At 72.7% G+C, this 47,071-nt stretch carries 33 protein-coding genes and 1 pseudogene; 10 read left to right on the plus strand and 24 right to left on the minus strand.

The annotated features are described in order from the left end of the window. Window positions 1-541, plus strand: a 541-nt coding sequence (locus tag ACFVYA_RS32310; protein WP_387050403.1) for a thiolase family protein, incomplete at its 5' end; no start/stop codon positions are given. Window positions 542-683: 142 nt separating this feature from the next. Here the strand turns inward: ACFVYA_RS32310 and ligD are convergent. After that, complete coding sequence (ligD, locus tag ACFVYA_RS32315; RefSeq protein WP_387050405.1) at window positions 684-1,631, minus strand: non-homologous end-joining DNA ligase; 948 nt, start codon at window positions 1,629-1,631, stop codon at window positions 684-686. A 40-nt stretch (window positions 1,632-1,671) separates the two neighbouring features. Here ligD and ACFVYA_RS32320 point away from each other — a divergent pair, with 40 nt between their 5' ends. Next, on the plus strand, window positions 1,672-2,508 hold the full coding sequence (locus ACFVYA_RS32320) for a PHP domain-containing protein (protein WP_387050406.1): 837 nt from the start codon (window positions 1,672-1,674) through the stop codon (window positions 2,506-2,508). A 110-nt stretch (window positions 2,509-2,618) separates the two neighbouring features. Here the strand turns inward: ACFVYA_RS32320 and ACFVYA_RS32325 are convergent. From ACFVYA_RS32325 to ACFVYA_RS32360, 8 genes and pseudogenes are all read right to left on the minus strand, one after another. Next, window positions 2,619-4,249, minus strand: a pseudogene (locus tag ACFVYA_RS32325) (MFS transporter). A gap of 80 nt (window positions 4,250-4,329) precedes the next feature. After that, entirely contained in the window at window positions 4,330-5,166 is an 837-nt protein-coding gene (locus ACFVYA_RS32330; RefSeq protein WP_387050408.1) for an SDR family NAD(P)-dependent oxidoreductase, read from the minus strand. Window positions 5,167-5,192: 26 nt separating this feature from the next. Continuing rightward, window positions 5,193-5,645 carry a GNAT family N-acetyltransferase gene (locus ACFVYA_RS32335; RefSeq protein ID WP_387050409.1) on the minus strand — a complete coding sequence of 151 codons (453 nt, stop codon included), beginning with the start codon at window positions 5,643-5,645 and terminating at the stop codon, window positions 5,193-5,195. A gap of 46 nt (window positions 5,646-5,691) precedes the next feature. Continuing rightward, a complete protein-coding gene (locus tag ACFVYA_RS32340; RefSeq protein ID WP_387050410.1) occupies window positions 5,692-6,858 on the minus strand; it encodes a glycosyltransferase in 1,167 nt (388 codons plus the stop codon). Continuing rightward, the gene (locus ACFVYA_RS32345) at window positions 6,858-7,664 is read right to left on the minus strand and encodes an alpha/beta fold hydrolase (RefSeq protein WP_387050412.1); all 807 of its coding nucleotides are present in this window, start codon (window positions 7,662-7,664) and stop codon (window positions 6,858-6,860) included. Before ACFVYA_RS32345 ends, ACFVYA_RS32340 begins: the two co-directional genes overlap by 1 nt. Beyond that, complete coding sequence (locus ACFVYA_RS32350) at window positions 7,661-7,966, minus strand: acyl carrier protein (protein ID WP_285991671.1); 306 nt, start codon at window positions 7,964-7,966, stop codon at window positions 7,661-7,663. Before ACFVYA_RS32350 ends, ACFVYA_RS32345 begins: the two co-directional genes overlap by 4 nt. After that, a complete protein-coding gene (locus tag ACFVYA_RS32355) occupies window positions 7,963-12,252 on the minus strand; it encodes a beta-ketoacyl synthase N-terminal-like domain-containing protein (protein WP_387050452.1) in 4,290 nt (1,429 codons plus the stop codon). The genes ACFVYA_RS32350 and ACFVYA_RS32355 overlap by 4 nt, the downstream gene beginning before the upstream one ends. A 5-nt stretch (window positions 12,253-12,257) precedes the next feature. After that, window positions 12,258-18,791 (minus strand): SDR family NAD(P)-dependent oxidoreductase, encoded by a 6,534-nt coding sequence (locus tag ACFVYA_RS32360; protein WP_387050414.1) that lies wholly within the window; start codon window positions 18,789-18,791, stop codon window positions 12,258-12,260. Window positions 18,792-19,548: 757 nt separating this feature from the next. Between ACFVYA_RS32360 and ACFVYA_RS32365 the strand changes: the two genes are divergently transcribed. After that, on the plus strand, window positions 19,549-20,658 hold the full coding sequence (locus ACFVYA_RS32365; RefSeq protein ID WP_387050415.1) for a pyridoxal-phosphate dependent enzyme: 1,110 nt from the start codon (window positions 19,549-19,551) through the stop codon (window positions 20,656-20,658). Further along, window positions 20,655-21,272 (plus strand): transcriptional regulator, encoded by a 618-nt coding sequence (locus ACFVYA_RS32370; RefSeq protein ID WP_387050416.1) that lies wholly within the window; start codon window positions 20,655-20,657, stop codon window positions 21,270-21,272. The genes ACFVYA_RS32365 and ACFVYA_RS32370 overlap by 4 nt, the downstream gene beginning before the upstream one ends. 1 nt (window position 21,273) lies before the next feature. On the opposite strand, the gene ACFVYA_RS32375 is transcribed toward ACFVYA_RS32370, so the two are convergent. Beyond that, entirely contained in the window at window positions 21,274-22,179 is a 906-nt protein-coding gene (locus tag ACFVYA_RS32375; RefSeq protein WP_387050418.1) for a glutaminase, read from the minus strand. A 161-nt stretch (window positions 22,180-22,340) separates the two neighbouring features. Between ACFVYA_RS32375 and ACFVYA_RS32380 the strand changes: the two genes are divergently transcribed. The 3 genes from ACFVYA_RS32380 to ACFVYA_RS32390 all read left to right on the plus strand — a co-directional run bounded on the left by ACFVYA_RS32380 (window position 22,341) and on the right by ACFVYA_RS32390 (window position 27,690). Next, the gene (locus ACFVYA_RS32380) at window positions 22,341-23,729 is read left to right on the plus strand and encodes an amino acid permease (RefSeq protein WP_387050420.1); all 1,389 of its coding nucleotides are present in this window, start codon (window positions 22,341-22,343) and stop codon (window positions 23,727-23,729) included. Window positions 23,730-23,760: 31 nt separating this feature from the next. Continuing rightward, entirely contained in the window at window positions 23,761-24,762 is a 1,002-nt protein-coding gene (locus ACFVYA_RS32385; protein ID WP_387050422.1) for a LacI family DNA-binding transcriptional regulator, read from the plus strand. A gap of 99 nt (window positions 24,763-24,861) precedes the next feature. Beyond that, window positions 24,862-27,690 carry a glycoside hydrolase family 2 TIM barrel-domain containing protein gene (locus ACFVYA_RS32390; RefSeq protein WP_387050424.1) on the plus strand — a complete coding sequence of 943 codons (2,829 nt, stop codon included), beginning with the start codon at window positions 24,862-24,864 and terminating at the stop codon, window positions 27,688-27,690. Window positions 27,691-27,721: 31 nt separating this feature from the next. Here the strand turns inward: ACFVYA_RS32390 and ACFVYA_RS32395 are convergent, their stop codons facing one another. Next, window positions 27,722-28,792, minus strand: coding sequence for a TetR family transcriptional regulator (locus ACFVYA_RS32395; protein WP_387050426.1), 1,071 nt, complete (start codon window positions 28,790-28,792; stop codon window positions 27,722-27,724). A gap of 87 nt (window positions 28,793-28,879) precedes the next feature. On the opposite strand from ACFVYA_RS32395, the gene ACFVYA_RS32400 reads away from it, so the two are divergent. Further along, on the plus strand, window positions 28,880-30,025 hold the full coding sequence (locus ACFVYA_RS32400) for an FAD-dependent monooxygenase (RefSeq protein WP_387050427.1): 1,146 nt from the start codon (window positions 28,880-28,882) through the stop codon (window positions 30,023-30,025). A gap of 27 nt (window positions 30,026-30,052) precedes the next feature. On the opposite strand, the gene ACFVYA_RS32405 is transcribed toward ACFVYA_RS32400, so the two are convergent. Continuing rightward, complete coding sequence (locus ACFVYA_RS32405; protein ID WP_387050428.1) at window positions 30,053-30,730, minus strand: NUDIX domain-containing protein; 678 nt, start codon at window positions 30,728-30,730, stop codon at window positions 30,053-30,055. A gap of 77 nt (window positions 30,731-30,807) precedes the next feature. Between ACFVYA_RS32405 and ACFVYA_RS32410 the strand changes: the two genes are divergently transcribed. Both ACFVYA_RS32410 and ACFVYA_RS32415 read left to right on the plus strand, forming a co-directional pair. Continuing rightward, window positions 30,808-31,809 (plus strand): SPFH domain-containing protein, encoded by a 1,002-nt coding sequence (locus ACFVYA_RS32410; RefSeq protein ID WP_387050430.1) that lies wholly within the window; start codon window positions 30,808-30,810, stop codon window positions 31,807-31,809. Then, window positions 31,806-32,675, plus strand: coding sequence for a hypothetical protein (locus ACFVYA_RS32415; protein ID WP_387050431.1), 870 nt, complete (start codon window positions 31,806-31,808; stop codon window positions 32,673-32,675). The genes ACFVYA_RS32410 and ACFVYA_RS32415 overlap by 4 nt, the downstream gene beginning before the upstream one ends. A gap of 62 nt (window positions 32,676-32,737) precedes the next feature. On the opposite strand, the gene ACFVYA_RS32420 is transcribed toward ACFVYA_RS32415, so the two are convergent. The 12 genes from ACFVYA_RS32420 to ACFVYA_RS32475 all read right to left on the minus strand — a co-directional run bounded on the left by ACFVYA_RS32420 (window position 32,738) and on the right by ACFVYA_RS32475 (window position 46,859). Beyond that, on the minus strand, window positions 32,738-34,960 hold the full coding sequence (locus ACFVYA_RS32420) for a glycoside hydrolase family 15 protein (protein ID WP_387050433.1): 2,223 nt from the start codon (window positions 34,958-34,960) through the stop codon (window positions 32,738-32,740). Between the two features lie 407 nt (window positions 34,961-35,367). After that, window positions 35,368-36,063: a TetR/AcrR family transcriptional regulator gene (locus tag ACFVYA_RS32425; RefSeq protein ID WP_387050435.1), complete on the minus strand. Its 696-nt coding sequence runs from the start codon at window positions 36,061-36,063 to the stop codon at window positions 35,368-35,370. Between the two features lie 52 nt (window positions 36,064-36,115). After that, a complete protein-coding gene (locus ACFVYA_RS32430; RefSeq protein WP_387050437.1) occupies window positions 36,116-37,216 on the minus strand; it encodes a glycerate kinase in 1,101 nt (366 codons plus the stop codon). Beyond that, window positions 37,213-37,590 (minus strand): gamma-glutamylcyclotransferase, encoded by a 378-nt coding sequence (locus ACFVYA_RS32435; protein ID WP_285991655.1) that lies wholly within the window; start codon window positions 37,588-37,590, stop codon window positions 37,213-37,215. Before ACFVYA_RS32435 ends, ACFVYA_RS32430 begins: the two co-directional genes overlap by 4 nt. A 10-nt stretch (window positions 37,591-37,600) precedes the next feature. Then, window positions 37,601-39,052, minus strand: a complete 1,452-nt coding sequence (locus ACFVYA_RS32440) for an NCS2 family permease (RefSeq protein ID WP_387050438.1) — start codon at window positions 39,050-39,052, stop codon at window positions 37,601-37,603. A 124-nt stretch (window positions 39,053-39,176) separates the two neighbouring features. Then, window positions 39,177-39,659, minus strand: a complete 483-nt coding sequence (locus tag ACFVYA_RS32445) for a nucleoside deaminase (protein ID WP_387050440.1) — start codon at window positions 39,657-39,659, stop codon at window positions 39,177-39,179. Window position 39,660: 1 nt separating this feature from the next. Continuing rightward, complete coding sequence (gene pucD, locus ACFVYA_RS32450) at window positions 39,661-41,952, minus strand: xanthine dehydrogenase subunit D (RefSeq protein ID WP_387050442.1); 2,292 nt, start codon at window positions 41,950-41,952, stop codon at window positions 39,661-39,663. Continuing rightward, window positions 41,949-42,419 carry a (2Fe-2S)-binding protein gene (locus ACFVYA_RS32455; protein ID WP_387050444.1) on the minus strand — a complete coding sequence of 157 codons (471 nt, stop codon included), beginning with the start codon at window positions 42,417-42,419 and terminating at the stop codon, window positions 41,949-41,951. The genes pucD and ACFVYA_RS32455 overlap by 4 nt, the downstream gene beginning before the upstream one ends. After that, window positions 42,410-43,279 carry an FAD binding domain-containing protein gene (locus tag ACFVYA_RS32460; protein ID WP_387050445.1) on the minus strand — a complete coding sequence of 290 codons (870 nt, stop codon included), beginning with the start codon at window positions 43,277-43,279 and terminating at the stop codon, window positions 42,410-42,412. Before ACFVYA_RS32460 ends, ACFVYA_RS32455 begins: the two co-directional genes overlap by 10 nt. A gap of 193 nt (window positions 43,280-43,472) precedes the next feature. After that, window positions 43,473-45,161: a glyoxylate carboligase gene (gene gcl / locus ACFVYA_RS32465; protein WP_387050447.1), complete on the minus strand. Its 1,689-nt coding sequence runs from the start codon at window positions 45,159-45,161 to the stop codon at window positions 43,473-43,475. 1 nt (window position 45,162) lies between these two features. Next, window positions 45,163-46,050: an NAD(P)-dependent oxidoreductase gene (locus tag ACFVYA_RS32470; protein WP_387050449.1), complete on the minus strand. Its 888-nt coding sequence runs from the start codon at window positions 46,048-46,050 to the stop codon at window positions 45,163-45,165. Further along, window positions 46,047-46,859, minus strand: a complete 813-nt coding sequence (locus ACFVYA_RS32475; RefSeq protein ID WP_387050450.1) for a hydroxypyruvate isomerase family protein — start codon at window positions 46,857-46,859, stop codon at window positions 46,047-46,049. The genes ACFVYA_RS32470 and ACFVYA_RS32475 overlap by 4 nt, the downstream gene beginning before the upstream one ends. Between the last annotated feature and the right edge of the window lie 212 nt (window positions 46,860-47,071).

Below are 47,071 nucleotides of genomic sequence, written 5' to 3' on the forward strand. Positions count from 1 at the left end.
GTCACAAACTGATCTTGGACACCCTTCGCCCGTCTCCGGTCACCACCCAGACTTACGCATTACTCGTCTAGGCTGGCACATCACGGCGGGCAACTCCTCACCGATCAACGACGGCGCGGCGGCGCTGCTCATCACCAGCGGCGAGAAGGCGGCGGCGCTGGGCCTGAAGCCCCGAGCCCGCATCCACAGCTTCGCCGTCGCCGGCGACGACCCGCTCCTGATGCTGACCGGCATCATCCCGGCCACCCGCAAGGTCCTGGCACGCGCGGGCCTGGAGGTATCGGACATCGACGCGTTCGAGGTGAACGAAGCGTTCGCCAGCGTGGTGCTGGCCTGGCAGCGGGAGATCGGCGCGCACCCGGCAAAGGTCAACATCAACGGCGGCGCAATCGCCCTCGGCCACCCCTTGGGCGGCAGCGGCGCCCGCCTGGCGACAACGCTGCTGTCGGTCCTGGAGCAGACGGGCGGCCGCTACGGCCTCCAGACGATGTGCGAGGCGGGCGGCCTGGCGAACGCAACGATCATCGAACGCCTGGACTGACCACGCGACCGACCGAAGGCCGACATCGAGCACCCGACCGGCCGGAACCCAGCCCCCCGCAACCCCGATCCGAAGCCAGAACACCGCCGGCCGTAGTCACAATCCGGCTTCGGGGTTGCGAACAGCAGAGCCGCAAAAGACGTCAGCCCGGATCAGGCGGCTCGACCCCATCCCGATCGGCCCACTCCAGCAGCGGCTCAAGGGAAAACACCGCGTCATCGATACCGGCATGAAGATCCCCCACCTCGGCAAACCGCGCCGGAACGGTGGCAATCGTGAAGTCTCCCGGCTCGGCGTCGTCGATCTCCGCCCACCGGATCGGCGTCGACACCGTGCCTTCCGGATTACCACGGACCGAGTAAGCGCTGGCGATCGTGTGATCACGGGCGTTCTGGTTGTAGTCGACGAACAGCAGCCGCGGATCCCGGTCCTTGCGCCACCACGTCGTGGTGACGTCGTCCGGAGCGCGCCGTTCGACTTCGTGAGCAAAGGCGAGCGCCGCCCGCCGGACGTCGGTGAAGCCCCAGCGCGGTTCGATCCGGACGTAGATGTGCAGGCCGCGTCCGCCGGAGGTCTTCGGCCAGCCGACCGCGCCGAGCTCGTCCAGGATCTCGTGGGCGACGTGCGCGACGCGGCGAACGCGGTCGTAGCCGCAGTCGGGCATCGGGTCGAGGTCGATGCGCCACTCGTCGGGCTTCTCGGTGTCGGCGCGGCGCGAGTTCCACGGGTGGAACTCCACTGTGGACATCTGCACGGCCCAGGCGACGTGCGCGAGCTCGGTGACGCACAGTTCGTCGGCGTGCCGGTTGTAGCGCGGGAAGGTCACCCGGACGGTCTGCAGCCACGGCGGCGCACCGTTCGGGACGCGCTTCTGGTGCACCTTCTCCCCCGCCACGCCGGACGGGAAGCGGTGCAGCATGCAGGGCCGTTCGCGCAGGGCGTTGACGATGCCGTCGCCCACCGAAAGGTAGTAGTTGACCAGGTCGAGCTTCGTCTCGCCGCGGGCCGGGAAATAGACCCGGTCCGGGTTGGAGATCCGCACCGTGTGCGGGCCGACCTCCAGCTCCACCGCCGCCGACTTCTGAGCCATGGTCAGACGCTATCCCAAAATCCTCGCTACGGTGGGTTCGGTGAGCCTGCCGACGGACGGTCACGTCCACACCGAATGGTCCTGGGACACGGTCACCGGCTCGATGATCGGCTCGTGCGAGCGGGCGCTCGAGCTGGGGCTGCCGTCCGTGGCGTTCACCGAGCACGCGGACCTGACGCCGTGGCTGATGCCGGAGCCGATCCGGCCGCTGCTGCCGGACCACTTCCGGGTGCGGCTGCGCCCGGACGGCGTCCTGGAGCCACCCGAGCTCGACGTCGCCGGGTACCTCGCGGGCGTCGAGGAGTGCCGGGCGCGGTTTCCCGGGCTGCGGATCCTGTCCGGAGTGGAGCTCAGCGAGCCGCACTGGCACCGCCCGCGAGCCGACGCCCTGCTGGCGGCCCACGACTTCGACCGGGTGCTCGGCTCGGTGCACTCCCTGCCGGACGGCGAGCACCACCACGAGCTGACGGTGATTTCGGACCGGCGGCCGGGCGAGCTGCTGCTGGCCTACCTCGGCGAGGTGCTGGGCCTGGTCGAGTCGACGGCGGACTTCGCGGTGCTCGCCCACATCGACTACGCGCTGCGCTCGTGGCCGGGTGAGGGCCCGCCGTTCGTGGCGGCGGACTTCGAGGAGGAGTTCCGGACGGTGCTGCGGGCCCTGCAGGCGAGCGGCCGCGCGCTGGAGGTGAACACGAAGGTGCCGCTGCCGGGCGAGGTGGTCCGGTGGTGGTTCGACGTGGGTGGCGAGGCGGTGGCGTTCGGCAGCGACGCCCACGAGCCGGGGCTGGTCGGCCACGGCTTCACGGAGGCGGCGGCCCTGGTCGAGTCGTGCGGCTTCCGGCGAGGCCGCACCCCGCACGACTTCTGGCGCCGCTGACCCGGCCGCGGCTCGCCCCCAGCGCCCCCAGGTGGCCTTGGTCGCGCTCAACACACCGAAGGCCACCTTGGGGCGCCGGCACCGGCCCGCAGGCGAGCTCCGCCCGCGCGTCAGGCCAGGGCGTGGCGTCCGGAGGTCCGCGATTCCGCGCTCTGGTCCATCAGCCGCGCCGCGACCCGGCCGATGGCCGCGTCCAGGTCGGCGCGGTCGCTCGTTCCCCAGTCGCCGAGCCGGTCGGCCAGCCAGTCGTGCCAGGCCCGCACCACCTTCCCGAACTCCTCCCGGCCCGCGGACGTCAGCTCCCAGCCGTCCCGTGCGTACCGCAGGTGCCCGGTCAGCTCCAGGCGGTTGAACGCCGGCTCCAGTACCTGCGCCGGCACGCCGAAGTCCGCGCCGATCGCCCGCAGCGTCGCCGGCGAACCGCGGCGTTCCCGCAGGTGGACCTGCAGCAGGCACCAGATGCCGCCCTCGTCGAGGTCGCCGCCGGCTCGCTCGATGATCGCGGGTGCCACCTTCCGGCGCTCGCGGAAGAACAGCGTGGCCACCGCGCGCTCCAGCTCGCGGTCGTCCGTGCGGGCCTCCGGCATCGCGAAGCCGTCGCCGAGGCCGGGGGCGGCCGCGCCGGCCGTGTCGCGCAGCGGGATCTCCCTGAGGAAGAACGCCAACGCGAACGCCACCAGGCCGACCGGGGCCGCCGCGAGGAACACGACGTGCAGCGAGTCGCTGTACGCCTGGATCACCGGGGCCGACACCGGCTCCGGCAGCGCGTGCAACGCCGTGGGGACCTGCAGCGCCCGTGGGTCGACCCCCGGCGGCACCGGAAGTGCGGCCAGTGCGGGGGTCAGCTGGTTCGCGTACACCGTGCCGAAGATCGCCGCGCCGAACGAGCTGCCGATCGAACGCAGGAACGTCACGCCCGAGGTGGCGACGCCGAGGTCGGCGTAGTCGACGGTGTTCTGCACCGCGATGGTCAGCACCTGCATGCCGAGCCCGATACCGAGCCCCAGCACGGCCATGTACGCCGACGCCTCCCAGAAGCCCGTGTCGGTGTCCAGGCGCGAAAGCAGGTAGAGCCGCATCGGCAGCATCGGTTCCTTCGCCCGCAGCTCGACGAAGACGAAGGCGGCCAGCAGCACCACCGAGCCGAACGCCGTCCCGACGATCACCAGCGAGCCCCACGCGTATTGCGTGCCGCCCCAGCTGGTCACCAGGGTCAGGCCGGTCGCGGCGAGGCCGATGAGCAGGATGCCGAGGTAGTCGATGACCGGACGCCGAAGACCGAGCCGAGCACGCCCTGGTACTTGCCGCGCTCGCGCAGCGGGACGACATCGGCGATCAGCGCGGTCGAGGTGACCATCAGCCCGCCGCCGCCGAGTCCCTGCACCGCGCGCCAGACGATCAGCCAGACCATGCTGTCGGCGAACCCGGCGCAGAACGAGCCGATGCCGAACACGATGACCGACAGCTGGAACATCGGCTTGCGGCCGAAGAGGTCGCCGAGTTTGCCGACGACCACGGTCATGATCGTCTCGGCCAGCAGGTAGGACGTCACCACCCAGGACAGGTGCCCGGCGCCGCCGAGGTCGCCGACGATCGTGGGCAGCGCCGTCCCGACGATGGTCTGGTCCAGCGCCGCCAGCAGCATCCCGAGCAGCACGGCGCCGAACACGGCGTTGACCCGGCCGCGGCTCAGGGCGGGCGGCGCCACGGCGCCGGGGGTGACCTCCGCGGTGGCCGTCATCTCCGCCCTCCTCGCTCGGCCTCCAAGCTGGTGCGCGAGGTCCACTGTGGATAGCCACCCGTTCCGGTGGTCCGGGCCGCTCAAAGGGTCCAGCGGTCCCGCGGCGGCGATTCGAGGACGAGCTCGCCGGCGACGGCCGCGGCGATCTCCTCGACCGTCCAGTTCTCCCGGTGCAGGACCGGCCGGATGATGCCCGGCTGCCGGACGGTGTGCAGGTGGCCGTCGGCGAGCCGCAGCACCTGTCCGGTGACACCGGCTGAGAGGTCGCTCAGCAGGTAGGTCACCAGCGGCGCCACCCGTTCGGGCGGCGGTGCGTCGCGGTTCCCGTTCGGGTCGGCGGCCATCAGCCGGGTCCAGGCGATCGGGCTGACGGCGTTGACGCGCACGCCGTGCTCCGCCAGGTCGCCGGCCCACGAGTAGGTCATCGACGCCACCGCGCCCTTCGACGCCGAGTACGCGGCGGCCCCGCGCTGCCCGATCATGGAACCCGACGTCACGTTGACGATGACCCCGCGGCCCCTGGCGCACATGACCTTCGCGGCCGCGGTGCCACAGTGGAGCGGGCCGAGCACGTTGGTCTCGACCAGCGCGCGGGCCCGCTCGGCGTCGTCGTCCTCCCACGGCGGCGCGTGGTAGCCGACCGCGGCGTTGTTGACGAGCCCGTCCAGTGCCCCGAACTCCCTGCAGCACAGGCTGATCAGCGACCGCGCGTACGCCGCGTCGGCCACCGACCCGACGCTCCCCACGGCGGTTCCGCCGTCCGCCGAGATCGCCGCCACCGTCTCGCAGGCCGGTTCCGCGTCGACGTCGTTGACGACGACCGCGGCGCCGTTCTCGGCCGCGTGCCGGGCGAACGCCCGCCCCAGCCCGCGTCCGGCACCGGTGATCACGACGGCCCGCCCGTCCAGGAAGCCCATGGCTTCCAGTGTGGCCCGGGAATGGCTCAGCTGCGCGTCAAGGCCACCAGAAACGGGCGGAACCCGCGCGCGCGGTAGAAATCGAGTGCACCGGCGTTCTGCGCGTACGCCTGCACGGTCATTTCGTTCGTGCCGCGCTCGCGAGCCCAGGCCACGAACGCATCCACGAGCGCGCCACCCACTCCCTCGCGACGGCGGTCCGGAGCGACGCGCATGCTCTCGAGCACGGCCGTCACGGCGCCCGGCCGCAGCGGGTCCGGGCCCCGCAACCGCCCGACCAGGTGACCGGCGCCCGCACCGGCCAGCAGGCACAGGCACGCCGGATCTTCGACGAGACCCGCGTAATAGGCCGCGCCTTCGCGGGCGGGCCAGCCGGTGTCCATGTACGGATCGTGGCGCCCACCGTCCTCGGCGAACAATGCCGCGGCCGACGCGAGAAGTTCGGGAACGTCTTCGGGACGACACTCGGAAACAGTCATCCCGACGACGGTAACGGCTTCATTTTTCGGTGTAAATCAGGAGTTTTCAGGCCCGCAGGTGCGCCAAGCTCTCCAACGCCAGCTGTTCCAGGTGCCCCGCGGCCGCCGGGCTGCCGCCCGCCGTGTGGAACGAGGCCGCCACCGTCTCGGCCGCGCGCCGGTACGCCGGTTCCGTCAGCACCTCCTCGACCGCCGCCGCGATGCGGGGTGCGTCCGCGCGGCCGAACCGCAGGCGGATCCCCGCACCCGCCGCGACCACCTGGGCCGCGACGATCGGCTGGTCGTCCCGGATCGGGGCCACCACCAGCGGCAGTCCGTGCCACAGTGTTTCGCAGACCGTGTTGTGGCCCGCGTGGCACAGCACCGCGTCGACCCGCGACAGCAGCGGCAGCTGCGGAACCCGCGGCCGCACCAGGACGTTCGGCGGGACCTCGCCGAGCACGCCCCCCGGGTCGGCGATCACCGCGCGCACGCTCGTCCCGGCGAACGCCTCCGCCGTCGCCGCCAGGAACCCGGCGCCCGCGGACGTGTTCGCGGTGCCGAGGGAAACCAGTACGGTCGGCCGCAGCGGGTCGAGCCACTCCCACGGGAAGTCCGTTGTGGACGGTCGCGCGCCGAGCGCGGGCCCGACGAGCCGGACCGACGGCGGCAGGGTGATCGCGCCGAGCAGTTCGCGGGTGGTGAAGGCGAGGACGCCGTGGGGTGAGAACCGCGGGTCCGCCATGCCCCGGCCGCCGGCGATCCGCGCGCGGAGCCCGTCGAGCAGCGAACCGACCCACTCCCCGACCTTCGGCATCCCGGCCAGCGGGTCGACGAGCTCGGCCGACGTCGTCGCCGACGTGACCCACGGCAGGCCGCCGGCGTCCGCGAGCAATCCGCCGGCCAGTGCCTGCTGGTCGGCGACCACGACGTGTGGTTCGAAGGCGTCGAGCGCCGCCGCCACGCCGGGGGCCATCGCGTCGGCCAGGGGGACGAGGAAGTCCTGCCAGAGGAAGCGCAGCGCCGCCGGCCCCTTCAGCCCGGCCGGGCGCACGGGCAGCTCCCCCGCGGCGCAGGAGAACACGAGCGCCTCCGGGCCGGCCAGCTGCCACAGCAGTTCGCCGTGGCCCGCCCAAGCGACCTCGTGGCCGCGTGCGGTGAGCTCGGCCGCCACGCCGACGGCCGGGTTGACGTGCCCGACCAGGGGCGGGACGACGAAGAGGAAGCGGGCCACTACCGCACCCGGGCCCGCGTGCGCGCGGTGTCGCGGACCCACCCGAAGATCAGCTCGGTGACCTCCGCGGTCCGCTCGACCAGCACCGAGTGTCCCTGGTCGGGCAGCACCACGCAGCGGCACCGCTCCAGGTGCGTCTCGAAGTGCGGCACCTGCGCCGAGAGCCCGGAGTCGCCGCCGAAGATGGCGAACACCGGGCAGCGCACCGCCGACAGGTCCGCCGCGATCGTCGCGCTGCGCGGGATGTCCTCGGCGATCGTGGTGGTCTGCAGGATCTTGTTCGCGGCCTTGGACAGCCGGGCGGTGTGCGCGCCGTGGTTGTCGGCGATCCAGCCGATCACCTCGTCGATCGCCAGCCGGGTCTTGGCGTCGGCGAGCCCGTCGGCCATGTGCCGGGTCCACTCCCCGGTCGGGGGTTCGCCCTCGATCACGACGACGCTCGCCACCCGGTCGGGCCGGGCGGCGGCCAGCCCGAACGCCACCGAAGCGCCGAAGGAGTTGCCGACGACGTGCACCGGCCGGCTGACGTCACACGCGTCGAGGACCGCGACGAGGTCGTCGACGAACCGCTCCAGGTGGTACCCGGACGACGGCCGCGTGGTGCGGCCGTGCCCGCGCAGGTCGTACATCAGCACGTCGAGCCCGCGCGCGGCGAAGGCCGGGCCGAGCGTGAAGTAGTAGCTGGCGAGGCTGTCGGTGAGCAGGCCGTGGACGCAGACCACGATCGGCGCGTCGCCGTCCAGCGGCACGTCCGGGGTGAGCCGCTGGACGTGCACGTCCAGCTCACCCGCGCGGATCCGGCTCACGCCGTCGCCCGCAGGGAGGCGACGATGTACCGCACGAGCTCGCCGACGGTCAGCGCGATGATCTCGTCCAGGTCGCGCTCGGCGATGAAGGTCGCGAAGTTGACGCGGTCGCCGTAGTGCTCGCGCAGCTGCCCGGACAGCGCCACCAGGTCGACGCTCTCCAGTTCGAGGTCGTCGTGGAACGTCGTGTCCATGGTGATCTCGGTGTCGTCGAGGCCGTACTCCTCGAGCAGCTCCCGCAGCATTCCGCCGAGCTGGGCGAGCACGGTCACCTCGTTCGCGGCCGTGGTCTCGATGCTCATCCGGCACTCTCCTTCGTCTCTTCGGTCCAGGCGACGACGTAGCGGCGCGGCGGCGCACCAGGTGGGTTCTCGATGTCGGCGCAGCACACGCGGTACTCGCCACCCGCGACGCGGACGGTCAGCTCTTCCGGGGCCGCCGTGACGACCTCGAAGTCCCGGGGTTCGCCGCGCAGGCCGGTGCCGCGCAGCTTCGCCACGGCCTCCTTGGCCGTCCAGAACCGGGCGAACCACCGTTCCGGGTCACCGGGCAGGCTCGCGAACAGGGCCAGCTCGCGGCGCCCGAGCGCGGCCTCCACAGTGGACTCCGCGCGCGGCACGACCTCTTCGACGTCGATGCCGCAGCGCCCGTGGCGGGCGATCGCCACCCCGGCTTCGGCGCGGTGCGCCACCGAAATCGTCACCGGCGGCAGCTCCCGGCCGTAGGCGCCGGTCGCGAACGGCCGGCCCGCCTCGTCGTTGCCGATGCGCAGTTCGGCGGGGAACATCTCGGGTTCGCCGCGGGCCCAGAGGAACTGGCGGACCGCGTCCTTGGCCGCGATCCGGCCGAGCAGCCACTGGCGCCGCCCGCGCGGGGGACGGCGTTCGTAGGCCTCGCGCTCGGGACCGGCCAGGTAGTTGCGCATGATCAGCTCGCGGGTGGCCAGGTCCGGCCACTGCTCGTGGACCAGCGCCCAGCCGCCCGGCTGCTCGTGCGACAGCGTCGAACGCTCGGGGGTGCGGTCGGCCTGCCGGATGTGCGGGGTGCTGTCGAACCGCCGGTCGCGCCAGCCGGTGAACTCGGCCCAGACTTCGCCGTGGCGGACCAGCTGCATGTCCGCTTCGAGGAACTCCTCCGTCAGCCCGGTGATCCGGATCAGGCACTCCAGCCGTGCCCCCGGGGCCGGGTGCGGACCGTGGAACCGGATTCCGCCCATGGCGACCGGGAAGACGGTGGTCCGCTCGGGCAGCCGGGACATGATCCAGTAGCCGAGCACCTGGCCGACGTTGTCGAGCAGCGCGCCGGGCGCGGCCGGCGTGGTCAGCACGGCCCGGACGTGCCGTTCGCCGACGGCGGTCAGCTCGGTGACGCCCTGGAACCGCGGTCCGTGGAACATCCAGCGCTCGTCGTAGAGCTGCGCCGCGGTGGTCTCGGGGACCTGTTCGGCCGACGCCGGGAACCGCCACGGTGCCGGCGCGCCGGCCGGGTACTCCGGCGCGAGTTCCACGACGGCCTGCGAGTAGCCGGCGATGGCCGCGTGCACCCGGTCGGTGCCCTGGGGCCGGACGCGCACCGGCACGGTGACCGACGGGACCGCCGTGATCCACTGGCTGAGCCGGACGTCGTGCACCGCGACCGCGTGGCGGCCGGGTGCGGCCTGCTCGGCGAACCGCATCAGGTGGTCGATCACCGTCGTGGCCGGGACGACCGGCCAGCGGTCGCCCGGGTCGGCCTGCGGCGGCTGTTTGAAGAAGCAGTGGTCGAGCAGGTACGGCATCGTCTCGAGCGACACCGTCAGCGTGGTGTCCAGTTCCTGCGGCGCCGGGAGGCGGCGTGCCGGTCCCGCGAGCACCGTGGACGCCAGCTCCGCGGTGTCGGCCAGCAGGGCGGCGAACTCCGCGGCGAGCGGCCCCTTCGTGGCCAGGTCGTCCACTCCTGCCCGGCGGGTGGCCGGCAGCGCGATCCGCGCGCGGACCTGGTCGTCGAGGGAGATCAGGCGGCCGCCGAGGTCGAGCTTGACCGCCTTCGGCGTCGCCGGGCGCTCGCCGGGCAGCCGGGTGAAGTCGGGATCGTGCCCCTCGGCCCACAGCGCGGTCGCGACCCGGCGCAGCTGCGCGAGCCCCGGGCGCTGCGCCGAGTGCGCCGCCACGACGAGGTGCTCCTCGCCGTGCAGCGTGTCGCCGACGAGCGAGCCGAGCTGCCCGGCGCCGGCCTGGACGAACGCGCGGAACCCGGCGGCGTGCAGCGCCCGCACGAGCGGGCGGAACCGCACCGGCCGCAGCAGGTGTCGCACGAACAGCTCGCGGACCTCGGCCTCGGCCGCCGGGTATTCGGACACCGTGGTCGCCGACCACAGCGGCAGGGACGGCGGGTGCAGCGTGAAGCGCTCGGCCGCTTCGCGGATCGGCCCCAGGTAGGGCCGCAGCATCGGGGTGTGGAAGCCGGACCGGAACGGCAGCACCTGCGCCACGATCCCGGCGTCCCGGAAGCGCCGCACGAGCGCGCCGACCGGCGCTTCCGGCCCGCAGATCATGGCCTGGTTCGGGGAGTTGTCGTGGGAGAGGACGACGTCCGCGCGCCCGGCCAGCTCCTCGAGCACGCGCGGCGCGGGCGCGCCGACCGCGGCGAAGGCGAGCCCGGGGACGACCAGCGCGTCCGGGTCGAACCCGGCGAGGAACGCGTCGACCTCTTCTTCGGCGTAGACGCCGGCCACGGCCATCGCCGTCCACTCGCCCAGGCTGTGCCCGGCGACGGCGTCCGGTGTGACGCCGAGCCGGCCGAGCGCCGCGTGCAGCAGCCGGCCGAGCTCGAACACCGCGGCACCCTGCCGTCCGACGTCGCCGACCTCGACGTCGCCGTGCTTCCACGGCAGGCCGAAGTGGCGGGCGAGGTCGCCGCAGTTCAGCGTGAGTTCCGATTCCAAGCCGGGGAAGAGGAACGCGATCTTGCCGCCGCCCGGGCCGAGCAGGGGGCGGTCGGCGAACCACACGTCGTTGCGGCCACGCCAGGCCCGGCCGCGCGCGAGGACCTTCCTGGCCAGTGCCAGCCGCTTCTCCGTCGGGTCGACGATGCCGAGCCGGACCGGGCCGTCGCCGGTTTCCGGCGGGCCGGGCCGGTCGAACGCCTCGCGCAGCGCGTCGACGGTCGGTGCGGCCAGCCGCAGCACGCGTTCGGGCTCGCGCACCACGACCGGCTTCGCGCGGCCCGGCGCCTGTTCCAGCACGACGTGGGCGTTGATCCCGCCGAAGCCGAAGGCGTTGACTCCCGCGCGGCGCACCGGCGCGTCCCACGGCTCGGCGGCGGCCAAAGTGGAGAAGCGAGTCCTCGCGAGCTCCGGGTGCGGGTCGTCGCAGTGCAGGGTGGGCAGGAGGACGCCGTGGTGCACGGCCAACGCCGCCTTGACGAGCCCGGCGATCCCGGCCGCGGGCATCGTGTGGCCGATCATCGACTTGACCGAGCCGAGCACCGCGCTCCCCTGCGCCCCGAACACCTCCGACAGGGTGGCGAGCTCCGCCGCGTCGCCGGCCGGGGTCGCGGTGCCGTGCGCCTCCAGCAGGCCAAGGGAGTCGGGAGCGGCCGGGTCCAGGCCCGCCGCGGCCCACGCCTGGCGGACGGCCCGGACCTGCCCGCCGGAGTCGGGGCTGGCCAGGCTCGCGGTCCGCCCGTCGGAGGCGACGCCGGTGCCGGTGATCACGGCGTAGACGCGGTCGCCGTCGCGCTGGGCGTCGGCGAGGCGCTTGAGGACGACGACCCCGGTGCCCTCGCCGATCAGCACGCCGTCGGCGTCGCGGTGGAACGGCCGGATCCGCTCGGACGGCGACAGGGCGCCGAGCTGGGTGAACACGCTCCAGAAGGTGATGTCGTGGCAGTGGTGCACGCCGCCGGCGAGGACGACGTCGCACCGGCCGGTGAGCAGTTCCCGCACGGCGTGGTCGACGGCGATCAACGAGGACGCGCACGCGGCGTCCACCGTGTACGCCGGACCGCGCAGGTCGAGGCGGTTGGCCAGCCGCGACGCGGCCAGGTTGGGCACCAGCCCGATCGCGGACTCGGGCGCCTCGGGGCCGAGCTGGTCGGTGAAGGCCTGGCGGACGGCGTCGAGCCGGTCCGCGTCCAGGTCGGGCAGCAGCTCGCCGAGGGTGCGGACGAGCTGGCTCGCGGTGCGGACGCGCTGGTCGAGGCGGACCAGGCCCGGCGTCAGGTAGCCGCCGCGGCCGAGCACGACGCCGATCTTCCCGCGGTCGGCGGGCAGGCGGTCCGGGCCACCCGCGTCCGCGACGGCCTGCGCCGCGACGCGCAGCGCGATCAGCTGGTCGGGCTCGGTGGCGGGCACGGAGTTCGGCATGATCCCGAAGCCGGTGACGTCCACTTCGGCCAGGTCGTCGACGAACCCGCCGCGCCGGCAGTAGAGCCGGTCGGCCCGGCGCTGCTCGTCCGGCGCGTAGTGCGCGTGGTCCCACTTCCCGGGCGGCACCTCGGTGATCGCGTCGACGCCGCCGGCCAGGTTGCGCCAGTAACTCGCCAGGTCCGGAGCGCCCGGCAGCAGCACCGACATCCCGACGATGGCAACACGGCCGGCCACGCGCACGTCCGTCACCACCCGGACGCGGTGTGGACGACGGCGCCGGTACCGGCGCGGCCCCACGCCAGCTCGCGCAGCAGGCCGAGGGTGCCCTCCTCCGGATCGATCAGCGCGATGCCGCGCCGGGCGTAGTCGCGCATCAGCCCGGGCGTCACCATGCCGTCGTGCTCGCCGGTGGGTGCCCACGGTCCCCAGTGGACGGTCACCGCGCGCCCGGCGGGCCACCGGCGGCCCAGCGCTTCGAGGGCGTCGTTGGCGGCGGCGTAGTCGGACTGGCCGCGGTTGCCGAGTGCGGCGGCGATGCTGCCGAACAGGACCACGAACGCCGGCTCGTCGGGCAGGTCGGCGGTGGCCTCCAGGAGGGTGCGGGCACCGTCGACCTTGGTGCCGTACACGCGCTCGAACGACTCCGGCGTCTTCTCGGCGACGAGCTTGTCCTCGATCACACCGGCCGCGTAGACGATGCCGTCGAGGCGGCCGTGCTCGGCGTGGATCTCCTTGACCGCGCGGTGCACGGCTTCGGCGTCGAGCATGTCGACCGACTGGTAGCGCACCGGGCTGCCGAGGGCTTCGAGCTTGGCCAGCGTTTGCCGGACTTCGCGTTCGCCCTGGATCCGGCGGACCGTCCGTTCGATTTCGGCGGGGCGCTTCAGCCCGGCGGTGATGAGCGCGGCGCGGAGGTCCGCGGTGGTCGTGGCCTGCGGGTGTTCGTCCGCTGCCGCCGGGACCGGCGTCCGCCCGAGCAGTTCGATCCGGCAGCGGGCGGCTGCGGCGAGGGTCGCGGCGAACCGGGCGGTGATGCCCTTGGCGCCCCCGACGAGCAGGACGACCGAGTCGCGGTCCAGCCCGATCGCGGCGGCTTCGGCGGCGCCGTCGCCCGCCGGGCCCGCGCCGCTGCTGCCGAGCGGGCCGAGGTCCTGCTCGGTCATCCGGAAGCCCTTGCGGTTCCCGCCTTCGCGGACGACGACCGGTTCGCGGTCTGGTGCGGCCAGCTCCTGGACGAAGGCCGCGGCCTGTTCCAAGGGCGTTTCGGCCGGCGACAGTTCGACCACGCGGGTGAGGGTGTCCGGGTATTCGCGGGCGAGGCTGCGGTGGAAGCCGCGCAGGCCTTCGCCGGGACCGGCGGTCAGCAGCCAGCCGGGATTCGTGGCCAGCGCGGCCTGGTACCGCGGGAAGGCGGCGGGCAGCACGGGTCCGTCCCCGGGCAGGATCAGGACGCCGTCGAACCCGGCTCGGACCTCGTCGGCGATCTCGGCGGACGCGCCGAGCCCGGCGAGGTCCGCTCGGACGGCCTCGGCGAGCGGCCCGCGGCCCAGAAGCAGGAACTTCCTCCCGCTGACATCGGGAGCCTCGGCGGGAGCCAGCGCGGCTTCGGCCATGACCAGCCGTTTCGGCGCCACGATGAGCGGCGCGGGCTCGCCGGGTTCCGGCTCGGGCTCGGGGCGCCCCACCTCGGGGCGGTCGGCACCGACGAGTGCGGCGATGGCCGCGGCGGTTCGGGCCTTGGCCAGCTCCTCGACGTCACCTCCGGTGTCGAGGTTCAGGCGGATGGCCAGCTCCCCGGCGATCTCGGCTCGCTTGATCGAGTCCACACTGAGGTCGGCTTCCAGATCGAGGTCCGGCTCGATCATCTCGACCGGATACCCCGTCCGCTCCCCGATCACCGCCACCACGGTCTCCAGCACCGAAGCCGTCCTGGGCGCCGCGACCGGAACGACCACGGGCTGCTCGACGATCCGCACCGGGACCGGCGCCGGAACCGGCGCCGGAACCGGCAGCGGGGCGTCGGCGCCGACGCCGAGGAAACCCAGGAGCACGTCACGCTGGGCGGCGATCATCTCGCGGCTCGTGCGCAGGAAGTCCGCGACCATCGCCTCCGACGTGGCCGCCTGCGGGGCCGCCGCCACCGCCCCGAACGAGATCCGTTCCGCCGGGCGGAGGGCGCCGGCCGGGATCGTGCCATCCGCCGCGCGCAGCAGGTGGCCGTCGACCGTCCACCCCGGACGCTTCGGGCGTGGCGCGGTGAAAGCGTCGACCGCGTCGCGGCCGCGGAACAGCCAGCCCGTCTCGACGTCCACCCCGGACACCGCCAGCTGCGCCAGCGCGCCGAGGAAGCCCGGCAGGCCGCGGCGGCGCGGCTGTTCGAACCCGACCGTCCGGTGCGGCCGGTCGCCGAGGATGGCGGCGACCTGCTTCGCCAGCACGGCCCCGGGCCCGGCCTCGACGAACACCCGCGCCCCGGCCGCGTACATCGCCTCGACCTGCTCGACGAACCGGACCGGCGCACCCAGCTGGGCGGCCAGCTCGCCGCGGATCGCGTCCGGGTCCGCCGGGTAGGGCGCGGCCGTCCGGTTGCCGTACACCGGGACCGCGGGCCGCACGACGCCGATCGCGTCCAGCGCCCGGCCGAACGCCTCCCCCGCGGGCGCCACCAGCGAGCTGTGGAACGCGCACGCGACCTGGATCCGCTTCGCGCCGAGCCCGGCGGCCCGCAGGTGCCCGACGGCGGCCTCGACGTCGGCGGTGGGCCCGGAGATCACCGTCTGCTTGGGCGAGTTGTGGTTGGCCAGGACGACCGGCGATTCGCCGAGGACCGGGAGAACCTCGGCGGCGGAAGCCGACACCGCGGCCATCGCCCCCGGATCGCCGTCGGGTACCGCGTCGAGGATCGCCGCCGCCCGGACGTGGCTCGCGTGCAACAGTCCTTCCGGCGTGAAGGCGCCTGCCGCCGCCAGCGCCGTCAGCTCGCCGTAGCTGTGGCCGCCCAGCATCGCGGGCCGCACGCCGGCGCGGGTCAGCAGCCGGAACGCGGCCAGCCCGGCCATCCCGAGCGCGGGCTGGGCGACGCGCGTGTCGGTGACCCGGTCCACGGAGTCCTGCCGCGCCGTCTCGCCGAACACCGCCGGGCCGAAGACGATCCCGGCCGTCGCCGGATCGAGCCGCAGATAACGCTGCAGGTCGGGGAAGGTGACGAACAGCTCGGCGAACATGCCCGGGCGCTGGCTGCCCTGGCCGGGGAACAGCACCGCGACCTCGCCCCGCACCGCGTCGTCCGCGCGGAACACGCCGGGTGCGTCGTGCCCGTCCAGTGCCTTGCGCAGCAGTCCGGTCAGCTCGTCCACTGTGGACGCGACGACGGCGAGCCGCACCGGACGTCCCTGCGCCCGCAGGTTTGCCGCCAGCGCCAGATCCCGCAGCCGCCACGGGGAAGGAGCTTCCGACGCCGTGGTCAGCAGCTCCCGGGCCGCGGACTCCGTCGTGAAGGTGAACAGCTCCGCGGGCCACTCGTCCGCGGCCTGCGCGGGCGGCACGCCGTCGTGCGCGCCGAGCACCACGTGGAAGTTGGTTCCGCCGAAGCCGAACGCGCTCACCCCGGCGAGCCGCTCGGCCGGCGGCGCGGTCCACGGCTGCGCGGCCGACTGGAACACGAACGGGCTCGTCGAAGGGTCCCAAGCCGAGTTCGGCGCCGAAAGGTGCAGCGTCGGCGGCTTGACGCCGGTGTGCACCGCCAGCGCGGCCTTGATCAGCCCGGCCAGGCCGGCGGCGCACTTGGTGTGCCCGATCTGCGACTTCACCGAGCCGATCGTGCACCCGCCCGGTGCGGCGCCGGCCTCGGTGAACACCTTCGTCAGCGTGCCGAGCTCGGTCCGGTCGCCGACGACGGTGCCGGTGCCGTGCGCCTCGACGAGGCCGACGCGCGCGGGCGAGACACCGGCGTTGCGGTACGCGCGGGTCAACGCGGTGTGCTGGCCCTCGGGCCGGGGCGCGGTCAAGCCGAGCGCGCGGCCGTCGGAAGCCGCGCCGACGCCCTTGATCACGGCGTACACCCGGTCGCCGTCGCGTTCGGCGTCGACGAGGCGCTTCAGGGCGAGGCACGCGACGCCTTCACCGAGCGCGATGCCGTCGGCCGCGCTGTCGAACGTCGCCGACCGGCCGGTCGGCGAGAGCGCGTGCGCCGAAGCGAACAGGAGGTAGTCGTTGATGCCGTTGTGCAGGTCCGCGCCACCGCAGAGGACGAGGTCGCTGGTGCCCGCGGTCAGTTCCTTGCAGGCGACGTCGACCGCGGTCAGCGAGGACGCGCACGCGGCGTCGACGGTGTAGTTGGCCCCGCCCAGGTCGAGCCGGTTGGCGATCCGGCCGGCGATCACGTTGGCGAGCACGCCGGGGAAGGAGTCTTCGGTGACCCGCGGCAGCCGTTCGTCCAGTTCGGACGGCAGTTCGCCGAGGTAGGACGGCAGCACGGACCGCAGGGTCATCGCGTTCGACAGGTCGCTGCCCGCTTCGGCGCCGAACACGACCGACGTGCGGGCCCGGTCGAACGCGCGGTCGGCGTAGCCCGCGTCGGCCAGGGCGCGGTGCGCGGCCTCCAGGGCCAGCAGCTGCACGGGCTCGATGCTGGCCAGCGACGACGGCGGGATGCCGTACTTCAGCGGGTCGAAACCGATTTCCGGCAGGAACCCGCCCCAGCGCGACGGCGTCCGCTCGCCTTGGCCATCGGGGTCGTAGTACAGGGAGGTGTCCCAGCGCTGCGGGGGCACCTCGGTGACCGCGTCGGTGCCGGCCAGGACGTTCGCCCAGAACGCGGCCAGGTCAGGCGCCTGCGGGAACATGCAGGCCATGCCGACGATCGCGATGTCCAGCGGCGCCGGCGCGGGCGGCTCGGCCTCGGGGACGCCGAACGCGGCGGCCCGCGCCCGCAGGAACGCGTTCGCGCCTTCACCCACCGAGTGGTGCAGGCCGGCGATCGTGGTGACGGCGGAGCGCAGCACGGCGACCTCGCCCGCCATGAACATGCCTTCGGCGAGCTGGCGGTCTTCGGCGACGTCCCGCAGTTCCGCGCCGACGCGCTCGATGCCCTTGCTCGCCAGGCGGAGCCGGCCGACGTTGAGTGTTTCCAGGTGCTCCCAGGCGTCGCGGTTCGCCACACCGCGCTCGGCGAGGTCCGCCTTGATCGCGGCGTACTCCTCGGTGAACGGGCTGCGCACGCAGCGGGTGGCGTGGCCCGGCGCGGTTTCGAGGAGGTCGGTCTGCTCGGCTTCGAGGAGCCGGCGCTGGAACAGCGGGAGCACGGCGCCCGCGTCGACGGCCTCGCGGGTGAAGAGGTAGGCGGTGCCCATCAGCACCCCGATCGCCGCGCCGCGCGCGGCCACCGGGGCGGCGAGAGCGGCCACCATCGCGGCCGAGCGTTCGTCGTGGATACCGCCGGCGAACAGCAGCTGCAGGTCCGCGGCCGCGGCCGGGGTGGCCGCGAGGAAGTCGGCGAGCACGCCGAGCTGGGCTTCCCACAACGGGAAGCTGGTGCGCGGGCCGACGTGCCCGCCGCACTCCGACCCTTCGAAGACGAATTTGCGGGCGCCCGCCTCGAGGAACTGCTTCAGCAGGCCCGGCGAGGGCACGTGCAGGAACGTGGCGATACCGGCGTCTTCCAGGGCCGCGGCCTGAGCGGGGCGGCCGCCGGCGATGATCGCGTGCGTGGGCCGCAGTGCGCGGATGACCGCCAGCTGTGCGGCCTTGACGTCGTCGGCGGCGAACCCGAGGACACCGACTCCCCAGGGTGCGTCGCCGACGGCCGCGCGGGTCCGCTCCAGCACGTCGCGGGTCTGCTCCGGGCCGGACAGGGCCAGCGCGATGAACGGCAGCGCGCCGCCCGCGGCGACCTCGGCCGCGAAGGCGGGCTGGTCGCTGACCCGGGTCATCGGTCCCTGGGCGACCGGCAGCGCGGTGCCGAGCGCGCGGCTGCCCGCGCTGCCGGGGCCCAGCACCGCGTCCGGCAGGCGCAGGGCCGCGCCGACGGCGTCGGCCAGGCCGCGCACCGCCGCGGTCACCGTGCCCCAGCGGTCGCGGAACCGGGTGGCGAGGAAGACGTCCTGGCCCACATCGAGGGGCTCGGTGCCGCGCCGGGCCAGCACGCGAACGCCGTCGGCAACGGTCGTTTCCGAGCCGTCGAGGCCGGTGAGCGCGGTGGTCAGGGCCGACGGCAGCTCGGCTTCCGGCAGCAGCGCGAGCTGGGTGTCGACGACGACGCCGGCCGCGCCACCCGCCACGGCGGCCGCGGCGGTGTGCGGTCCGATGCCGCCCGCCGCCCACACACCGACGCCGACGCCGTCGTCGGCGAGCAGGGCCTGCAGCAGCACGAAGGTGCTCAGTTCCCCGATCCGGCCGCCGCATTCGTGCCCGCGGGCGATCAGGCCGTCGGCGCCGGCCGCGACGGCCCGGACGGCCGCCGCGCGGGAGGTGACCTCGGCCAGCACCCGCCGGCCCGGGAAGTCCCGCGGGGTGCACGCGGCGTCTTCGGTCAGCAGCACGGTGGTCACGGCATCGGGCAGGTCGGCCGGTCGCGTCAGCCGGACCCCGAACGCCGGGACCCCCCATTCCCCCAGCAGCGCGAGCTCTTCCGCGGCCGCGGCGGCCCGGGCCGTCAGGTCGAGCACGCCGAGCCCGCCCCCGCGCGCCGCGGCGGCGACCCCGCGCGCCGACGGCCATCGCAGCGGCGACACGGCGACGACCAGCCCGGCCGGCACGGAGTCGTCTTTCGAGAGACGCATGGGAACTCCCGCTACGCACGAAAGGGTGAAGGGTAACGGGGAGTACTTAAGCGGGTTCCTTCCGTGCCGTCAACAACCCACCACGATTTCATAGCCGAGGTTCAGAAAATTCGGGATGGACCAGGCCGACGGCGCAAGAATTTAACGTCACCGTCACGTTCCCGGTCCGGCACCCGGCTCGGCCGGGGTGCGGCGGACCGGTTCCACGGCGTGGTCCACCCGGTTCACACCGCCGGACGGCGCAAGCCATCCCGCCCGGCGGAGGCGGTCTCGTTGCCCGATCCGGACCACGTCGACCGTAGGGTGCGAAGTTTCCCCGCCGTCCCTCACGCTTATCCCGTCGGTAAAGCTGACGTACGGAGACGTTCGCTTCACCGATCCGAACAGATCACACTTCGTCGATGACGATTGGCGATTTCCGGCACCTTTCCAGGGAAACGAAAGAATCCGCCGAAGAATGGCCGACCCGGGCTGGTCACCCGCCCTGCAGTCCATTGTGGATTCCGCACGCGGCGGGATTCTCGGTGCTCACAAGACCACGAACGGGGCACCGGTGGCCAGTCACCCGCCGCCGGGCACGGGCGGCAGCATTCGGGCGACCACCAGCAGTAGCGCCGCCGAGCACGCGTGATCGAAATTTTCCACCACCGCGTCACAGGCTTTTCCTGAGAAGAAGCTGAAGACATTTCGCGTACTCGAGAGTAGTACTAGACAGTACGTCTAGACTTGTACTGTTCGTCCAGAGGAGGAGGTGGCGGTGGCTTACTGGTACACCGACGAGCGGTCGGGGGTGCGGTACCCCGGCGACCCGCTGCGCTGGCGTGGCGACGACGGCGCACCGCTCACGGTCACCGCCCTGCCCGGCCTGCGCCCGGAGGACGTCGACACCGGCGTCCGCTCGCTCTGGCGCTACCGGGCCGCACTGCCCGGCGACCTCCGCCCGGTCTCGCTCGGGGAAGGCTGCACCCCGCTCATTCCGCAGGTGTGGGACGGCGCCGAGGTCCGGTTCAAGCTCGAGTGGTTCAGCCCGACCGGCAGCTTCAAGGACCGCGGCACCAGCGTCATGGTCTCCGCGCTGGCCGGTGCCGGGGTGCGCGAGCTGCTGGAGGACAGTTCCGGCAACGGCGGCTCGTCGGTGGCGGCCTACAGCGCCGCGGCCGGGATCGCGGCGACCGTCCTGGCTCCCGAGGGGACGTCGCCGGCGAAGGTGCTGCAGACCCGCGCGTACGGCGCGGCCGTCGAGCTGGTGCCGGGCACCCGCGACGACACGGCCGCCGAAGCCGTCCGCCGCTCGGACCACACCACCTACGCCAGCCACAACTGGCACCCGTTCTTCCTGCAGGGCACCAAGGCCCTCGCCTATGAGCTGTGGGAGGACCTCGGCTTCCGGGCGCCGGACGCCGTCGTCACGGTGGCCGGCGCGGGCAGCATCGTGCTGGGCTGCGATCTCGGGTTCGGGGAGCTGCTGGCCGCGGGGTCCATTGCGCGGCGCCCGCGCCTGCTCGTCGCGCAGCCGCGGAACTGCTCCCCCGTCGATGCGGCCTTCCACGACCGGGAGCCGCCGGAATTCGCCCCGACCGTCGCCGAGGGGACGGCGATCCGCCGTCCGGTCCGGCTGCCCGAAGTCGTCGCGGCGATTCGGCGCTCGGGCGGCGACACCGCGGCGATCACCGAAGACGCCATCGCCGCGGCGGCCCGCCGCCTGGCTTCCCTCGGCCTCTACGCGGAGCCGACCAGCGCGACGGCCGCGGCGGCGATCGACGTCTTCCGCGCGCGGGGTGCCATCCGGCCCGGCGAGACCACGGTGGTCGTGCTCACCGGCTCCGGCCTGAAGGCGGCGGACAAACTGCGGGAGCTGATCGGATGACCGAGGACGAGCTGCTGCTGCGCGAAGCGGAGAAGATCGCCCACGCCGTCGGCCGGATGTTCCCCGGCCTGTGCGAGGTCGTGCTGCACGACCTGCGTGACCCGGCCCACGCGGTGCGCGCGATCGAAGGCGGCCTGTCCGGCCGTGCGGTCGGCGACCCGGCGACCGAACTGGGCCTGGCCCGCATCGCCGACCCGGAGTTCCCGGACGTGCTGCAGAACTACCCGAACCGGTTCCCGGACGGCAGGCCCGCGAAGAGCACGTCGATCGGCCTCCGCAACTCCGAGGGCGAGTACGTCGTGGCCCTGTGCCTCAACCTCGACGTCTCCCTTCTCGGCTCGGCGGCCCACGCCCTGACCCGGTTGGCCGCGACCGCCGAGCCGGCCCCGCTCACCGAATCCCTCCGCGCCCGGACGGCCGGCGAGCTGCGTGTCCTGGTCGAGGACTACGCCACCGAGCGCGGCCACACCCCGCGCAGCCTTCCGGCGGCCGCGAAGAAGGACCTGGTGCGGTCGCTGAAGGAGCGGGGGTTCCTGGAGCTGAAGAACGCGGTGCCGGCGCTGACCGACCTGCTCGGGATCTCGCGGGCCAGCGTCTACAACTACCTGCGCTGACTCAGAAGATCGACCAGCCGGTCAGCGTCGTGAACCGGTCCAGGGCGGCAACGCCGGCGACGGAGTTGCCGCGCGCGTCCAGCCCCGGGCTCCACACGCACACCGCGCACCGGCCCGGGACGATCGCCACGATGCCGCCGCCCACGCCGCTCTTGCCCGGCAGGCCGACGCGGTAGGCGAACTCGCCGGCCGCGTCGTACGTGCCGCACGTCAGCATCACCGCGTTGATCCGCTTCGCCGCGCTCAGCCCGAGCAACCGCGAGCCGTCGTTGCGGACGCCGTGGCGGGCCAGGAACAACGCCGACCGGGCGACGTCGGCGCAGCTCATCGCGATCGAACACTGGCGGACGTACTGGTCCAGCACCGACGGCACCGGGTGGCGCATGTTGCCGTAGGACGCCATGAAGTACGCGAGGGCGCGGTTGCGGTCGGCGTGCCCCGCCTCCGACGCGGCGACCTCGGGGTCCACCGCGATCTCCGCACGGCCGCTCTCCTGCCGGAGGAAGCCGAGCAGCGCGTCCACCGCGTCGCCGTGGCGGGCGAGTTCGTCGGTCACCACCAGCGCACCCGCGTTGATGAACGGGTTGCGCGGAATACCGTCCTCGTGTTCCAGCTGCACCAGCGAATTGAACGGATCACCCGACGGTTCGCGGCCGACACGCGCCCAAACACCGTCGCCGCGCGAAAGGGTCAGCGCGAGGGTGAACACTTTGGACATGCTCTGCACGGAGAACGGGCGCTCCCAATCGCCGACGCCGTGCACCGCACCGTCCACTTCGGCCACCGCCATGCCGAACCGCCCCGGCTCCACCCTGGCCAGCGCGGGAATGTAGTCCGCGACGGCGCCGCGGCCGACCTCGGACGCGACGTCATCGGCTATCCGGTCCAGCAGCGCCGCGAGATCCACCGGCCGAGCGTAGAAGGCGCGCCGGCGGGGGCCGCGGGCACCCCGTGTCAAATCGAAACCGCCGGTTCGCCGACCAATCCCCGCCGTGATGTCCGGCACACCTTAAGTCTTCCTTAGCCTGCTTGGTGACCCGCGGCACACGGCTCTAGCGTCCGGTAACCATGGATTCCTCGCTGCTCACCGAAAACGGTGAAAGCTACTCGAAAGCGCTGGGCAACCGCCAAGTGCAGATGATCGCCATCGGCGGCGCGATCGGCGTCGGGCTCTTCCTCGGCGCCGGCGGCAAGCTCCACCAGGTCGGCCCGTCGCTGATCTTCTCCTACGCGATCTGCGGGGTGGCCGCCTACTTCGTGATGCGCGCGCTCGGCGAACTCGTCCTGCACGAGCCCAGCTCCGGCAGCTTCGTCACCTACGCGCGGAAGTTCATCGGCCCGTGGGCCGGCTTCGCCTCCGGCTGGATGTACTGGGTGAACTGGGCGATGACCGGGATCGCCGAGATCACCGCGGTCGCCATCTACGTCCACAAGTGGCTGCCGGACGTGCCGCAGTGGATCACCGCGCTGATCGCCCTGGGCGTCCTGCTGATGGTGAACCTGCTGTCGGTGAAGGTGTTCGGCGAGCTGGAGTTCTGGTTCTCGGTGGTCAAGGTGCTGGCCATCGTCGTCTTCCTGGTCGTCGGCGTGGGCCTGGTGCTGACGAGCGCGGACATCGGCGGCACACCCGCCGGCGCGCACAACCTGACCGGCCACAGTGGACTTTTCCCGGCGGGCGTCGGCGTCGCGCTGATGACGCTGCAGGCGGTCATCTTCGCCTACTCGGCGATCGAAGTCGTCGGCATCGCGGCCGGGGAGACCAAGGACGCGCGCAAGGTGCTGCCGAAGGCGATCAACGGCGTGGTCTGGCGGATCGGCGTGTTCTACGTCGGCTCGGTGCTGCTGCTGGCGATGCTGCTGCCGTGGCCGTTCTACAGCGGCGACGAGAGCCCGTTCGTCACCGTGTTCAGCCGGCTCGGCATCCCGGGCATCGGTGACGTGATGAACGCGGTGGTGCTGACCGCGGCGCTGTCCAGCGTCAACTCCGGCCTCTACTCCACCGGGCGCATCCTGCGGTCGCTGGCCGAAAAGGGCGAAGCGCCGTCGTTCGTCAGCCGGATGAGCCGCCGTCAGGTGCCCTACGGCGGGATCTTGTTCACGTCGGTCGCGTACGTCCTGGGCGTGGTGCTGAACTACCTGGTGCCGAAGGAGGCGTTCGACATCGCCATCGCGATCGCGTCCCTCGGCGTGATCAGCACCTGGGCGACGCTGATCTTCTGCCAGCTGCGGCTGCGCCAGGCCGCCCTGCGCGGCGAGCTGGAGCGCCCGTCGTACCGGATGCCGTGGGCGCCCTACAGCGGCTGGGCGACCCTCGGGTTCCTGGCCCTGGTGGTGGTGCTGATGGGCTTCTCGGACGGCGCCGAGAAGATCGCGTTCTCCTCGATCCCGGTGCTCGCCGTGGTCCTGGCGGTGGGCTGGCGCTTCGTGAAGCGCCGCGAACGCGCCCCGCTGGGGTAGCGGCCGGGCCGCGGGTGGGCATACTCGACGGGTGTCTTCGAGCAGCACGGAACCCCGGCGGGTGACGATCCACGACGTCGCCCGCTCGGCCGGGGTCTCCCGGCAGACCGTGTCGCGGGCGCTGAACGACAAGGGCGAGATCGACGGCTCGACCAAGCAGCGCGTCCTCGACGCCGTCCGCGAGCTCGGGTACCGGCCCAGCCGCTTCGCCCGCGGCCTGGTCCGGCCGGACACCACCACGATCGGCCTCGTCGTGCCCGACCTGCTCAACCCCTTCTTCACCGAGGTCGCCTCCGGCGCGCTGGAGGCGGCCCGGGCCCGTGGCTGGCACGTCGTCGTCCACGACACCGCCGACGACCCCGAGCAGGAACTGGCCACGCTCCGGGTGATCGGCACCCAGGTCGACGCGGTCACCGGCTACTTCGGCCGGTCCGACGAGGACCTCGACCGCCTCACCGCCGGGATCCCGGTCGTCCTGATCGGCCGCGAGCCGCACTCCCCGCGGTTCAGCGGCGTGGGGATCGACGGGGAGGACGGCGTCCGCGAGGCCGTCGCCCACCTCGTCTCGCGCGGGCACCGGCGGATCGGCATGCTCGACGGGAACCCCGCCCCGAGCGTGCGCCGCCGGTGGTTCCTGCGGGTCGCCGCGGAGTGCGGGGTCCCGGTGCACCCCGGCTGGATCGCCGCCGGCGCCCAGAGCGTCGACGGCGGTGGCGCGGCGCTCGCCGCCCTGCTCGCCGCCCATCCTGACGTCACCGCGCTGTTCGCCTTCAACGACGTGATGGCCATCGGTGCCTTGCGGGAGGCGCGCCGGTTCGGCCTGCGGGTGCCCGCCGACCTCGCCGTGATCGGGTTCGACGGGCTCGCCCTCGGCACCCTGGTCGAGCCGGAGCTCTCGAGCGTCGCCATCGACACGCGCGCGGTCGGCGCGCTGGCCGTCGAGCAGGCGGCTCGCCTGGTCACCGGCGCGGCCCCCCTCGAACCCGCCGAACTGATCGTCCGCGCCCGGCTCCACCTGCGCGAATCCACCTGATCCCTTGACACCCGCTCCCGCCGCGAAGCACACTTTGAAGCGGTCCGTGAACGTTCACGGGAACGTTCTCGGGCGCCTGCCGAACGCGGAAAGGACCTCATGTCGTACCTCGAAGACCCCGGCCCGGGCCGGGGTTCGCTTCCGCCGCGCGCGGCCTTCACCTCCGACGCGCCCACGCTGTCGCTGAACGGCACGTGGCGGTTCCGGCTGTCGCCGAGCCTCGCGGCCGCGCCGGCGGGGATCGAAGCCGGGGAGTTCGACGACTCGGCGTGGGACGAGCTGCCGGTGCCGTCGCTGTGGCAGCTGCACGGCCACGGGCGTCCGGCCTACACGAACGTGCCTTACCCGTTCCCGGTCGACCCGCCGCACGTCCCGTCGGACAACCCGACCGGCGACCACCGGCTGCGGTTCGACCTGCCCGCGGGCTGGCCCGCCGGGGCCGCGGTGCTGCGCTTCGACGGCATCGACTCCTGCGGCCGGATCTGGCTCAACGGCACCGAACTCGGCGTCACGCAGGGCAGCAGGCTGCCCTCGGAGTTCGAGGTCGGGCCGCTGCTGCGACCGGCCGGGAACGTCCTCGTGGTGCGCGTGCACCAGTGGTCGGCGGGCAGCTACCTCGAAGACCAGGACATGTGGTGGCTGTCGGGCATCTTCCGCGCCGTCACCCTGCTCGCCCGGCCGGCCGGCGGCATCGGCGACTACTGGGTGCGCGCCGATTACGACCACACCACCGGCCTGGGCACGGTCCGGGTCGAAACCGGCCCGGACGTCCTGCTGGACATCCCCGAGCTGGGCGTCTCCGGGCACCCGGCGGGGGAAGCCCTGGAGCTGCCGGTCGAGCCGTGGAGCGCCGAGACCCCGCGGCTGTACGAGGGCACGCTGGCCACCGCGGCCGAGCGGGTGCCGGTGCGGATCGGGTTCCGGACCGTCGCCATCGAGGACGGACAGCTCAAGGTCAACGGCCGCCCGCTGATGCTGCGCGGGGTGAACCGCCACGAGCACGACCCGCGCACGGGGCGCGTCGTGTCGCCGGAGACGGCCCTGGCCGACGTGCTGCTGATGAAGCGGCACAACGTCAACGCGGTGCGGACCAGCCACTACCCGCCCGACCCGGCGTTCCTCGAGCTGTGCGACACGTACGGCCTGTGGGTGATCGACGAGTGCGACCTGGAGACCCACGGCTTCGAGCCGCTGGGCTGGGCCGGCAACCCCAGCGGCGACCCGATCTGGGCCGAGGCGTACCTCGACCGGATGCGGCGCACGGTGGAGCGGGACAAGAACCGGCCCAGCGTGATCCTCTGGTCGCTGGGGAACGAAAGCCACACCGGCGAGAACCTCGCGCGGATGGCCGAGTGGGTGCGCCACCGCGACCCGACGCGGCCGGTGCACTACGAAGGCGACCACGACTGCGCCTACGTCGACGTGCACAGCCGGATGTACGCCACGCACGAGGACGTCGAGCGGATCGGCCGCCGGGAAGACGCCAACGCGCGCCGGCGGGACCTGCCGTTCCTGCAGTGCGAATACGGGCACGCGATGGGCAACGGCCCGGGCGGCCTGCTGGAGTACCGCGAGCTGTTCGAGCGGTACCCGAACTGCCAGGGCGGCTTCCTCTGGGAGTGGATCGACCACGGCCTCGCCGCCGACGGGCACTTCGCCTACGGCGGGGACTTCGGCGAGCCCATCCACGACGGCAACTTCGTCATCGACGGCCTGGTCTTCCCCGACCGGACGCCGTCACCGGGGCTGGCCGAGTTCGCGAAGGTCGTCGAGCCGGTCCGGATCGAGGCGGACGCGGCCGGGATCCGGGTGAGCAACCACTACGACTTCGTCGGCACCGGGCACCTCACCTTCACCTGGGTGCTGGAGGACGAAGGAACCGCTGTCGCCCAAGGCGTCCTCGAGGTGCCTGCCGTCCATTCCGGACAGAGCACTTCGGTCCCGCTCCCCGGGCTGCCCGCGACGAGCGGCGAGTCGTGGTTGACCGTGTCGGCGTCACTGACCTCGGCGACGGCGTGGGCGCCGGCCGGGCACGTCGTCGGCTGGGGACAGCTGGCGGTGTCGGCGGCTCCGGCCGCGGCGCCGCTGCCCTCGCGCGGGCCGGTGTTCCGCACCGGCGGACGGCTGGTGCTGGGCGCCGGCGAGTTCGACCCGGTGACGGGCGCCTTGACGACCCTCGGCGGACACGTCGTGGCCGGGCCGCGGCTCGACGTGTGGCGCGCGACGACCGACAACGACCGCGGCACGTTCGCCGGGCGGCCGGTCGCCGACCAGTGGCGCGAGGCCGGGCTGCACCGGCTGCAGCACCGGGTGATCACGGTCGACGCCGACGGCGAGGAACTGGTGGTGCGCACCCGGGTCGCGCCGCCGGCCCAGCCGTTCGGGTTGTTCGCCGACTACACGTGGACGGCGTTCGACGACCGCCTGCGGCTGCGCGTCGAGGTGACCCCGGACGGCGAGTTCCCCGGTACGCTCCCCCGGCTCGGGCTGGCGATGGCGGTCCCGGGCGCGCTCGGCTCGGCGGAGTGGTTCGGCGGCGGCCCGGGCGAGGCCTACCCGGACAGCCGCCAGGCGGCGCGGATCGGCCGGTTTTCCAGCAGCGTCGACGGTCTGCAGACGCCGTACGTGTTCCCGCAGGAGAACGGCAACCGGACGGCGGTCCGCTGGGCCCGCCTGACGACCCCGGACGGCGCGGGCATCCGCATCGACGGCGAACCGGTCTTCGACTTCACGGCCCGCCGCTGGACGGCGGCGGCGCTGGAGGAGGCCCGGCACACCGACGAGCTGGTGCCGGGCGAGCTGGTGCACCTGACGCTGGACGTGGCGCAGCACGGCCTCGGGACGGCGTCGTGCGGGCCGGGGGTGCTGCCGCGGTACCGGCTGGTGCCGCAGAAGACGGAGCTCACGCTGTGGTTCCGCCCGGCCTGAGTTGTCTCAAAAAGTCTCATAAGGTGTCTCATTAATTGGGGTCTGGTAGGTGGCGGTAGATCGTCGCCCGCGAGACACCGAGCGCGGCCGCGATGTCGGCGGGAGCGCGCCCGGCGTCGTAGAGGCGCCGCGCGGCCTCGACGGTTTCAGGACTCATGGCGGACGGCCGCCCCCTGCGGCGGCCTTTGCGCCCGGCGGCGCCGGTCCGGCCGGCGACGGGCGGCCGGAGGTGCGGGTTTTTGTCTCCAGCCGCAGCGGCAGCGTTGCCCTCCGGTGGCTCGCCGTTGCCTGCTGCCGCGGCAGTCCGGGGCGCGTCCGGCCTCGGCTCGGCGTGGGCGCCTTGGCTTGCTGCCGCAGCGGTCTGGATCGCGTCCGGCTCCGGTTCGCCGTGCATACCTTGGCTTGCTGCAGCAGCGGTCCCGGTCGCGTCCAGCCTCGGCCCGCCGTACACACCTTCGCCCGCTGCAGCAGCGGTCCCGGTCGCGTCCGCCCCCGGACCGCCGTGCACACCTTCGCCCGCTGCCGCAGCCTGGACCGGGTCCGGCCCCAGCCCGCCGCCGCCACTTCTCTCCCCACCCGAGGCCGTGAACAGGCGGTCCACTCCGTCCAGGATCGCCGCGCGCAGCTCGGCCTGCGGGGCCTCCGCGAAAAGGACCACCGGGTCGCTCAGCATCGCGATCGCCTGGGCCGCGCGGACCCGGTCCGCGAAGTTCGCTTCCGGCCCCGCGACCAGGCCGTTCGCCCGGAGCATGCCGTCGCGGAAGCGCTCGAACACCACCTCCGAGGCGGTCAGGCCGAGGTCGCGCAGGTTCATCCGCAGCAGGTACCGGTGGGTCAGCCACACCTCCAGCAGCCCCTCGACGGCCGCCCGGCGGGTGTCGGGCGCCTGCGCCGCCTGCGCCAGCGCGGCTTCGAAGTCCGCCAGCATCGGCTCGGCCAGCGCCGTGACGATGTCCGCCTTGCCGGGGAAGTGGTAGAGCACCGCGGTCTTCGTCACGCCGACCCGCTCGGCCAGCTCCCGCACCGACGTCTCGTGGAAGCCGCGCGCCGAAAACTCCTCCAGCGCCGCGCGCAGGATCTTCGCCCGGGTGTCGTCCGTCATCGGCCCAGCCTAGCCCCTTGCCTGACCGATGGACAGGAGAGTACGGTCACGACTGACCGATGGTCAGGACCGAGATGGGGGCACACCATGACCGAACAGACCGTGCTGATTTCCGGCGCCGGCGTCGCCGGGCCGACCCTGGCGTACTGGCTGGCCCGCGCCGGCTACCGGCCCACGGTGGTGGAACGCGCCGCCGGCCTGCGCTCGAGCGGGAGCCCGGTGGACGTCCGCGGGCCGGCGTCGCGCGTCGCGGACCGGATGGGCATCACCGCGAAGCTGCGCGAAGCGAGCACGAGCGCGACGGCGCTGAACTTCGTCGACGACGCGGGACGGCGGACCGGCCGGATCCCGATGCGGCTGCTCGGCGCGGACGGCGACATCGAACTCCCCCGCACCGACCTCGCCGCGATCCTCCACGACGCGGCGCGCGAGCACGCCGAGTTCGTCTTCCACGATTCGATCACCGAACTCCACGAAGACGCCGGCGGCGTCGACGTCACGTTCGAACGCGGCGCCCCGCGGCGGTTCGACCTGGTGATCGGCGCGGACGGGCTGCACTCGGCGGTCCGGCGGCTGGCCTTCGGCCCGGAACAGGCGTTCGTGGAGCACGTGGGCGTCTACATCGCGACGCTGCCGCTGGCCGGGCCACCGTCCGGCGCGACCGCGATCGAGATGTACAACTCGCCCGGCCGGGCGGTGGCGGTCCACCCGTCCCGCGGCCACGGCATCGCGGCGTTCATGTTCCGCGGCGACGCGGTGCCGGGGTTCGACCACCGGGACACGGAACTGCACCGGCGCATGCTCGAAGAGGCTTATGAAGGTGCGGGCTGGCGGGTCCCGGAATTGCTGGAGCAGGTGCGCACGGCGGACGACCTGTACCTCGACTCGGTGAGCCGCGTCCGGATGGACCACTGGAGCAAGGGCCGCATCGTGCTGGCGGGTGACGCGGCATCGTGCGTGTCCCTCTTCGGCGACGGCTCGACGCTGGCCATGGCGGGCGCGCACACGCTGGCGGAAGAACTCGGCCGGACCCCGGAAGACCCGGCGGCGGCGTTCCGGCGGTACGAGACGGCGCACCGGAAGCTGGTGGAGCCGAAGCAGCGAGCGGTGTCGACGGCGGCCGCGTTGCTGATCCCGGCGACCCGCGGCGGCTTGGCGGCCCGCAACTTCGGCACCCGCCTGCTGCCGATCGTCTCGGCGGCCCGCCGCCTGGTTCCCGCCCGGGCGGCTTGAGCGGCGGGTCCACGAAACCCGCCGACGTCAGCCCCGCAACATCGGCGGGTACAGCACTTCCGCCGCACCCCGCCGGTAAAGCCGGGCCGGGCGGCCACCGTCGCGGGTGGTCGTCCGGCCCGTCGGCTCCAGCAGGCCCTCCGCTCCGGTCACCTTGCGGTGGAAGTTGCGGGGGTCGAGCCGGGTGTCCCACACCAGTTCGTACACCCGGCGCAGCTCCGCGACCGTGAACTCCGGCGCGCAGAACGCCGTCGCCAGCGGGGAGTACTCCAATTTCGCGCGGGCCCGCTCGACGCCGTCGGCGAGGATGCGATCGTGGTCGAACGCCAGGCGCTCGGTCCGCAGCCCACGCACCGGCGCCCAGCGGGCCTCCGCCGCGTCCGTGCCCGCGTGCGGGACCGGCAGGTCCGGCGCCAGTGCCAGGTACGCCACCGTCACCACCCGCATCCGCGGGTCGCGGTCCGGTGCGCCGTAACCCGCCAGCTGTTCGATGTGGACAGTTCCCGGCGCCAGTCCCGTCTCCTCCGCCAGCTCGCGCCGCGCCGCGTCCGCCAGGTCCTCGTCGACCCGGACGAACCCGCCCGGCAGTGCCCACTCCCCCTCGTACGGCGGCACCCCCCGGCGCACCAGCAGCGCGCACAGCTCGTCTCCGGTCAGGGTGAGCACGACGAGGTCCACGGTGACGGCGAACGGCGGGTGATCCATGCCACCACCCTAATCGTCATCTTGACGATTATCGAGTCCACCCCATATCGTCAGCACGACGATAAGAGGAGGGCTCCATGGCCGACATCGACCGCCGGTTCGGGTTCCGGCACCTGCGCGGTGCCCCCACCGTGCACATCCGGCACTACCGCCGCGGCAAGCTCGCGCACGACGGCGTCGGGCTGTCGTTCTGGTACCGGCCGCTGACGGCGGTGGTCTCGGAAGTCCCGCTCGACGACCGCGAACTGCCGCTGCTGTTCCACGCCCGCACGGCCGACTTCCAGGACGTCACCGTCCAGCTCGCCCTCACCTTCCGGATCGAGGACCCGGCGCTCGCCGCGCGGCGCATCGACTTCTCCATCGACCCGGACACCGGCCGCTGGCGCAGCGATCCCCTGGCGCAGATCAGCGGGCTGCTCACCGAGAACGTCCAGCAGTACGCGGTCGAGGTGCTGACCCGCACGCCCCTGGCCACCGCGCTCGTCGACGGCGTCCGCGCGGTCCGCGACCGGATCCGCGCCGGCCTGGCCGAAGAGGACACGCGGCTCGCGCAGACCGGTTCGGCCGTGCTCGACGTCCGCGTCGTCGCGATCCGGGCCGAACCGGAGGTCGAGAAGGCGCTCCAGACGACCGCGCGGGAGAAGGTGCAGCAGGAGGCCGACCGCGCGACCTTCGAGCGGCGCGCGCTCGCCGTCGAGCGCGAACGCGCGATCAGCGAAAACGAGCTGCAGAGCCAGATCGAGCTGGCCCGCCGGGAGGAGCAGCTGCTCGCCCAGCGGGGCACGAACGCCCGGCGCCAGGCCGAAGAAGCCGCGGCGGCGAACCGGATCGAGACGGAGGCGCAGGCTTCGCGCGAACAGCGGCTGACGCAGGTGCAGGCGGACGGGAAGCGAGCGCTGGGTGAAGCCGAAGCAGCGGGCGAGGCCGCCCGGCTGGCGGCGTACCGCGACCTGCCCGAGGGCGTGCTGACCGGGCTGGCGCTGAAGGAACTGGCCGGCAACCTGCCGCAGATCGGGAGCCTGGTGCTCACCCCGGACCTGCTCACGCCGCTGCTGACGAAGCTGGGCGTCCGCTCGTGAGCCTCGCCCCGCGGGTCGTGCTCGTCCACCGCCGCACCGAGCTGGCCGAGCTCGTCGCCCGCCACGGCACCCGCGGCCAGGCCGAGTTCTTCCTGCGCACGCGCGGGCGGGACCTGGCCGAGGTGACCGAGGCCGACGCCGCCGTGCGCGCGGCGCTCGCCGCGGCGTCGGCGGCGATCCCGCTGGACTGGCGCCGCGGTGAGGTCGAACGGGCGGACCTCGACCGGTTCCTGTTCACTCCGGAGGACGTCGTCGTCGTGGTCGGGCAGGACGGCCTGATCGCCAACGTCGCCAAGTACCTCGACGGCCAGCCGGTGATCGGCGTCGCGCCCGGCGAGCCCGGCGTCCTGGTCAAGCACCCGGTCGAGGCGGTCGCGGACCTGGTGCGGTCCACGAACGATGTCGAACACCGGACGATGGCCGAGCTCACCGCGGACGACGGGCAGCGGCTGCTCGCGCTCAACGAGATCTACCTCGGGCACGCCGGGCACCAGACGGCCCGCTACCGGCTGGGGGTCGGCGGCGGGCGGGCGGAACGCCAGGCGTCGTCGGGAATCCTGGTCGGGACGGGCACCGGGGCGACCGGCTGGTGCGGCTCGGTGTGGCGCGAACGCGGCAGCGCGCTGCGCCTGCCCGCGCCCGGCGAGGCCCGCCTCGTCTGGTTCGTGCGCGAGGCTTGGCCGTCGCCGACGACCGGAACCACGTGCACCGAAGGGGAACTGGCCCGGGCACCGCTGACGGTCGAGGTCGAATCCGACCGCCTGGTCGCGTTCGGCGACGGCCTCGAAACCGACGCGGTCGCCCTCACCCGCGGCCAGACGGCGACCTTCACCCCGGCGGGGAAGACCGTCCGCCTGGTGCGGTGACGGAAGAGCCGACACGCGTGATCGGAGGGCCGACACGCGTGTCTGGAGGGACGACACGGCGCTCAGGTGCCGTAGCGGGCCTTGACGATCGAGGGCGTGTCGAGGTTGTGGCCCGCGTCCATGCTCTGCGCCAGCCGCAGGTACTGGCCCTCGGCCCACATCAGGGGGCCCGCGCTGCCGGTCGGGCGGCCGAGGCCGAAGCAGCCGGCGTCCGCGCGGTCCCAGACCTGCTCGGGCACGAAGTACCCGCTGTTGGCCGAGTCCGCCATCGACTTCAGGTACACCGACGTCGAGCGGCCGTTGGCGAGCTCGTACTGCCCGCGCTCCCCCGACAGCACCGGCCACAGCCGCCCGAACCGCTGGTTGCCACCGGCCGGCCAGCCACTGCAGTCCGCCGTGCTCTCGCCGTAGTTGTCGTGCGGGTAGCGGTGGAAGTAGACGTCGCCGTTCGGCAGCGTCATCTGCATCGCCGAGTTGCCGTCCGACGCGGCGGCCGTCGGCGCGACCGAGTTCGCGATCGTGGCGTCCCCGGCCGGGCGGATGCCGAGCCGCACCAGATCGAGGAAGCCGAAGTCGGTGACGTCGTGTTCGTAGAAGCAGCCTTCGTCGAAGCAGATGGTCGCGGTGTCGTTCGGGTTGCCGGCGCGGTCGAGGCGCTCGTAGTAGGTGTGGCCGCCCCAGTAGCCGGACGTCGTGACGGTCCAGCCGGCCAGGGAGTTGCGCCACGAGTCCGCCGTGGACTCCCACGACGACGCGCTCGCCGTGTCGCCGTTCGCCCGCGCGATGGCCCCGGCCGCGACCAGCCCGGCGATCTCCGCGGCCACCGAGGACGGCGACTTGCCGTACTGCTCTTCCCACCGTTCGGTGGTGTCCGGGCCGGTGGCGACGATGTGGTTCGCGGTCGTCTTGACCTTGGCGTAGGTCGGGGCGTCGGTGAGGCCGGTCAGCCAGGCCAGCAGGATCGCGTCGGCGTCCTGGTCCAGCTGTTCGCAGCAGCCGAGCTGCTGGGCGCTCGCCCCCGCGACGCCGGACACCGGGCTGTAGCGCGGGAAGGACCCCGCCGGGTAGGTCGTGCCGTCGCCGGCCGTGGGGCTGCCGATCCACTGCGCGTTCCAGAGGAACCGGCCCATCCGCTTGGCCTGCGCGCTGTCGCCCGCGGCCAGCAGCCCGGTCGCCTGCTGGTAGAGGTCACGGCCCCAGACGCGGTGGTAACCGTCGTTCAGGTGGTCGCCGTTCGTGAAGTTGCCCCAGGGCGTGGCCAGCCCCGCGACGCTCGCACCCGGGTGCTGCTTGTCTTCGGCGGTCCTCAGCGCCATGGCCGCGACGTAGTAGGCGCGACGTCGTTGCGTGTCCCCGGAAACGCTCGCCGGAGCGGGTTTGAGGCTGGCCAGGTAGGAGTTCCAGCCGCTGCGGTAGGAATTCGACACGGCCGTGAACCCGCTGCTCAGCGAGGCGCTCGCGTTGGACGTCGCCGCCGCCGCCGTGTCGCCGTAGCCTTGCGCGACGGTGAACGTCGTGTCCGTACCGACCGGGATCTGTCCACATTGCACGACGTTGCCGGTGCCGGAGACGGCGTCGAACTGGTTGTTCAAGATTTTGTCGGCACGCAGGTCGACCAGGCAGTCGCTGGCCGCGCCGCTGTAGCCGTTGTCGTGCGCGGTGAAGCCGGTCGAGACGCGCAGCGCGGAGACGACCGTCGTGGCCGTGCCGCCGAACAGCGTCTCGGTCCCGCCGGCCATCAGGGCGCCCGTGGAATCCCACCAGGCGTTGTCGTTCGCCCCGCCGCCCGTCATCGACGGGTTGGCCAGCAGGTAGAGCCGGTAGCTGCCGCCGTCGAGCGACTGGAACCGGGTGTTCGTGACCAGCGTCGCCCGGGCCGGGTCGGTGACGTAGTCCGTCGTGATGCGGTACTTCCCGCTCTTGGCCGTGTTCGTGATCGTGTACTGCAGCGCCTTCTCGTCGGGCATGCTCACGACGTGGTCGGTGGCGTCGCGCTCCAGGTCGACGAAGGTCGAGCCGTCGGTCACGACGAATTGGCGGTCCTGGGTGTTGGGGACGTCGGCTCTCGGGTAGAAGACCTCGGACGTGACGCCGTCGGCGACGGTGAACCAGACCGGGCTGTTCGTGGTCGATGTGCCGAGGGCGGATTTGTTGCCCGTGGCCCATGAGGCTGCGCTGCCGCAGCAGTCGGTTGCGGTGCCGGTGGCGAGGGCCGTGCCGGGGAGGGACGCGGCTAGGAGGATTGCTGTTCCGGTGCAGGTCAGGAGCGCTTTCCAGCTGATCATCGGGACCCCTCCGACGGCTTTGTCGCTTGATATGTTGTGGGCCGCAACATATTGGGCTCTTTGGGGGTTGCAAGCAATGTCTGATGGGACTGGATCGATTCTGGGGGTCTCGGCTGGTGGTCTCCCGGGCCTTGGCGCTCTTCGCAAGCCTGCGATTGCTGCTCTCCGCAACCCCGAAGCCGGATTGTGACTACGGACGGCAGCACCGGGTCAAGGCGGGAAAGCGTGCCTTGACCCGGCGCCGCCGTCCGTGTTCGGGCTTCGGATCGGGGTTGCGGGGGGCCCTGGGTTCCGAGATGGGCCGGTTTCGCGGGGGAGTTGCGTTCCGGGGTCCCGGGGGCTGGGCTCCGAGGTCAGGCCCGGGTCCGGGGGCTGGTCCGAGGGCTGGTTCCGGCCTATGGGTTCGCCTACGCGTCCGCGATGCGGTCCAGCCACTCGGCCATCAGGATGCGCTCGGCGTCGGTCAGGGTTGTTGCTCCCTCGAGGCCTGCGCGTAGTGCTATTGCTCGCTCCGGCAAGTCTGATCCCGCCGGCTCTGGGGTGCCCGTCAAGATGCGGGCCAGCACCGTCTCGCGGGCCGTTGCCGACAACTCCGGGTCGCGTTGGTCCTCCGGTGTTGCTATCTGTGTCAGCACTACGCCCATTCCGGCCGCGTGCGTCAGCCTTGCCGCTCGCTCCACGCTCACGCGGAGGCGGCCCGCCGCCGCGACGCGCTCGACTATTGCCCGCAACATTGCCTCGGCTTCGCGGGCTGCGGGCGACTTGTGGCCCGGGCGGGCGTCGCCGTACATCAATACGTAGAACTCCGGGCGGGACAAGCCGAATTCGATGTGCAAGTCCCAGCCGCGTCGGAGGTCCTCGACCGGGTTGCCCGTCGATCCCATTGCGCGCTTGCTCTTCAGGTACTCGTCGAAGCCGTACGCCGCTACCGCGTCGAGCAGGCCCTCCTTGTCACCGAACAACCGGTACAGCGCCGGCGGCTGGACACCCGCCGCCGCGCTGACCGCGCGGGTCGACAGACCGTCGCGGCCCTCTGCTGCCAGGAGCGCCGCCGCCGCTTCGAGGATGCGGATGCGGGTGTCCACCGCCGTCTTCGTTGCCATGGTTACGATGATAACAAATCCTCGGTAGCGGTTGTTCGCTCCGTCGGGGCACTCACCTGCGCGGCGCGAGGTTGTCGATCGCCAGTCGGTGGGTGAGGCGGCGCAGCAGCGGTGCCGCCTCCGCCATGCAGCGCGCCGGGTCCGGTTCCAGGTCGGTCAGCGCGTACGCGGCCGAGATGCCCGCGTTCGCCAGCTCCGCCGCGGACAGCCGGCAGCGCCCGGACACCGCCACGCACGGGATGCCCTGGGCCGCCGCGGCCCGGGCCACCCCGGCCGGGGCCTTGCCCGACAACGTCTGCTCGTCCAGCGATCCCTCGCCGGTGACCACCAGGGTGGCGCCGGCCAGGGCCGCGTCGAATCCGAGCAGGTCGAGCAGCAGCTCGATGCCGGACCGCATCCGGGCGCCCAGCAGCGCCATCGCCGCGAAGCCCACTCCCCCGGCCGCTCCGGCGCCCGGCCGGGAAGCGAACTCCGGCCCGGCGATCGACGCCCAGTGCCGCAGCGCCGCGTCCAAGGTCGCGACGTCGCCGGGGGACGCGCCCTTCTGCGGGCCGTAGACCGCGGGGGCCCCGCGCGGCCCGTGCAGCGGATTGTCCACATCGCTCGCCAGCTCGATGTCCACGTCGGACAGGCGCGGCACCTCCAGCGACGCGAGCCGGGACAGGGCCGCGCCACCCGGCGGGAGCTCGCGCCCGGCGGCGTCGAGGAGGCGGGCGCCCAGCGCGGTCAGCATCCCCGCGCCGCCGTCGGTGCAGGCGCTGCCGCCGACGCCGAGCACGATCCGGCGGCACCCGGCCCGGACGGCCGCGGCGATGACGTCCCCGGTCCCGGCGCTGGTCGCGGTGAGCGGCTCCGGCGGCCCGGGCAGCAGGTGCAGCCCGGACGCCTCCGCCAGCTCGACCACCGCGGTGTCCCCGCGCACCGCGTAGGACGCCGTCACCGGCATCCCGGTCGGCCCGCGCGCCGGGACCCGCACCCGCTCGTACCCGGCGGCGACGGCGGCGTCGACCGTGCCCTCGCCGCCGTCGGCCACCGGGAGGGTGCGCACCACCGCCGCCGGGTGGACGTCGGCGAGGCCGGCAGCCACCGCCGACGCCACCTCCGCCGCGGTCAGCGATCCCTTGAACTTGTCCGGGGCCACCAGAACCTTCACGCGCTCGCCTTGAAGGCCCGCCAGTCGCCGAGCTCGGTGATGTCCCGCAGGGCCACGTGCGAGGTGTACGGCCGCCGCAGCAGCATCGCGAACGCCGAACTGCCGTCGGCCAGCTCCACCACCCCCAGCTCCAGCTCGTGCGGCTCGGCCGGCAGCACCTTGTCCCGCAGGGCGTCCAGGGAGACGTCGTAGACCTCGCCGGTGACCGCCGCACCGCCGTGCGACACCGGGTACAGCGCCGGGCACTGGTCGCCGACGGCGTAGAACCGGTACTTCGGCGCGGTGTCCGCCACCGCCACGAACGGCGATCCGTCGAGGAGGTGGTGCAGCGGCTCGCCGCGCATGGCGCCGCCGTTGAAGAACATCAGGGCCACGGAGAACTCCTTACCGGAAGAGGGCTTCGACACCGTCGATGGCGAAGTACACCGCGAAGACCAGCGCCAGCAGGGACAGCAGCCAGCCGGCCTCGCGCCACTTGCCGCGGCCGATCTTGATCAGCACGAACGCGATCAGGCCGGCGCCGACGCCGTTGGTGATCGAGTAGGTGAACGGGATCAGCGCGGCGGTCAGGAACACCGGGATCGTGTAGTCCGGGTCGTGCCACGGGATGGTCCGGCACTGCGCAACCATCATGCCGCCGATGACGACCAGCGCGGGCGCCGCGGCCTGCGCCGGGACGACCCCGGCCAGCGGCGTGAACAGCAGCGTCCCGGCGAACAGCAGGCCGGTGACGACGCTCGCGAGCCCGGTCCGAGCCCCTTCGCCGACGCCGGCCGCGGATTCGAGGAACACCGTGTTCGGCGACGAGCCGGTGACGCCGCCCGCGATCGCGCCCGCGCCGTCGACCAGCAGGATCCGGCCCATCCGCGGGACCTTGCCGTTCTTCGACAGCCCGGCCTCGTCGGAAACGCTGGTGATCGTGCCCATGGCATCGAAGAAGCCGGAGAGCACCAGCGTGAACAGGAACACCGTGGCCGCCAGCGCGCCCGCGGAGGCGAAGCCGCCGAACAGGTCGATGTGGCCGAACAGCCCGAAGTCGGGTGCCGCGACGACGTGCTCGGGCAACGCCGGGGTGGTGAGACCCCAGCCGCCGACGCCGAACCCCTCGTGCAGCACGACGGCGAGCACGGTGGACACCCCGATGCTGATCAGCACCGCGCCCGGGACCTTGCGGGCCATCAGCACGATCATCAGCAGCAGACCGGAGCAGAACACGACGATCGGCCAGCCGTGCAGGTGCCCGCTCGCCCCGAGGCGCACCGGGACCGTGGTCTGCGCCGCGTCCGGCACCCGGGTCACGAACCCGGCGCTGACCAGGCCCACGAGGGCGATGTAGAGCCCGATCCCGACGGTGATCGCCATCTTGAGCGGCCTGGGGATGGCGTTCATGATCCGCTCGCGGACGCCGCTGACGGCCATCAGCACGATGCACACGCCTTCGAGCACGACCAGGCCGAACGCCTGCGCCCAGGTCATCGACGGCGCCATCTGGAAGGCGACGATGCCGTTGATGCCGAGCCCGGCGGCCAGCGCGAGGGGCGCGTTGCCGACGAGTCCCATGAGGACGGTCATCACGGCGGCGGCGAGCGCGGTCGCCGTGGTCACCTGTGCGGCGGAGAGCCGGGCGCCGGTGATGTCGGCGGAGGCACCGAGGATTAGCGGGTTGAGCAGCACGATGTAAGCCATCGCGACGAACGTCGTGACGCCGCCGCGGACTTCGCGGCCGACCGTGCTCTGCCGGGCCCGCAGCTCGAAGAGCTTGTCGAACAGCGAACGGCGCTGGGGTGGTTCGGGTACTTCGCCGAGTTCGGGTTCCTGGATCTCTACCTGGGTCATGCGTCCTGCCCTTGCCGGTGGGTGTGCTCGGCCAGGCCGAGGCACAGCGCCGTGCCTGGGCGAGCGGGACGTTCGATTCGGTTGTGCTCCGGTCAGCTGGCCTTGTGGGTCAGGAGTCGGCGGGTCAGTAGTCGGTGCGGTCGCTCTTGTCGAGCCAGGCCGCGAAGGGGGCGAAACCGTCCTTTGCGGACAGTCGCGTGACGGGGACCGTCCAGGTGTCGCGGGGACGGTCGAAGAGCTCGTAGAAGGCGCGGTCGTCGAAGCCGGCCTTGGCCGCGTCGTCGCGGTCGGCGGCGAAGAGGACCTTGTCCACCCGCGCCCACAGCGCCGAGGACAGGCACATCGGGCACGGCTCGCAGCTGGACACGAGCACGCAGCCATCGAGCTTGAACGTGCCGAGCGCCTGGCAGGCCGCGCGGATGGCGACCACCTCGGCGTGCGCGGTCGGGTCGAGGTTCGCCGTGACGCGGTTGACGCCGGTCGAGACGACCTCGCCGTCCTTGACGATCAGCGCGCCGAACGGGCCCCCGCCGTTTTCGACGTTGTGCGTGGCGATCCGGACGGCTTCGCCGAGCCAGTCCTGCTCGACGGAAACGGACGTGGTCATCTCAGACTCCGGTGATGTGCTCGGGGCGGATGGGGACGCGCGGCAGCTCGAGGCCGGTGGCCGCGCGGATGGCGTTGGCGATCGCCGGCGTGGCGGAGATCGTGGGCGGTTCGCCGACGCCGCGGACGCCGTAGGGCGCGTGCGGGTCGGGCCGCTCGAGGACGTCGACGCGCATCGGCGGCATGTCGAGGATGGTCGGGATGAGGTAGTCGGTGAACGACGGGTTCCGCACCTTGCCGTCCTGGACCAGGATCTCCTCCATCACGGCGAGGCCGAGGCCCTGGGCCGAGCCGCCCTGGATCTGGGCGACGACGGCGTCCGGGTTCATCGCCTTGCCGACGTCCTGGGCGCAGTCCAGCTGCACGACCTTGACCAGGCCGAGGTCGAGGTCGACGTCGACCACCGCGCGGTGGGCGGAGAAGCCGTACTGGACGTGGGCGTCGCCCTGCCCGGTCGCCGGGTCCAGCGGGTAGGTCGGGCGGTGGTGGAATTCGCGGGTCTCTTCGATCGCGGTGCCGCCCAGCAGCTCGGCCAGGTCCGCGACGACTTCGCCGTCGGCCGCGACGACCTTCCCGCCCACCAGGGACATCCCTTCGGCGGGCACCCCGAGCCGGGCGCAGACCGCCTCGGCCACCGCGCGGCAGGCGTTGCGGACCGCGCCGCCGGTGACGTAGGTCTGGCGTGACGCCGAACTGGAGCCGGCGTCGCCGACGCTCGTGTCGGCCGGGTGCACGCTGACCCGCGTCACGCCGAGCTCGGTGCGGGCGATCTGCTGCTGCAGCGTCACCAGCCCCTGCCCGACCTCGGCGGCGGCGGTGTGGACCATCGCCACCGGCTCACCGCCGAGCACCTCCAGGCGGACGCGGGCGGTCGAGTAGTCGTCGAGCCCCTCGGCGTAGGAGATGTTCTTGATCGTGACGCCGTAACCGACCCCGCGGACGACACCTTCGCCGTGGGTGGTGTTCGACGCGCCGCCGGGCAGCTCGCGGATGTCGCGGTCGCCGGTGGGCTCGGGCGGCAGCGGCAGGTCGCGAACCCGCTGGACCAGCTCGGCGACCGGGGCCGGGAAGTCCACCACCTGGCCGGTGACCACAGTGGACCCTTCGCTCAAGGCGTTGCGGATCCGCAGCTCCGCCGGATCCATGTCCAGCGCCGCCGCGAGTTTGTCCATCTGGGACTCGTAGGCGTAGGTCGGCTGGACCGCGCCGAGGCCGCGCATCGCGCCGCAGGTCGGGTTGTTGGTGTAGACGCCCCAGCCCTCGATGTGCGCGTTCGGCACGTCGTACGGGCCCACGCTGAGCGTGGTGCCGTTGCCGACCACGACCGGCGTCTTGGAGGCGTAGGCGCCGCCGTCGAAGTACAGCTTCGCGCGGACGTAGACGAGCTTGCCGTCGCGGGTGGCGCCGTGCTCGTAGTACATCTTCGCGGGGTGGCGGTGGACGTGGCCGAAGAACGACTCCAGGCGGTTGTAGCTCATCTTCACCGGGCGGCCGGTGCGCAGGGCCAGCATGCAGGAGTGGATCTGCATGGACAGGTCCTCGCGGCCGCCGAACGCCCCGCCGACACCCGACAGCGTCAGCCGGACCTTCTCCAGGGGCAGGCCCAGGGCCTTCGCCGTCTGGCGCTGGTCGACGTGCAGCCACTGGGTGGCCAGGTAGAGGTCGACGCCGCCGTCCTCGGCCGGCACCGCGAGGCCGGACTCCGGGCCGAGGAACGCCTGGTCCTGCATGCCGATCTCGTACACGCCGGACACGACCACGTCCGCGGTGGCGGCCGGATCGCCCTTGACGATCCGCTGGTGGCGGACCAGGTTCCCGCCCGGGTGCAGCTTCGGCAGCGTGTCGTCGTGCGCGGCCCGCTCCGGGTCGGTGATCGGCTCGAGGACGTCGTACTCGACGACGATCTCCTTGAGCGCCTGCCGCGCGATCTCCGGGTGGTCGGCGGCCAGGATGGCGACCGGTTCGCCCTGGTAGCGGACCAGACCGTCGGCCAGCGCCGGGGTGTCCTGGTACTTCAGGCCGTAGACGTTCTCGCCGGGTACGTCCTCGTGGGTCAGCACCGCGTGCACACCCGGCTTGGCCAGCGCGCGGGAGACGTCGAGGCGGACGATCCGGGCGTGCGGGTGCGGGCTGCGCAGGGTGGCGCCCCACAGCATGTCCTCGTGCCACAGGTCGGAGGAGTAGGCGAACTCGCCCCGGACCTTGAGCGTGCCGTCCGGGCGCAGCGGGCTCTCGCCGATGCCGCCGGCGATGGTGTCGTGCAGCTCCTGGGGGGAGCGGGCCGGGGCGCTCATCGGACGGCCTTCTTCGCGGCGGCGTCGCGGACGGCGTCGAGGATCTTCTCGTAGCCGGTGCAGCGGCAGAGGTTGCCGGCGAGGGCCTCGCGGATCTCGACGTCGCTCGGTTCGGGGACGCGCTCGATCAGGTCGTGCGCCGCGACCAGCAGGCCGGGCGTGCAGAAGCCGCACTGGACGGCGCCGCGTTCGACGAACGCCTCCTGCACCGGGTCGAGGGCGTCCCCGTCGGCCAGACCTTCGACCGTGACGACCTCGCGGCCCTCGGCCTGCCCGGCCGCGACCAGGCACGCACAGGCCGGGACACCGTCGAGGTAGACCGTGCACGAACCGCATTCGCCCTGTTCGCAGGCGTTCTTCGAGCCGGGGAGGCCGAGCCGCTCGCGCAGGACGTAGAGGAGGCTCTCGCCTTCCCAGACGTTGTCCGCCCGGCGGGGTTCGCCGTTGACGGTGACGTTCACGCGCACTTCGCGCTCCCTCCGCAATATTCGGTCCAGGCCCAGGTCAGCGTCCGTCTCGCCATGACGCCGAGGGCGTGGCGGCGGTAGGCGGCGCTCCCCCGGACGTCGTCGATCGGGGCCGCGGCGGCCGCGACCAGGTCGCCGAAGCGGCGCTTCACCGAGTCGGCGATCGCCTTCGGCGAGTCCCAGTCCAGCTCGCCGGCCAGGAACTCCTCGGCCTCGAAGGCCCGGCGGGGCGTGGGCGCAGCCGAGCCGACGCCGGTGCCGACCCGCTTTTCCGACGGGTGCAGGGCCAGTCCGAAGGCGGCGACGGCGATGACCATGGCGTTGCGGGTGCCGATCTTGCTGAACTGCTGCGGCCCGGTGGCCGGGGCCACCAGCACGGCCGTGATCAGCTCGTCCGGCTCCAGGACGTTCCGCTTGACGCCGGTGTAGAAGTCCTTCGCCGCGACGATCCGGGTGCCGCGGACCGAGGCGATCTCGACCTCGGCGTCCGCCGCCAGCAGCGCCGGGTGGGAATCCCCCGCGGGCGAAGCCGCACCGAGGTTGCCGCCCACCGAGCCGCGGTTGCGGATCTGCGGCGAGCCGACGGTCCGCGCGGCCATCGCCAGACCCGGCAGCTTCGCCCCGAGCTCGGTGATGATCCGGGCGTAAGACACGGCCGCGCCGATCCGGAGCCGGCCGCCGTCGGTGCCGTGCTCGTGCAGCTCGGGTACGCGCCCGAGGTCGAGGAGCGACTCCGGGCGGCGGTGGTCGAAGTTGAGCTCGACCATCACGTCCGTGCCGCCGGCGATCGGGACCGCACCGGGGGTCGCGGCCTTCGCGGCGAGCGCGTCGGCCAGCGAGGCGGGTCGGAGGAATTCCACTGTGGACGTCCTTTCGGGGCTGCTTCGGCAAGAAGTACACACGCTCCGGTGTGGCCGCGACCACGGCAAAACCCCTGAAAGAAGGGTGAATTTCGGGCTCGGGTTTGTACTTTCCGACAACCGCCTGAGCCGGCGCACGGAAAGGCCGCCGTACGAGGTCGGGTCTCGTACGGCGGCCGTGGTCACGCGGGGGTTACGCGGGCTCGAACTCCTTGACGGAGTCGAGGGCGGCGCCCATGGCGGCGTTGCCCTCGCGCTCGATCATGATCTCGACCAGGACGGGGCGGCTGGTGCGCTCGGCTTCCTTGCGCGCCCATTCCAGGGACGTGCGGATCTCGCCCGGCTCGTGCACGCGGGTACCCGAGCAGCCGTAGGCCTCCATGATCTTGACGTTGTCCGTGCCGTTCGAGTCGTAGTGGATGTCGACCTCGAAGTTCATGTCGTAGCCGGTCTCGGCCTGGCGGATGAGCCCGAGGTACTCGTTGTTGAGCATGATGAGCACGAACCCGACGTCGTACTGGGCGGCCACCGCCAGCTCCTCGACGAGGAACTGGAACGAGTAGTCGCCGACCACCCCGACGACCTCGGCCTCCGGGCGAGCCTTCTTCACCCCGATCGCGGCGGGGATCTCCCAGCCGAGCGGGCCGGCCTGGCCGCACACCTGGTAGTGCCGCGGCTTGTGCGCCTGCTGGAACTGGCCCGACCAGATCTGGTAGAGCCCGATCGCGGTGACGAAGTAGGTGTCTTCGCCGAAGGTTTCATTGATCTCCTTGAACACCCGCGGCGCCTTGATCGGCAGGCTGTCGAAGTCGTCCCGCCGGGGCAGCGCCTCCTTCAGCTCGCCGATCCGGGTGACCCATTCGCGACGCGGCTGCGTCTCGCGCTTCTCCAGCGCGGCCAGCAACGCGTCGAGGAACTCACGTGTGTCCGACACGATCCCGAGGTCGGGGCCGAACACCTTGCCCAGCTGGGTGGGCTCGATGTCGACGTGGATGAACTTCCGCTCGCCGCGGTAGACCGACAGCTCGCCGGTGTGCCGGTCGCCGAACCGGGCGCCCAGCGCGAGCACCAGGTCGGCCTCGAGGAAGGCCGCGTTCGCCCAGCGCTGCGACGTCTGGATGCCGGCCATCCCGGCGAACAGCTCGTGGTCCTCGGGGAAGCTGCCCTTGCCCATGAGCGTCACCTGCACCGGGACGTCGAGGCGCTCGGCGGCGGCCCGCAGCTGCTCGCTCGCCTCGCCGAGCACCACCCCGCCGCCGGCCAGGATCAGCGGGCGCTCGGCTCGGAGGAGCATTTCGAGGGCCCGCTCGACCCGCGCGGCGGCGGGCTTCACGGGCGTCACCGGCAGCGGCGAGTCGATCGAAGAGTCCCACTCGATGTCCTGCTTCTGGACGTCGATCGGGAGGTCGATGAGCACCGGGCCGGGGCGGCCGGACCGGGCGATCCGGAACGCCTCGCGGAAGATCCACGGCAGCTGCGCGGCCTCCTTGACCTGCACCGCCCACTTCGTCACCGGCTTGGCGATCTCGACGATGTCGACGGCCTGGAAGGCCTCCTGGTGCAGTTTGGTGGTCGCCGCCTGGCCGGTGATGCAGATCATCGGGATCGAGTCCGCGTGCGCGGTGTAGAGCCCGGTGATCATGTTCGTCCCGGCCGGGCCGGACGTGCCGATGGCGACGCCGACGTTGCCGTTCGTCCTGGCCCAGCCGTCGGCCATGTGCGTCGCACCCTCTTCGTGGCGGACGATCAGGTGCTCGATCGCCCGGCCTTGCAGGGCGTTATACAGCGGAAGGATCGCGGCGCCGGGGCAACCGAAGACGGTGTCGACGCCTTCGCTCTCCAGGACGTCGACGACCGCCTGCATCGCGGGGATTCTGGGCATGTCACACCTCCGCCGGGACGCGGCCCGACAACTGTTCGACGACCTTCAGCAAGGCCGAGTGGTCCAGGGAGCCGTGGCCCATGGCGCGGCCGGCGGCGACGAGCTGGGCGACCAGCCCGGTGAGCGGGAGCGCGACGTCGGCCTGCCGGGCGGCGGCCAGCGCGATCCCCATGTCCTTGTGGTGCAGGTCGATCCGGAAGCCGGGCGCGAACCGGCGGTCCACCATGGACTTGCGCTTGAGCTCGAGGATCCGGCTGCCCGCCAGGCCGCCGGCGAGCACGTCGAGCCCGACTGCGGCGTCCACACCGGACGCTTCGAGCAGCACGATCGCCTCCGCCACGAGGCCGTAGATCCCGCCCACGACGAGCTGGTTGGCTGCCTTCACCACTTGGCCGGCGCCGTGCGGCCCGACGTGCACGACGGTCTTGCCGACCGCGTCCAGGACCGGCTTGGCGGCCTGGAAGTCCTCTTCGAGGCCACCGACCATGATGGACAGCGACGCCTGCTCGGCGCCGGCCTGCCCACCCGAGACGGGGGCGTCGAGCACGCGGATCTTCTTGTCCCGCGCGGCTCGGGCGATCGCGATCGACGTCTCCGGCCGGATGGTGCTCATGTCGATCAGGAGCGTGCCCGGCTCGGCGCTCTCCAGCACGCCACCCGCGGCCAGTACCACCTCTTCGACGTGCGGGTGGTTCGGCAGCATCGTGATCACGACGTCCACGCCCGCCACCGCGTCGGCGACGCCGGTCGCGGCGCGTCCGCCCGCGGATTCGAGCTTCTCCCCCGCGGCCGCGGTGACGTCGTAGCCGCTGACGTCGTGGCCGGCCGCGACCAGGTGCGCGGCCATCGGGGCGCCCATCACGCCCAGTCCGATGAATCCCAGTTTCATGCTCGTCCCCTTCGGGTTTTCGGCAGCCAGCCCAGCGACGTGACGGTGTCGGGGTCCGGGATGTACTCGATCCCGACGAACCCGTCGTAACCCGCGTTCTGGAGCTTCCCGAGGTACCCGTCGATGTCCAGCTCGCCGGTACCGGGCTGGTGGCGGCCGGGCGCGTCGGCGACCTGCACGTGCCCGATCCGCGGTGTGTGCACCGTGACCAGGGCGTCCAGGTCGTCTCCGTTGACTGCCAGGTGGTAGAGGTCGGCCAGCAGCCGCACGTTCCCGCGCCCGAGGTCGTCGAGCACGGCCACGGCGTCCGCGGCGGTCTTGAGCGGGTAGCGGTCCGCGCCGGAGAGCGGTTCGAGGACCAGTTGTGCCCCGATCCGGGCGGCGGCGTCGGCGGCCTTGTCCAGGTGGACGCGGGCCAGGTCGTCCTGCTTGGCCGGGTCTTCGCCGTCGAGCCGGTTGCCGTAGAGCGCGTTGAAGCCGCGGCAGCCGGTGCGTTCGGCGATGCCGAGGGCGACGGCGAGGCTGTCGGCGAACTCGGTCTCCCGGCCGATCCACGAGACCAGGCCCCGCTCCCCCGCCGCCATGTCCCCGGCGTAGAAGTTCAGCCCGCGCAGCCGGACCCCGTCGAGGCTCTCGACGAACGCGTCCACGTCTTCCCGGGCGGGCACCGCGGAGTCGAACGGCCACCAGTACTCGACATCGGTGAACCCGGCGTCCCGCGCGGCGGCCGCGCGGTCGAGGAGCGGGACCTCCTTGAACAGGATCGACAGGTTGGCGACGTACGGCAGGGAGTGCTCCTCTTCAGGCATCGCGACCTCGAATTTCGCTATACGGAATCTTTCTTTCGTATATCGAGAATAACTCGCGGTGCGTCCCGGGGTCAACGGCGAGCCGGCGCGCGCTCGAGCCGGCCCAGCGTGAAAACACGCCAAGGAGGTGCGCGCAGCGACAGGGCGCCCCGCCCTCCGGGGGGGCCCACAAATAACTCTAATGCCGGTAACTATAAAACAAAAAAAGCAGC

This window comes from Amycolatopsis sp. NPDC058278 (assembly GCF_042881395.1).
GTDB lineage: Bacteria > Actinomycetota > Actinomycetes > Mycobacteriales > Pseudonocardiaceae > Amycolatopsis.

Coding starts and splice junctions, on each gene's coding strand:
- ACFVYA_RS32390 (WP_387050424.1), top strand. CDS start 24,862: ATGTCGTACCTCGAAGACCCCGGCCCGGGCCGGGGTTCGCTTCCGCCG.
- ACFVYA_RS32410 (WP_387050430.1), top strand. CDS start 30,808: ATGGCCGACATCGACCGCCGGTTCGGGTTCCGGCACCTGCGCGGTGCC.
- ACFVYA_RS32470 (WP_387050449.1), bottom strand. CDS start 46,050: ATGAAACTGGGATTCATCGGACTGGGCGTGATGGGCGCCCCGATGGCC.
- ACFVYA_RS32475 (WP_387050450.1), bottom strand. CDS start 46,859: ATGCCTGAAGAGGAGCACTCCCTGCCGTACGTCGCCAACCTGTCGATC.
- ACFVYA_RS32440 (WP_387050438.1), bottom strand. CDS start 39,052: ATGACCCAGGTAGAGATCCAGGAACCCGAACTCGGCGAAGTACCCGAA.
- ACFVYA_RS32370 (WP_387050416.1), top strand. CDS start 20,655: ATGACCGAGGACGAGCTGCTGCTGCGCGAAGCGGAGAAGATCGCCCAC.
- gcl (WP_387050447.1), bottom strand. CDS start 45,161: ATGCCCAGAATCCCCGCGATGCAGGCGGTCGTCGACGTCCTGGAGAGC.
- ACFVYA_RS32335 (WP_387050409.1), bottom strand. CDS start 5,645: ATGACTGTTTCCGAGTGTCGTCCCGAAGACGTTCCCGAACTTCTCGCG.
- ACFVYA_RS32400 (WP_387050427.1), top strand. CDS start 28,880: ATGACCGAACAGACCGTGCTGATTTCCGGCGCCGGCGTCGCCGGGCCG.
- ACFVYA_RS32445 (WP_387050440.1), bottom strand. CDS start 39,659: ATGACCACGTCCGTTTCCGTCGAGCAGGACTGGCTCGGCGAAGCCGTC.
- ACFVYA_RS32420 (WP_387050433.1), bottom strand. CDS start 34,960: ATGATCAGCTGGAAAGCGCTCCTGACCTGCACCGGAACAGCAATCCTC.
- ACFVYA_RS32360 (WP_387050414.1), bottom strand. CDS start 18,791: ATGCGTCTCTCGAAAGACGACTCCGTGCCGGCCGGGCTGGTCGTCGCC.
- ACFVYA_RS32350 (WP_285991671.1), bottom strand. CDS start 7,966: ATGAGCATCGAGACCACGGCCGCGAACGAGGTGACCGTGCTCGCCCAG.
- pucD (WP_387050442.1), bottom strand. CDS start 41,952: ATGAGCGCCCCGGCCCGCTCCCCCCAGGAGCTGCACGACACCATCGCC.
- ACFVYA_RS32330 (WP_387050408.1), bottom strand. CDS start 5,166: ATGGGCTTCCTGGACGGGCGGGCCGTCGTGATCACCGGTGCCGGACGC.
- ACFVYA_RS32405 (WP_387050428.1), bottom strand. CDS start 30,730: ATGGATCACCCGCCGTTCGCCGTCACCGTGGACCTCGTCGTGCTCACC.
- ligD (WP_387050405.1), bottom strand. CDS start 1,631: ATGGCTCAGAAGTCGGCGGCGGTGGAGCTGGAGGTCGGCCCGCACACG.
- ACFVYA_RS32425 (WP_387050435.1), bottom strand. CDS start 36,063: ATGGCAACGAAGACGGCGGTGGACACCCGCATCCGCATCCTCGAAGCG.
- ACFVYA_RS32395 (WP_387050426.1), bottom strand. CDS start 28,792: ATGACGGACGACACCCGGGCGAAGATCCTGCGCGCGGCGCTGGAGGAG.
- ACFVYA_RS32380 (WP_387050420.1), top strand. CDS start 22,341: ATGGATTCCTCGCTGCTCACCGAAAACGGTGAAAGCTACTCGAAAGCG.